This window comes from Stenotrophomonas sp. YJH_SMC_65 (assembly GCF_059369475.1).
In genome coordinates this window covers 109,976-165,898 of the sequence record NZ_JCAFSR010000005.1, presented here as the reverse complement: position 1 = coordinate 165,898, position 55,923 = coordinate 109,976, and the positions used below count along the sequence as shown (strand labels likewise).

General features: G+C 67.6%; 50 protein-coding genes and 1 riboswitch (2 of these 51 only partly in view). Of the genes, 31 read left to right on the top strand and 19 right to left on the bottom strand.

Going from position 1 to position 55,923, the window contains the following annotated elements:
• A protein-coding gene (locus AC5P7A_RS11190; protein ID WP_014645556.1) for a lysophospholipid acyltransferase family protein crosses the window boundary here: on the top strand, positions 1–426 show its 3' portion. Its footprint begins 177 nt before the window's first position; 426 of the gene's 603 nt are visible here — the last part of the coding sequence; the start codon falls outside the window, past its left edge; the stop codon is at positions 424–426.
• A 110-nt stretch (positions 427–536) separates the two neighbouring features.
• Positions 537–2,693, top strand: a complete 2,157-nt coding sequence (gene dcp / locus AC5P7A_RS11185; RefSeq protein WP_049405170.1) for a peptidyl-dipeptidase Dcp — start codon at positions 537–539, stop codon at positions 2,691–2,693.
• A 146-nt stretch (positions 2,694–2,839) separates the two neighbouring features.
• Here dcp and AC5P7A_RS11180 read toward each other — a convergent pair whose 3' ends face one another.
• Together AC5P7A_RS11180 and AC5P7A_RS11175 are read right to left on the bottom strand one after the other, a co-directional pair.
• Complete coding sequence (locus tag AC5P7A_RS11180; RefSeq protein ID WP_004153636.1) at positions 2,840–3,286, bottom strand: 3-dehydroquinate dehydratase; 447 nt, start codon at positions 3,284–3,286, stop codon at positions 2,840–2,842.
• Between the two features lie 3 nt (positions 3,287–3,289).
• Positions 3,290–3,691, bottom strand: coding sequence for a hypothetical protein (locus AC5P7A_RS11175; protein ID WP_049441787.1), 402 nt, complete (start codon positions 3,689–3,691; stop codon positions 3,290–3,292).
• A 275-nt stretch (positions 3,692–3,966) separates the two neighbouring features.
• Here AC5P7A_RS11175 and lepB point away from each other — a divergent pair, with 275 nt between their 5' ends.
• On the top strand, positions 3,967–4,593 hold the full coding sequence (gene lepB, locus AC5P7A_RS11170) for a signal peptidase I (RefSeq protein ID WP_014645559.1): 627 nt from the start codon (positions 3,967–3,969) through the stop codon (positions 4,591–4,593).
• Between the two features lie 123 nt (positions 4,594–4,716).
• A complete protein-coding gene (locus AC5P7A_RS11165) occupies positions 4,717–5,973 on the top strand; it encodes an MFS transporter (RefSeq protein WP_495220138.1) in 1,257 nt (418 codons plus the stop codon).
• Between the two features lie 118 nt (positions 5,974–6,091).
• Here AC5P7A_RS11165 and AC5P7A_RS11160 read toward each other — a convergent pair whose 3' ends face one another.
• Positions 6,092–7,000 (bottom strand): LysR family transcriptional regulator, encoded by a 909-nt coding sequence (locus AC5P7A_RS11160; protein ID WP_014645561.1) that lies wholly within the window; start codon positions 6,998–7,000, stop codon positions 6,092–6,094.
• 217 nt (positions 7,001–7,217) lie between these two features.
• The gene (locus AC5P7A_RS11155) at positions 7,218–8,186 is read right to left on the bottom strand and encodes a LysR family transcriptional regulator (RefSeq protein WP_495220137.1); all 969 of its coding nucleotides are present in this window, start codon (positions 8,184–8,186) and stop codon (positions 7,218–7,220) included.
• A 110-nt stretch (positions 8,187–8,296) separates the two neighbouring features.
• On the opposite strand from AC5P7A_RS11155, the gene aceB reads away from it, so the two are divergent.
• The 4 genes from aceB to AC5P7A_RS11135 all read left to right on the top strand — a co-directional run bounded on the left by aceB (position 8,297) and on the right by AC5P7A_RS11135 (position 15,261).
• Positions 8,297–9,919: a malate synthase A gene (aceB, locus tag AC5P7A_RS11150; RefSeq protein WP_262225355.1), complete on the top strand. Its 1,623-nt coding sequence runs from the start codon at positions 8,297–8,299 to the stop codon at positions 9,917–9,919.
• Between the two features lie 64 nt (positions 9,920–9,983).
• Entirely contained in the window at positions 9,984–11,285 is a 1,302-nt protein-coding gene (aceA, locus tag AC5P7A_RS11145) for an isocitrate lyase (protein ID WP_019337654.1), read from the top strand.
• 432 nt (positions 11,286–11,717) lie between these two features.
• Positions 11,718–12,758: a GGDEF domain-containing protein gene (locus AC5P7A_RS11140; RefSeq protein WP_046427986.1), complete on the top strand. Its 1,041-nt coding sequence runs from the start codon at positions 11,718–11,720 to the stop codon at positions 12,756–12,758.
• 13 nt (positions 12,759–12,771) lie between these two features.
• Positions 12,772–15,261, top strand: a complete 2,490-nt coding sequence (locus tag AC5P7A_RS11135) for a putative peptide modification system cyclase (protein WP_262225357.1) — start codon at positions 12,772–12,774, stop codon at positions 15,259–15,261.
• A gap of 7 nt (positions 15,262–15,268) precedes the next feature.
• On the opposite strand, the gene AC5P7A_RS11130 is transcribed toward AC5P7A_RS11135, so the two are convergent.
• Positions 15,269–15,562: an NHLP-related RiPP peptide gene (locus AC5P7A_RS11130; protein WP_014645567.1), complete on the bottom strand. Its 294-nt coding sequence runs from the start codon at positions 15,560–15,562 to the stop codon at positions 15,269–15,271.
• A gap of 138 nt (positions 15,563–15,700) precedes the next feature.
• Here AC5P7A_RS11130 and AC5P7A_RS11125 point away from each other — a divergent pair, with 138 nt between their 5' ends.
• Positions 15,701–16,867, top strand: coding sequence for a putative peptide maturation dehydrogenase (locus tag AC5P7A_RS11125; protein WP_046427993.1), 1,167 nt, complete (start codon positions 15,701–15,703; stop codon positions 16,865–16,867).
• Between the two features lie 19 nt (positions 16,868–16,886).
• Here the strand turns inward: AC5P7A_RS11125 and AC5P7A_RS11120 are convergent, their stop codons facing one another.
• Genes AC5P7A_RS11120 through AC5P7A_RS11110 form a run of 3 tightly spaced genes read right to left on the bottom strand, consistent with a single transcriptional unit; the run spans position 16,887 to position 21,695 of the window.
• Positions 16,887–18,902, bottom strand: a complete 2,016-nt coding sequence (locus AC5P7A_RS11120) for an acetyl/propionyl/methylcrotonyl-CoA carboxylase subunit alpha (RefSeq protein ID WP_425604812.1) — start codon at positions 18,900–18,902, stop codon at positions 16,887–16,889.
• A gap of 8 nt (positions 18,903–18,910) precedes the next feature.
• Positions 18,911–20,521 carry a carboxyl transferase domain-containing protein gene (locus tag AC5P7A_RS11115; RefSeq protein ID WP_014645570.1) on the bottom strand — a complete coding sequence of 537 codons (1,611 nt, stop codon included), beginning with the start codon at positions 20,519–20,521 and terminating at the stop codon, positions 18,911–18,913.
• Between the two features lie 10 nt (positions 20,522–20,531).
• On the bottom strand, positions 20,532–21,695 hold the full coding sequence (locus AC5P7A_RS11110) for an isovaleryl-CoA dehydrogenase (protein ID WP_032956208.1): 1,164 nt from the start codon (positions 21,693–21,695) through the stop codon (positions 20,532–20,534).
• A gap of 159 nt (positions 21,696–21,854) precedes the next feature.
• Between AC5P7A_RS11110 and AC5P7A_RS11105 the strand changes: the two genes are divergently transcribed.
• From AC5P7A_RS11105 to AC5P7A_RS11095, 3 genes are all read left to right on the top strand, one after another.
• Complete coding sequence (locus AC5P7A_RS11105; RefSeq protein WP_014645572.1) at positions 21,855–22,472, top strand: TetR/AcrR family transcriptional regulator; 618 nt, start codon at positions 21,855–21,857, stop codon at positions 22,470–22,472.
• A 208-nt stretch (positions 22,473–22,680) separates the two neighbouring features.
• Positions 22,681–23,199, top strand: coding sequence for a c-type cytochrome (locus tag AC5P7A_RS11100; RefSeq protein WP_014035592.1), 519 nt, complete (start codon positions 22,681–22,683; stop codon positions 23,197–23,199).
• Positions 23,200–23,407: 208 nt separating this feature from the next.
• Positions 23,408–24,853: an ExeM/NucH family extracellular endonuclease gene (locus AC5P7A_RS11095; protein WP_049441793.1), complete on the top strand. Its 1,446-nt coding sequence runs from the start codon at positions 23,408–23,410 to the stop codon at positions 24,851–24,853.
• A gap of 122 nt (positions 24,854–24,975) precedes the next feature.
• Here AC5P7A_RS11095 and AC5P7A_RS11090 read toward each other — a convergent pair whose 3' ends face one another.
• On the bottom strand, positions 24,976–25,833 hold the full coding sequence (locus AC5P7A_RS11090) for a hypothetical protein (protein ID WP_049441795.1): 858 nt from the start codon (positions 25,831–25,833) through the stop codon (positions 24,976–24,978).
• A 43-nt stretch (positions 25,834–25,876) separates the two neighbouring features.
• Here AC5P7A_RS11090 and AC5P7A_RS11085 point away from each other — a divergent pair, with 43 nt between their 5' ends.
• On the top strand, positions 25,877–26,548 hold the full coding sequence (locus tag AC5P7A_RS11085) for an alpha/beta hydrolase (protein WP_014645576.1): 672 nt from the start codon (positions 25,877–25,879) through the stop codon (positions 26,546–26,548).
• Positions 26,545–27,645 carry a cell division protein ZapE gene (zapE, locus tag AC5P7A_RS11080; RefSeq protein WP_049441797.1) on the top strand — a complete coding sequence of 367 codons (1,101 nt, stop codon included), beginning with the start codon at positions 26,545–26,547 and terminating at the stop codon, positions 27,643–27,645. The genes AC5P7A_RS11085 and zapE overlap by 4 nt, the downstream gene beginning before the upstream one ends.
• A 100-nt stretch (positions 27,646–27,745) precedes the next feature.
• Here zapE and AC5P7A_RS11075 read toward each other — a convergent pair whose 3' ends face one another.
• Entirely contained in the window at positions 27,746–28,582 is an 837-nt protein-coding gene (locus AC5P7A_RS11075) for a DUF2884 family protein (protein ID WP_032956617.1), read from the bottom strand.
• A 554-nt stretch (positions 28,583–29,136) separates the two neighbouring features.
• Here AC5P7A_RS11075 and AC5P7A_RS11070 point away from each other — a divergent pair.
• Positions 29,137–31,539: a ribonucleoside-diphosphate reductase subunit alpha gene (locus AC5P7A_RS11070; protein WP_014645579.1), complete on the top strand. Its 2,403-nt coding sequence runs from the start codon at positions 29,137–29,139 to the stop codon at positions 31,537–31,539.
• A gap of 144 nt (positions 31,540–31,683) precedes the next feature.
• Positions 31,684–32,703, top strand: a complete 1,020-nt coding sequence (locus AC5P7A_RS11065; protein ID WP_005420683.1) for a ribonucleotide-diphosphate reductase subunit beta — start codon at positions 31,684–31,686, stop codon at positions 32,701–32,703.
• 123 nt (positions 32,704–32,826) lie between these two features.
• On the opposite strand, the gene AC5P7A_RS11060 is transcribed toward AC5P7A_RS11065, so the two are convergent.
• The gene (locus AC5P7A_RS11060) at positions 32,827–33,462 is read right to left on the bottom strand and encodes a LysE family translocator (protein WP_032956621.1); all 636 of its coding nucleotides are present in this window, start codon (positions 33,460–33,462) and stop codon (positions 32,827–32,829) included.
• Positions 33,463–33,614: 152 nt separating this feature from the next.
• On the opposite strand from AC5P7A_RS11060, the gene AC5P7A_RS11055 reads away from it, so the two are divergent.
• The 3 genes from AC5P7A_RS11055 (at position 33,615) to AC5P7A_RS11045 (ending at position 36,121) form a co-directional block, all read left to right on the top strand.
• Positions 33,615–34,016 carry an acyl-CoA thioesterase gene (locus tag AC5P7A_RS11055; RefSeq protein WP_004153688.1) on the top strand — a complete coding sequence of 134 codons (402 nt, stop codon included), beginning with the start codon at positions 33,615–33,617 and terminating at the stop codon, positions 34,014–34,016.
• Between the two features lie 56 nt (positions 34,017–34,072).
• Positions 34,073–34,879 carry an NAD-dependent protein deacetylase gene (locus AC5P7A_RS11050; protein WP_014645581.1) on the top strand — a complete coding sequence of 269 codons (807 nt, stop codon included), beginning with the start codon at positions 34,073–34,075 and terminating at the stop codon, positions 34,877–34,879.
• A gap of 141 nt (positions 34,880–35,020) precedes the next feature.
• Positions 35,021–36,121, top strand: coding sequence for an NADH:flavin oxidoreductase/NADH oxidase (locus AC5P7A_RS11045; RefSeq protein ID WP_014645582.1), 1,101 nt, complete (start codon positions 35,021–35,023; stop codon positions 36,119–36,121).
• A gap of 3 nt (positions 36,122–36,124) precedes the next feature.
• On the opposite strand, the gene AC5P7A_RS11040 is transcribed toward AC5P7A_RS11045, so the two are convergent.
• A complete protein-coding gene (locus AC5P7A_RS11040) occupies positions 36,125–37,036 on the bottom strand; it encodes a LysR family transcriptional regulator (protein ID WP_049441881.1) in 912 nt (303 codons plus the stop codon).
• Between the two features lie 114 nt (positions 37,037–37,150).
• Between AC5P7A_RS11040 and purU the strand changes: the two genes are divergently transcribed.
• Positions 37,151–38,002: a formyltetrahydrofolate deformylase gene (gene purU / locus AC5P7A_RS11035; protein ID WP_142235582.1), complete on the top strand. Its 852-nt coding sequence runs from the start codon at positions 37,151–37,153 to the stop codon at positions 38,000–38,002.
• 129 nt (positions 38,003–38,131) lie between these two features.
• Here the strand turns inward: purU and pncA are convergent, their stop codons facing one another.
• The 4 genes from pncA to AC5P7A_RS11015 all read right to left on the bottom strand — a co-directional run bounded on the left by pncA (position 38,132) and on the right by AC5P7A_RS11015 (position 42,548).
• On the bottom strand, positions 38,132–38,758 hold the full coding sequence (gene pncA, locus AC5P7A_RS11030; protein ID WP_169412428.1) for a bifunctional nicotinamidase/pyrazinamidase: 627 nt from the start codon (positions 38,756–38,758) through the stop codon (positions 38,132–38,134).
• 55 nt (positions 38,759–38,813) lie between these two features.
• Complete coding sequence (locus AC5P7A_RS11025; RefSeq protein WP_080281917.1) at positions 38,814–39,500, bottom strand: epoxyqueuosine reductase QueH; 687 nt, start codon at positions 39,498–39,500, stop codon at positions 38,814–38,816.
• Between the two features lie 161 nt (positions 39,501–39,661).
• A riboswitch (cobalamin riboswitch) is annotated at positions 39,662–39,891 on the bottom strand.
• A gap of 133 nt (positions 39,892–40,024) precedes the next feature.
• The gene (locus AC5P7A_RS11020) at positions 40,025–41,434 is read right to left on the bottom strand and encodes a nicotinate phosphoribosyltransferase (protein ID WP_111206541.1); all 1,410 of its coding nucleotides are present in this window, start codon (positions 41,432–41,434) and stop codon (positions 40,025–40,027) included.
• Between the two features lie 64 nt (positions 41,435–41,498).
• Positions 41,499–42,548, bottom strand: coding sequence for a bifunctional nicotinamide-nucleotide adenylyltransferase/Nudix hydroxylase (locus tag AC5P7A_RS11015; protein ID WP_014645588.1), 1,050 nt, complete (start codon positions 42,546–42,548; stop codon positions 41,499–41,501).
• Between the two features lie 193 nt (positions 42,549–42,741).
• Between AC5P7A_RS11015 and AC5P7A_RS11010 the strand changes: the two genes are divergently transcribed.
• The gene (locus AC5P7A_RS11010; RefSeq protein WP_197556920.1) at positions 42,742–44,634 is read left to right on the top strand and encodes a patatin-like phospholipase family protein; all 1,893 of its coding nucleotides are present in this window, start codon (positions 42,742–42,744) and stop codon (positions 44,632–44,634) included.
• A gap of 134 nt (positions 44,635–44,768) precedes the next feature.
• Here the strand turns inward: AC5P7A_RS11010 and AC5P7A_RS11005 are convergent, their stop codons facing one another.
• Positions 44,769–46,163, bottom strand: a complete 1,395-nt coding sequence (locus tag AC5P7A_RS11005; RefSeq protein WP_181454198.1) for a helix-turn-helix domain-containing protein — start codon at positions 46,161–46,163, stop codon at positions 44,769–44,771.
• 88 nt (positions 46,164–46,251) lie between these two features.
• Between AC5P7A_RS11005 and AC5P7A_RS11000 the strand changes: the two genes are divergently transcribed.
• Genes AC5P7A_RS11000 through mmsB form a run of 5 tightly spaced genes read left to right on the top strand, consistent with a single transcriptional unit; the run spans position 46,252 to position 51,791 of the window.
• A complete protein-coding gene (locus AC5P7A_RS11000) occupies positions 46,252–47,757 on the top strand; it encodes a CoA-acylating methylmalonate-semialdehyde dehydrogenase (RefSeq protein ID WP_014645591.1) in 1,506 nt (501 codons plus the stop codon).
• Positions 47,758–47,771: 14 nt separating this feature from the next.
• Positions 47,772–48,938, top strand: a complete 1,167-nt coding sequence (locus AC5P7A_RS10995; RefSeq protein ID WP_014645592.1) for an acyl-CoA dehydrogenase family protein — start codon at positions 47,772–47,774, stop codon at positions 48,936–48,938.
• The gene (locus AC5P7A_RS10990; protein ID WP_005407685.1) at positions 48,935–49,732 is read left to right on the top strand and encodes an enoyl-CoA hydratase; all 798 of its coding nucleotides are present in this window, start codon (positions 48,935–48,937) and stop codon (positions 49,730–49,732) included. The genes AC5P7A_RS10995 and AC5P7A_RS10990 overlap by 4 nt, the downstream gene beginning before the upstream one ends.
• Positions 49,729–50,904 carry an enoyl-CoA hydratase/isomerase family protein gene (locus tag AC5P7A_RS10985; protein ID WP_227863844.1) on the top strand — a complete coding sequence of 392 codons (1,176 nt, stop codon included), beginning with the start codon at positions 49,729–49,731 and terminating at the stop codon, positions 50,902–50,904. The genes AC5P7A_RS10990 and AC5P7A_RS10985 overlap by 4 nt, the downstream gene beginning before the upstream one ends.
• Positions 50,901–51,791, top strand: coding sequence for a 3-hydroxyisobutyrate dehydrogenase (gene mmsB / locus AC5P7A_RS10980; RefSeq protein ID WP_005407687.1), 891 nt, complete (start codon positions 50,901–50,903; stop codon positions 51,789–51,791). The genes AC5P7A_RS10985 and mmsB overlap by 4 nt, the downstream gene beginning before the upstream one ends.
• A gap of 219 nt (positions 51,792–52,010) precedes the next feature.
• Here mmsB and AC5P7A_RS10975 read toward each other — a convergent pair whose 3' ends face one another.
• Both AC5P7A_RS10975 and AC5P7A_RS10970 read right to left on the bottom strand, forming a co-directional pair.
• A complete protein-coding gene (locus AC5P7A_RS10975; RefSeq protein ID WP_004153735.1) occupies positions 52,011–52,436 on the bottom strand; it encodes an organic hydroperoxide resistance protein in 426 nt (141 codons plus the stop codon).
• A 111-nt stretch (positions 52,437–52,547) separates the two neighbouring features.
• Positions 52,548–53,504, bottom strand: a complete 957-nt coding sequence (locus AC5P7A_RS10970; protein WP_032956286.1) for a cation diffusion facilitator family transporter — start codon at positions 53,502–53,504, stop codon at positions 52,548–52,550.
• A 378-nt stretch (positions 53,505–53,882) separates the two neighbouring features.
• Between AC5P7A_RS10970 and AC5P7A_RS10965 the strand changes: the two genes are divergently transcribed.
• The 5 genes from AC5P7A_RS10965 to AC5P7A_RS10945 all read left to right on the top strand — a co-directional run.
• Positions 53,883–54,395, top strand: a complete 513-nt coding sequence (locus AC5P7A_RS10965) for a head-tail connector protein (protein ID WP_014645595.1) — start codon at positions 53,883–53,885, stop codon at positions 54,393–54,395.
• Entirely contained in the window at positions 54,392–54,742 is a 351-nt protein-coding gene (locus tag AC5P7A_RS10960) for a head-tail adaptor protein (RefSeq protein ID WP_049441813.1), read from the top strand. The genes AC5P7A_RS10965 and AC5P7A_RS10960 overlap by 4 nt, the downstream gene beginning before the upstream one ends.
• A gap of 23 nt (positions 54,743–54,765) precedes the next feature.
• Positions 54,766–55,122: a tail completion protein gp17 gene (gp17, locus tag AC5P7A_RS10955; RefSeq protein WP_014645597.1), complete on the top strand. Its 357-nt coding sequence runs from the start codon at positions 54,766–54,768 to the stop codon at positions 55,120–55,122.
• Between the two features lie 71 nt (positions 55,123–55,193).
• Positions 55,194–55,853: a phage tail protein gene (locus AC5P7A_RS10950; protein WP_014645598.1), complete on the top strand. Its 660-nt coding sequence runs from the start codon at positions 55,194–55,196 to the stop codon at positions 55,851–55,853.
• Positions 55,853–55,923: the 5' portion of a phage tail assembly chaperone gene (locus AC5P7A_RS10945; RefSeq protein ID WP_014645599.1), read on the top strand. 238 nt of this gene lie beyond the right edge of the window; the window shows 71 of its 309 coding nt (coding positions 1–71); its start codon is at positions 55,853–55,855; its stop codon lies off the right edge, out of view. Before AC5P7A_RS10950 ends, AC5P7A_RS10945 begins: the two co-directional genes overlap by 1 nt.

The window sequence follows — 55,923 nt, the reverse complement described above, 5'->3', positions numbered from 1 at the left end:
TGGGACGGCCTGTGGGGCATGGCGGCGAAGATCGCGCTGGGCATGAAGGTGAAGGTGCTGGGCAAGGCCTCGCTGTTCTGGTGGCCGCTGGGCCCGCTGCTGCACAAGCTGGGCGTGATCCCGCTCGATCGCAGCTCGCCGCAGGGCACCGTCGGCCAGGCCGTGGACCTGCTGCGCAACAACGAGAAGATGTGGTTCGCCATCACGCCCGAGGGCACCCGCAAGGCCGTGAAGGACTGGAAGGCCGGCTTCCTGAAGATTGCCCGGATGGCTGACGTACCGATCCTGACCGCGTATTTCCACTATCCGGAAAAGACCATCGGCATCGGTCCGCTGTTCACCCCGAGCGGCGACGATGTGGCCGACATGGCTGCCATCCGCGAGTTCTACCGGCCCTGGATCGGCAAGACCCGCGGCACGGTCTGAGCCGGTTGCAGGCCGCCGCATAGACGCCACGTCCGGCACATGCCGGGCGAGCGCGACAGGAGTAGGGTGGAGGGCTGGTATCCATACCGTCTGCCCAAGGAGCGTTTTACATGTCGCGTACCGTAGTCCTGGCCGCCGCCATCAGCCTGGCGCTGGCGGCCTGTTCCGGCAAGGAGTCCACCCCCGTGTCCGATGCCCAGAAGACCCCGGCCCAGCAGCCGGCCGAAGCCTCCACCAATCCGCTGCTGAGCGCGAGCACGCTGCCGTTCCAGGCACCGCCGTTCGACAAGATCAAGGACAGCGACTACCTGCCGGCGTTCGAAGAAGGCATGCGCCAGCACCTGGCCGACGTGCGCAGGATCGCCGACAGCAGCGAGCCGGCCACCTTCGACAACACCATCGTGGCGATGGAGCGCAGCGGCGAGACCCTGACCCGCGTGTCGCGCATCTTCTTCGGCCTGGTCCAGGCCGATACCAACGACGCACGCCAGAAGATCCAGGAAGAAGTGGCGCCGAAGCTGGCCGCGCACCAGGACGAGATCAACCTCGATCCGAAGCTGTTCGCGCGCGTGAAGTCGCTGTACGACCAGCGTGACACGCTGGAGCTGGACCCGGTGCAGAAGCGCCTGGTCGAGCACTACTACGATGGCCTGGTGCGCGCCGGTGCGCAGCTGTCCGACGCCGACAAGGCGAGCCTGCGCAAGCTCAACGTGGAAGAGACCACGCTCTCCACCCAGTTCCATACCCGCCTGGTGGCCGCCACCGCCGCTGCGGCCGTCGTCGTCGACGACAAGGCCAAGCTGGCCGGCCTGGACGAGGGCGCTATCAACAACGCTGCCGCCGCCGCCAAGGACCGCAAGCTGGATGGCAAGTTCCTGCTGCCGCTGCAGAACACCACCCAGCAGCCGGTGCTCGGCTCGCTGAGCGACCGCGACCAGCGCGCCGCCGTGCTGAAGGCCTCGGAAACCCGCGCCGAGCGTGGCGATGCCAACGACACCCGGCAGACCGTGCAGCGCCTGGCCCAGCTGCGTGCGCAGAAGGCCAAGCTGCTCGGCTTCGACACCTTCGCCGACTACCAGCTGGGCGACCAGATGGCCAAGACCCCGGCCGCCGCGCTCAAGCTGCTGACCGATACCGTGCCGGCCGCCACTGCCAAGGCGCGTGCCGAAGCCGGCGAGATCCAGAAGGTCATCGACGCGCAGAAGGGCGGATTCCAGGTCGCCGCTTCGGACTGGGACTTCTACGCCGAGCAGGTGCGCAAGGCCAAGTACGATCTGGACGAGTCGCAGATCAAGCCGTACTTCGAACTGGACAACGTGCTGCAGAACGGCGTCTTCTACGCCGCCACCCAGCTGTACGGCATCACCTTCAAGCCGCGCACCGACATTCCGACCTACAACCCGGACATGAAGGTGTACGAAGTGTTCGACAAGGACGGCACCTCGCTGGCGCTGTTCTACACCGACTACTTCAAGCGTGACAGCAAGTCCGGTGGCGCCTGGATGGACGTGTTCGTCGAACAGGACGGCCTGACCGGTGCCAAGCCGGTGGTCTACAACGTCTGCAACTTCACCAAGCCGGCCGCCGGCCAGCCTGCGCTGATCAGCTTCGACGACGTCACCACCATGTTCCATGAGTTCGGCCATGCGCTGCACGGCATGTTCTCGAACGTGAAGTACCCGTCGATCGCCGGCACCGCGACCTCGCGCGACTTCGTCGAGTTCCCGTCGCAGTTCAACGAGCACTGGGCGCTGGACCCGAAGGTGTTCGCCAACTACGCCAAGCACTACAAGACCGGCGAGGCGATGCCGCAGGAGCTGGTCGACAAGATCCTCAAGGCACGCAGCTTCAACCAGGGCTACGCGACGACCGAGTACCTGTCGGCCGCGCTGCTGGACCTGGCCTGGCACACGCAGAAGGCCGACGCGCCGCTGCAGGATGTCGGCGCCTTTGAAGCCAGCGCGCTGAAGAAGTTCAAGGTCGACCTGCCGCAGGTGCCGCCGCGTTACCGCACCACCTACTTCGACCACATCTGGGGTGGTGGCTACTCGGCCGGTTACTACGCCTACTTCTGGGCCGAAGTGCTCGACCACGATGCCTACCAGTGGTTCACCGAGCACGGTGGCCTGACGGCGGCCAATGGCCAGGAGTTCCGCGACAAGATCCTCTCGCGCGGCAACAGCGTGGAGCTGTCGACCCTGTACCGCGATTTCCGCGGCAAGGACCCGTCGGTGGAACCGCTGCTGAAGTTCCGCGGGCTGAAATAAGAAAGCGAAAACGGCGGGGGCAACCCCGCCGTTTTTCTTTCTGTAGCGTCGAGCCATGCTCGACGTTCTTCTGTAGAGCCGAGCCCACGCTCGGCTGATGGTTCCTGGAAAGGCAGCCGAGCATGGGCTCGGCTCTACAAGCAGCGTTACGTTCCCACGTGCACCCGGTTGGCCTGCTCGGCCAGGCCCAGGTGATCCAGCGCGATATCCAGCGCCAGCACGTAACTCTGCGCGCCGTAGCCGGCGGCGATGCCCAGGCGCTGGCCAACACCGGCCGGCAGGCACGGTTCGGCCACTGCGCCGTCGTCATGCACTTCCACATAGGCGTTGTGCAGGTACGGCAGCAGGCGCTGCAGGCGCAGGCTGTTGGCACACGCGCCTGGGTCGAGCAGGGTCACCTCGCCGCGGCTGTGGTCGGCCACGCGCAGGGCGTCCAGCAGTTCCTGTTCCGAACCACAGGCACGGATCGCCACGCTGGTGCCGGCGTCGATCGCACGATGCACCAGTGACTTCAGGACCGGTGCCGGCAGCGGCATCGCGGTGCGGATCAGGGCGCCGGCCGCTTCCGGGCCACGGATGATGAAGATCGACATGGCTCAGCCCTCCTGTGCCAGGCGGCGGCCGACAATGGCCAGCGACAACGGGTAGCCGGCCTGCTGGCTGCGCTGGTCGACCACCACGGCGGCGGGACCGTGCTGCAGGCGCAGGCGCGCATCCAGCCCTGGCTCGCTGGGGGCCTGCAGTTCGATGTACTGCGCCGGCAGCCGTTCCAGCGCCGCCTGCAGCGCGCCACCTTCGGCCTGCCATTGCGCCTCGTCAGCGGTACCGACATCCAGCAGTACCCAGTCGGCCGAGCGCGCCTGCGGCTGGCACAGGCACTGGCGTACCTCGGACAGGCTGGCGCAGTCGCTGCACAGCACGCGATGGCCGGCCAGCTGCGTCGGCAGTTGGGGACGCGGTGCCGACGAAGAGGCGTGGCGGATCACCAGGAGGGTCATACAACACCTTGCGGAATGCGCCCTGCGGCGCGGTGGGCACACGATGCGCGTGCCGCCCGTAAAGGTGCGATGCCCGCGGCCGGTCCCGCGCGTAAAACCTGCGTAACCCTTCCTGTAGAGCCGAGCCTGCGCTCGGCCGCTCTGCGCCCCAGTCGGGCAACCTCGACGCTGCAAGGAACAAGCCGAGCGTGGGCTCGGCTCTACCGGATCGCGTCGCGGGAACCTCTCCCGCCTGGATGTGGTCTGATGCAGCTACCACCTACCCGGAGCCTGTCATGGATGCTGCTGCCCGTCCTCCCTTGTCCGAACGCGCGCTGGTCTGGCTGAAGAAGGAAGCATTGCCGCTGCTGGTGATGCTCGGCCTGCTCGCCGCCGCCCGCGATACCCTCGCCAACCACTACGTGGTGCCGAGTGGCTCGATGCAGCCGACCCTGCAGCCGGGCGACCGGGTGGTGGTGGACATGCGCGCCTACGGCCTGCGCCTGCCGTTCACCGGCAAGGAACTGATGGCCACCGGCGTCCCGCAGCGCGGTGAAGTGGCGGTGTTCGATTCACCGGCCGACGGCACCCGCCTGATCAAGCGCGTGGCGGCGGTGGCCGGTGACCACGTGCAGATGCGCGAGGGCCATCTGAGCATCAACGGCCAGCCGCTGCAGATCGCCGATCTGCAGGACGTGGAAGCCTTCGGCGAGCGCCGTGCCCGCCTCGACCTGGACATGGGCGGCGGTCCGGACATCGCCGATCTGGTGGTGCCGGCCGGCAAGGTGCTGGTGCTGGGTGACCACCGCGGCAACAGCTTCGACGGCCGCTTCTTCGGCTTCGTCGACGCCGACAAGGTCTACGGCCGTGCGGTGGCGGTGTACTACCGCCGCGGCGACGGTTTCGAGTGGCAGCGCCTGTAAGCTGAATTGATACTTCTTGGGTATCAATCCTGACTTATCAGGTTATGGATCGACTGGATCGACAGGCCTAGTCTGAGGCCCGTTCCCTCCCATGCCCGGCCGCCCCACCGGCCCTTCGATCCCATGACTGGCGAAACCGCGGCGGCCGTCGAGCGCCGCCCCCCCACTGTCGATCCCATCGCCGAGACCCGCATCCAGCAGGGCACGCCGGCCTTCCGCCGCACCGCGCTGGCACTGTTCCTGGCCGGCTTCTCCACCTTCGGCCTGCTGTACACCGTGCAGCCGCTGCTGCCCGAGTTCAGCCGCCACTTCGGCGTGTCCGCCGCAGGCAGCGCGATGTCGTTGTCGCTGACCACCGGCACGCTGGCGGTGGCGATGCTGTTGGCCGGCCTGCTGTCCGATGCGGTCGGCCGTCGCCCGTTGATGATCGTTGCGCTGTTGGCGTCGGCCATGCTGTCGCTGAGCACGGCGCTGGTGGACGACTGGACCACGCTGCTGGTGCTGCGCACCCTGCTTGGCCTGGCGCTGAGCGGCGTGCCGGCAGTGGCGATGACCTACCTGGTCGAGGAGATGGACAGCCGCGCGCTGGGCCTGGCGATGGGCCTGTACATCGGCGGCAACGCCATCGGTGGCATGAGCGGGCGCCTGCTGGCCGGCATCATCGCCGATCACTGGGGCTGGCGCTGGGGCATCGGCGTGGTCTCGATCATCGCCGTGGCCAGCACCGTGCTGCTGTGGCTGCAGCTGCCGCCGTCGCGCCATTTCAGCGCGCGACGCGATGGCCTGCGCGAGTTGCCGTCGCGCTGGCGCACGCTGTTCGCCGACCGGGGCCTGCCGTGGCTGTTCGCCACCTCGTTCGTGCTGATGGGCGTGTTCGTCACCCTCTACAACTACCTGGGCTATCACTTGCTGGCGCCGCCGTACCACCTCAGCCAGACCGTGGTCGGGCTGATCTTCAGCGCGTACCTGGTGGGCACCTTCAGTTCGGCGTGGATGGGCCAGCAGGCTACGCGGTACGGGCGCGGCCGCATCCTGTCGATCTCGTTCGCGCTGATCGGCGCCGGCATCGCGCTGCTGGCGATGCCGTGGCTGAGCACGATGGCACTGGGCATCGCGCTGGTGACCTTCGGCTTCTTCGGTGGCCACTCGGTGGCCAGCAGCTGGGTCGGCAGCCGTGCCGGTACGATGCGCGCGGAAGCGTCGGCGCTGTACCTGTTCGCCTACTACCTGGGCTCCAGCGTGCTGGGCGGGGTGGGTGGCCTGGCCTACGCGGCCTGGGACTGGCTGGGCGTGTGCGCGTTCGCTGCCGTGCTGACCCTGATCGGGGGCGGCATCGTCTGGGCGCTGCAGCAGCGCGCGCCGCAGCCGGTCACGGCCTGACGCCAGCCTCGCGTTCCGCACGGGCGCGGCGTTGCTCTGGTAGATGCCGACCTTGGTCGGCGCTCTGGCACGGCAGCCAACCAAGGTTGGCGTCTACCAAACCTAGGTGGGTGGCACTTCACCCTTCGGCGAACGCCCCGCGCAACAGCCCGGCGAAGTTGCGGATCAGCGGCGTCACCCCCTCGCGGTGCCATGCCAGCTGCACCTCCGAATGCGCACCGGCATCGGCCAGCGCCACGAAGCGCGCGCCTTCCACGCGGATGTGATCGCAGGACGAGGGCAGGATCGCCGCACCCAGGCCTGCAGCCGCAAGACTGATCAATGTCGATGCCTCACCGGCTTCCTGCACGATGCGCGGCGTGAACCCGGCGGCCGCGCACAGCGCGATCATGTGATCATGGATGCCCGCGCCCGCGCTGCGGCGAAATGCCACGAACGGCTCCTGCGCGAAGTCGCGTAGCGACAACGTGCCCTGCTTCGACAGCCTGCGCAGGGCAGGGTGGTCGGCATGCACGATCAACGCCAGTGGATCGACGAACAGGCTGTGCGCCACCAGCTCCGGCGGCAATGCGCGCTTGCGGATGATGCCCACGTCCAGTGAACCGTCGAGCAGCGCATCGATCTGCTGCAGCGTGTTCATTTCGCTCAGCTGCAGCCGCACCTGTGGGTACTGCTGGCGGTAGCGCAGGATCGAACGCGGAATCTGCGGCGACAGCGGCGTGGCCCGGGTCAGGCCGATACGCAGTTCGCCCTGCTCGCCGCGCTGCGCGCGCTGTACCTCGTCCACCGCGGTTTCCACCTGCTGCACGATGGCCCGTGCGCGCTCCTGCAGCAGCTCACCCGCGGGCGTCAGCTGCACACGACGATGGCTGCGCACGAACAGGCGCGCCCCGATCAGGTCTTCCAGCTGGCGGATCTGCTGGCTGAGCGGCGGTTGCGACATGCCCAGCCGCTCCGCCGCCTGGCCGAAGTGCAGCGTATCGGCAACGGCGAGGAAGTAACGCAGGTGGCGGAGTTCGATGGACATGCGCCCAGTCTATGCATCGCCAGCCACAAATGGGGTCAGATCCGTTTTCCTGCGGAAAACGGATCTGACCCCGGTCACCCGTCATCCACGCATGGCGTGGATCTACCGTGTCGACCAAGGTCGACACCCACCCACACCGCCCCGCCATCTACGGATAGCAGGCTTTTGCTGTTGCTTTGGCTTCAGCAGGTGCAGGGCGCAGCCCTGCCGAACACCCTCACCGCTCCGAATGCCCGCTCTGGTCGTAATCGCGCGGACTGAACAACTCCGGCTGGATCAGCTCGATGAACGCGCGCGCCTGCGCCGACAGCGCCTTGCCCCGGCGCACGATCACCCCGTAACTGCGCTCGGGGAACCAGCGCTTCATCGACCGCGCCGCCAACCGCTCGCGGTCGGCCTCGTTCAGGCACAGCGCCGGCACGATGGAAATGCCCATGCCCATCGCCACGTACTGCTTGATCACCTCCCAGCCGCCCACTTCCAGTGCCACGGTGTAGGCGATGCGGTGGCCCTGGAACACCTGGTCAACCAGCCGGTAGGTGATCTGCCGCTTCGGCGGCAGCACCAGCGGATAGCGCGCGATGTCAGCCAGCTCCAGCTCGCCGCCACTGGCCAGCGGATGGTCGTGCGGCGCGATCAGCACCTGCTCGAAGCGGTAGGCCGGGGCGTAGGTCAGGTCGGCCGGTACATCGGTCATCGAACCGATCGCCAGGTCGGCGGCGTCCTCGCGCAGCAGGTCGGTGCCATCGGCGCTGATCGCGTTGTGCAGGGTCAGGCGCACGTCCGGGTGGTGCAGGCGGAAGCGCTCGACGATCTTCGGCAGCAGGTACAGGATGGTCGAGCTGTTGGCGGCGATGTTCAGCTCGCCCGCGTCCAGGCCGCGCACCTTGTCGCGGAAGCGCGCCTCCAGCCCGTCCAGGTTCTCCACCAGCGGCTGCGCCATCTCGTACAGCAGCTGGCCCTCGCGGCTGGGTACCAGGCGGCGCCCACTGCGCTCGAACAACGGCACCCCCAGTTCCCGTTCCAGGGCCTGCAACTGCAGGCTGATGGCCGGCTGGCTGACGAAAAGTGCCTCAGCCGCCCGTGAGACCGAGCCCAGGCGCACCGTCTGGCAGAACGCACGCAATGGCTTCAGCCGGTCGGATTTGTAGGAAAAACGCGGACTTGGCGGGGTGCGTGTGCTCATCGTGTCACGAGTATTAGCACAACTTATGTAGAACATTGCAAAAACTGTTTTGCCAAATACTCCGGCCCAGCGGCACCGTGGAGACGTTCCCCCACCGCTGGAGTCGCCCCATGTCCGCCGTCGCTTCCGCTGTTCCCACCCCTGCCAGCAAGGCTACCCCCGGCATCGCCCTGGCGACCCGCGTGGCCGGCCAGGACACCGTGCTGCCGGCGCCGCTGCTGGCCCTGCTGGTGTCGCTGCACCGTGCGGTGGAACCGGGCCGGCAGGCACGGCTGCAGGCGCGCCGCGAGCGCCAGGCGTTCTTCGACCAGGGCGGCCTGCCGGACTTCCGCGAGGACACCGCTGCGATCCGTAGCGGCGACTGGCGCGTTGCGCCGCTGCCGGCCGCGCTGCAGGACCGCCGCGTCGAGATCACCGGCCCGACCGATCCGAAGATGGTCATCAACGCGCTGAACTCCGGCGCCAAGGTGTTCATGGCCGACTTCGAGGATTCGACCTCGCCGACCTGGCGCAACCTGCTGGCCGGGCAGCAGTCGCTGGCCGCCGCGGTGCGTGGCGATCTCGACTACACCGCCCCCAATGGCAAGCACTACACGCTGCGCCCGTATGACGAGCAGGCGGTGCTGATCGTGCGCCCGCGTGGCTGGCACCTGGACGAAAAGCACGTGCGCATCGATGGCCAGTTCATCGCCGGCGGCCTGTTCGACGCGGCGGTGTTCGCCTTCCACAACGCCCGCGCCCTGCAGGCGAAGGACCGCGGCCCGTACTTCTACCTGCCCAAGCTGCAGAGCATGGAAGAGGCGGCGCTGTGGGAAACCGCGCTGTCGCACATCGAAGGCATGCTCGGCCTGCCGCACGGCCAGATCAAGGTAACCGTGCTGATCGAAACGCTGCCGGCGGTGTTCGAGATGGATGAGATCCTGCACGCGCTGCGTGACCGCATCGTCGGCCTGAACTGTGGGCGCTGGGACTACATCTTCTCGTACCTGAAGACCTTCCGGCGCCACGCCGACCGCGTGCTGCCCGAGCGCGGCCAGGTGACCATGACCCAGCCGTTCCTGAAGGCCTATTCGGAACTGCTGATCCAGACCTGCCATCGCCGTGGTGCACATGCGATGGGTGGCATGGCCGCGCAGATTCCGATCAACAACGATGCCGCCGCCAACGAACAGGCGATGGCCCGCGTGCGCGCTGACAAGCTGCGCGAAGTGACCGCCGGCCACGACGGCACCTGGGTCGCGCATCCGGCGCTGATTCCGGTGGCGATGGCGATCTTCGACGAACACATGCCCGGTGCGAACCAGCACAGCGTGCTGCGCCAGGATGTGTGCGTCGGCCGCGACGAACTGATCGCACGGCCGCCCGGCACCATCACCCGCGCCGGCTTCGAAGGCAACGTGGAAGTCTGCGTGCGCTACCTGGCGGCATGGCTGGATGGCAACGGCTGCGTGCCGATCCACCACCTGATGGAGGACGCGGCCACCGCCGAGATCAGCCGCAGCCAGTTGTGGCAGTGGCTGCATACGCCGGGCCAGCAGCTGGACGATGGCACCGCCATCGACCTGGCACTGCTGGATGCCACGCTGGCACAGCTGCCGGCACGGCTGGGTGACACCGCCACGCTGCCCGGTGGCGCACGCATCGGCGAGGCCATCGCCCTGCTCGGCGAACTGAGCCGCAGCGACGAACTGACCGATTTCCTGACCCTGCCGGCCTACGCGCGCATCGACTGATCGCCGCCCGCGATTCCCGGCGTTTCCCTCCCCGCTGCACGCACGAACCGAACTGGAGAAAGACATGAGCAAGCTGCCCACTGCCGAACAGATCCAGCACGACTGGGATACCAACCCGCGCTGGGAAGGCATCCAGCGCAACTACAGTGCCGCCGACGTGGTGCGCCTGCGCGGCACCGTCCACATCGAGCATTCGCTGGCCCGCCTGGGTGCGGAGAAGCTGTGGGCATCGCTGCATGAGCGCGAGTTCGTCAACGCGCTGGGTGCATTGACCGGCAACCAGGCCATGCAGCAGGTCAAGGCGGGCCTGAAGGCGATCTACCTGTCCGGTTGGCAGGTGGCGGCCGACGCCAACCTGGCCGGGCAGATGTATCCGGACCAGTCGCTGTACCCGGCCGATTCGGTGCCGGCAGTGGTCAAGCGCATCAACAACACGCTGCTGCGCGCCGACCAGCTGCACCACGCCGAAGGCAAGGACGACATCGACTTCCTGCAGCCGATCGTCGCCGATGCGGAGGCCGGTTTCGGTGGCGTGCTCAATGCGTTCGAGCTGATGAAGGCGATGATCGAGGCCGGTGCCGCCGGCGTGCATTTCGAAGACCAGTTGGCGTCGGTGAAGAAGTGCGGGCACATGGGCGGCAAGGTGCTGGTGCCGACCCGCGAGGCGATCGAGAAGCTCAATGCCGCGCGGCTGGCCGCCGATGTGCTGGGTGTGCCGACCCTGCTGGTGGCGCGCACCGATGCCGAAGCGGCTGATCTGCTGACCAGCGACATCGACGGCAACGACAAGCCGTTCACCACCGGCGAGCGCACCGTCGAAGGCTTCTACAAGACCCGCAACGGCCTGGACCAGGCGATCAGCCGTGGCCTGGCCTACGCGCCCTACGCCGACCTGGTGTGGTGCGAGACCGGCAAGCCGGACCTGGAATTCGCACGCAGGTTCGCCGAGGCGATCCATGCGAAGTTCCCGGGCAAGCTGCTGGCCTACAACTGCTCGCCCAGCTTCAACTGGAAGAAGAACCTGGACGACGCCACCATTGCGAAGTTCCAGCGCGAACTGGGCAGCTACGGCTACAAGTTCCAGTTCATCACCCTGGCCGGGTTCCATGCGTTGAACTACGGCATGTTCAATCTGGCCCACGGCTACGCACGCCGCCAGATGAGCGCGTTCGTCGAGTTGCAGGAAGCCGAGTTCGAAGCGGCCGAGCGCGGCTTCACTGCGGTCAAGCACCAGCGCGAGGTCGGTACCGGCTACTTCGATGCGGTGACCCAGGCGATCCAGCAGGGCCAGTCGTCGACCACCGCGCTGACCGGCTCGACCGAGGAAGAACAGTTCCATGGCGGGCGCAGCGAACGCGCGGCGTGATGCGGCGCGCCGCGTGATCCGGTGGTGCCGGCCGCTGGCCGGCAACCCATCGATGTTTCCGAAGCCCATGCAGTTGCCGGCCAGCGGCCGGCACTACCGGGCTCCGGGTGATCAGGGTGGCCAGGGAAGGGCCAGACAACGCCGGCCGGTCGGGGGACCTGCCGGCGTTGTTGTATCGATGCAAGGGCGCAGCACGCGCGGAGCGTCAATCAGGCGCACCCCGGTGCCGGCAACTTGGCCGAAACCCTGTGAAACCCGGCATCGGATTGATCCAGCAGGAGTTTTGCCCGGACACCCGTGACCAGAACGGGCCATCACCGATCTTCACATCAATCAAGATCGGCAGAAGGGTCAAAATGAGATAGGGCGCACACTTTAAAGCGGTGCTATGCTCCGCGGCTCACCAGGGGACGCTGGCGGCGGGTGCAGGGAATGACCGGCAGGGGTGCGGCCGAGAACAGTGATGTGACGACAGGTATCGCCCGGGTGGCGATGGCCGAGATCGTGCACGCTCTGTTGTCCGATGCCGAGGTGGCATTGTTCGCCAGATTCGCCCGCGCATGCAAGCTCCGTGCCGGACAGTGGCTGTTCCAGCGTGGCCACCGCGGCGAGCGCATGTATGTGATCCTCGAAGGCCAGATCGAACTGGACTTCGGCGAGGACCTAGTGATCAAGACGCTCGGGCAGCACGAGTTCTTCGGAGAACTGGGCCTGTTGGTCGGCGACCACCTGCGCAGCGCCAGTGCGCGCGCGCTGGTCGACTGCGATGTGCTGGAGCTGGGCCCGGCCGATTTCCATCGGCTGGTCGAATCCGATCCCGGCCTGGTGGCCTATTTCCTGCGCCGCACGATCATGCGCGTGCTGGCCAACGAACAGGCACTGATCGCACAGCTGCGCCGGCGCAACCACGATCTGGAAACCGCGCTGGACAATCTGTACATCACTACCCATCAGTTGACCCACACCCGTGAGCTGGTGCGTACCGATGAACTGACCGGGCTGCACAACCGGCGAGGCCTCACCCTGTACCTGCAGGAGTGCCGCGAGCGGGCCGAGGGGCCGCCGCAGGCGCTGCTGCTGATCGATTGCGACCGCTTCAAGCAGATCAACGACCGCCACGGCCACCAGGCCGGCGACCGCGTGCTGCAGAGCATGGGCAACATCCTGCGCTCGATGGCCGGCGAGCAGGACCTGGCCTGCCGGCTTGGTGGCGATGAGTTCTGCCTGATCCTGCGCCGTGGCAACCGCGAGATCGTGCAGCACGCGGCCGAGTTCATCATCAGTGCGGTGCATGGTCTGCTCGAGCGCAGCCATGGCACGCCGCATGTGAGCCTGGTCAGCATCGGCGCCTGCCTGCTGGCGCCGGAGGCAGGCTGGAGCGAGTGGTATGCCTGCGCGGATCGTGCGCTGTACCAGGCCAAGCGCGATGGCGGCAACTGCCTGCGCTGGGCGGATGATCCGGACGGCCAATAGGGAGAGGCAGGCGATGAATGGCGACAACGGAACGTCAGCCCCGCATAGCCCACAGCTGCGCGCCCTGCTGTTCACCGATCTGTGTGATTCGCTGCAGCTGGTCGAGCGGATCGGCGATGTGGCGGCGGCAAGCCTGTTCCAGGAACACGATCGCCTGGTACTGGTGCTGCAGCAGCGCTGGAACGGCCAGCTGATCGATCGCTCCGATGGCTTGTTCATGCTGTTCGAGCGCGTCGTCGACGCACTGGGCTTCGCCCTGGACTACCAGCGCGAACTGCACGCGCTGGGCCAGCAGCGCGCGATTGAACTGCGCGCGCGCGCCGGCCTGCACGTGGGCGACGTGCTGACCTGGGAGAACAGTGCCGAGGCGGTCCGTGCCGGTGCCAAGTCGATGGAGGTGGAAGGCCTGGCCAAGCCGATGGCGGCGCGCCTGATGATGCTGGCCCGCCCCGGCCAGATCCTGCTGTCGGCGGTGGCCGAATCGCTGACCCGCCGTGCCACCGATGCACTGGGCGAGCGTGGCACGCGCCTGCTGTGGAAATCGCACGGGCGCTGGCGCTTCAAGGGCGTGCCGGTGGTGCAGGAAGTGATCGAAGTGGGCGAGATCGGTTCGGCGCCGCTGCGCATGCCGCGCGCCAACGCCAAGGCGCGCCGCGACCTGCCGCTGTGGCGGCAACCGCTGGTGCTGGCCGCCGAAGGCCTGATCCTTGCCGCCGCCGTGCTGGGCGGCTGGCTGCTGCTGCGGTCGGAGCCGGCCATTGCCTTCGCCGAACGTGACTGGGTGGTGCTTGGCGATGTCGACAACCTCACCGGCGATCCGATCTTCGATGACTCGATGCGGCACGCGATCCGGATCGCGCTGGAACAGTCGCGCTACGTGAACGTGCTGTCGGAAGGCAAGATCCGCGAAAGCCTGGAAATGGCGCGGCTCTCGGGCGATACCCGGCTCAACCGCGATACCGCGGTCGATGTGGCGGTGCGGGAGGGCGCGCGCGCGGTGCTGCTGCCGACCGTGCGGCAGAAGATCGGTGGCTACGAGCTGGCCATCGATGTTGCCGCACCGGGCAGTGGCCAGGTGATCCAGACCTTCACCGCCACCGCCGATCGATCCGACCAGATGGTGTTCGCCGTGGACGACGTGGTCGGTCGCCTGCGTCGCGGACTGGGCGAGTCGGTGGCCAGCCTGGAGCAATCCCTGCCGCTGCCGCGCGCCTCGACCCAGGACCTGCGCGCACTGCGCGCGTTCGCGCTGGCCGAGAGCGCACTGGGTCAGCGTCGCTTCGAAGAAGCCCGCAACCTCTACCAGGCCGCGATCGACATCGATCCCGGTTTTGCCCTGGCCTACATGGGCGTGGCCAAGCTGAATGCGCGCACCGCGCAGGTCGCGGACGCGCGTGACGCGCTGGAGCACGCGCTGGCCCAGCAGCAGCGCCTGCCCGCGCGTGAGCGCCTGTACCTGAAGGGCTGGCAGGCCGAACTGGAACCCGGTGGCTGGCCGCTGGAACAGTGGCGTGCACTGGCCAAGATCTATCCGGATTCGTTTGCTGGGCTGTCCAATACCTCCTGGGGGTTGCTGCAGGACAATCGCTTCACCGAGGCCGAGCCCTATGCGCGCGCCGCGACGGTGCCTCAGGACCCGTTGCGGCTGTATCCGACCATCCATCTGGCGCGGGCACAGCTGGGCCTCGGCCAGCCGCAGCAGGCAATGCGCACCTTGCGCCAGGCACGGATGCTGCGCGGCAATGACGAGGCCGACGACCTGGATGTGGACGTGCTGGTTGCGCAGGGCCTGGATGCACAGGCGCAGCAGCTGTTGATGCGGTTGCCGCGGGGAGACGACCTGCAACAGCGCATGCGCCTGCGGGCCCACCTGCTGGTGGCTGCGGAGCAGCGTGATTGCAGCAGTTTGCATGCCGCGATTGCTGCGGACGGTCCAGCACCGGATCTGATCGACTACCAGATCCATCAACGCCTGCAGCACGCCACCGTGACCACGCTGTGCACGGCCGGCGATGCGAAGGAGCTTGAATCCATTGCCGCCGTGCTGCGGCCGCTGCTGCGGAACAACGACGACTCCGCCGTGGGCAGCCGCAGCCTGCAGCTGCTGGCCCTGACTTATCTGGCCCAGCGCCAGGGCCAGCATGCGCTGGCCGCAGAGTGGCTGCGCGACCATGGCGAACTGCTGGAGCGGCAGCGCAGCCCTGTGGTGGGCAAGTGGCGTCGGGTTGTGTTGGCGATGGCCGAACTGGCGCAACAGCGTCCGCGGGCGGCACGCCATCTGCTCGAGCCCACCTTTGATGGCAGCGAACCTGTGCAGGCCCACGTTGTGCTGCTGCAGGCACTGCGTGCCGAGCAGGACACTGCCGGCGTGCGTCGCGAGCAGGCCTGGCTGGCCCGGCACCACGGCCAGGCCATTGCCGAGGTGGCGTCCATGCAGGTCTGGCAACCCCTGAATGTGCACGACATCGCCACCGAGGCGACGTCGGTGCGAGTGTCGCGCTGATGCGGACTCAGGCGTTGACGCGCTCGTCGATGCGGTCGGCTTCGAAGCAGAACACCACGGTCATCGAGGCGGTCGAGGTACTCAGGTACGCATGCAGCGAATCACGGGTGCGGCTCAGCTCCTCGACCGAGGCCAGGGTGCCGATCTTCATGCAGTCGTTTTCGCCAACGGCACCGTCCAGCCCGATCGAGGCCAGGGCCTTGGCCGGCGAAGCGGTGAAGTGGCTGCGGAACGCTTCGCTGCCGATCAGGTGGTCCAGCAGGGTGCTGGCGTCGGCGGCGGAAAGACGGGGATGGCTCATGGGGATTGTCCGTAGGTGGAGCTACTCGTATCGGCCGCGACAGCCCGCCATTGAGGGCCGCGCTGTGCACGTCGCTAAAGTTGGCCGCGCTGCGGTCGTTGCTGCTATGCCGGCTGTGCGGCACAAGGAAGGAAACCGATGCGCCTGCGCCGCTGCGCCAGCCTGATGTTCGAGCCTCGCGAGGCGGTCACCCTGGACCTGCGCGCGATGCTGGCCGGCCACGCCGAGATGGACAGCCAGATCAGCTGGGTGGCGCTGGCCGCCCACCTGGACCAGCCACTGCCGGTGGACGCCGAGGAGCGCCAGCTGCTGGGCGGGCTCAGCGCGCACCGCTGGAGCGAACCGCCCGCCGATGCCTGCCCGGCCATGCTGGCCCGCCTGGTCGAACAGGGCCTGCTGTTGACCGACCCACCGAGCGAGGTGGGGCACCAGATGCGCGACGAGGCGCTGCGGCGCAGCCAGTGGTGGCCATTGGCTGCGCTGGCCCATCGCCATGCGCGCTGGCAGGCCGTGGACAGCGTGGAGGACATGCGCCGGCAGGGGTTGGACACCGCGGCCGGCCTGCGCCAGCGCCTGGGGCCGCCACCGCCGGTGGTGCAGCCGATGCAGGGCGACTACCAGCCGCTGCCGCGCAGCGAAGAGGCCGCGTTCGATGCACTGCTGGCGCGTCGCACCACCTGCCGCAATTTCGACCCGCAGCGCGCGTTGCCGCTGCCGCTGCTGGCCCAGGTGCTGCAGCGTACGCTGATGGCGCACGCGGTGCAGAAGGTCGAGCGCGATACCGAGTTCCTGAAGAAGAACGTGCCTTCCGGTGGCGGCCTGCATCCCACCGAGGGCTTCCTGCTGGTGCAGAACGTGGAAGGACTGGCGCCGGGCTTGTACCACTATCATCCGGTGCAGCACGCCGTGCTGCCGCTACCCTCGCCACCGCCGCAGGCGTTGCCTGCGATGGCGAGGCGGATGCTGTCCGGGCAGGCGTGGTTCGCCGATGCGCCAGCGCTGCTGGTACTGGCACCGCGTTATGACCGCTGCTTCTGGAAGTATCGCAACCATGCCAAGGCGCACCGTGCGGTGACGCTGGACGTGGGCCACATTTCGCAGTTGCTGTACCTGTGCGCCACCGAGCGCGGGCTGGCAGCATTCGTGACAGCGGCGATCAACGATGCCGATGTCGATCGTGCTTTTGGGTTCGATGGCATCGGCCAGAGCGCGATGGCCATCTGTGGCCTGGGCTGGCGCAGTGCCACGCTGGACACGGCCGAATTCGATCCGGCCGGGCGGGTGGCGACGGGCGACGACCGCTGAGCGGCCGTCGCCCCGGCGATCAGGTCGCCTCGAAGTCCACCAGCACCGCGCCGTCGCCGACCTGGTCGCCGGCCTTGGCACGGTAACCCTTCACCGTGCCATCGGCCGGTGCCTGCAGGGTGTGCTCCATCTTCATCGCTTCCAGCACCACCAGCGGCGTGCCGCGCTTGACCTCGGTACCGGCCGCGACCAGCGTGGCCACGATCCTGCCCGGCATGGGTGCCAGCAGGCTGCCGGCGTCGGCCACGGCGTGGTCCGATTCACCCACTGGATCATGCAGGGTGAAGCGGTGCTGGCCGTCGGCGCCGAACAGGTACAGCTGGTTACCGTCGCGCAGCAGCTGCAGCGACCCGCGGCGCTCGCCCAGCTGCACCGTCAGTCCGTGCACATCGGCCGTGCCGATCACCCGCACCGGTGCAGCGTCATCGCACTGCACGCGCCAGCCATCGGCCTGCGCCCACACCTTCAGCGTGTGCTTGCGTTCGCCCTGCTGCAGCGGCACTACGCGCGGCGCGGACGCACCGAGGCGCCAGCCATCCTGTGACCGCCACGGCGAATGCGGATCGCGCACGTCGGTGCTGGCGGGCGCCGTGCTTGCCACCGCGGCCACGGCGGCCAGCAGCCACAGGTCCGCACCCGCGTCGCCCACGGCACTCAATGCCGCCTGTTCGCGTTCGATCAGCGCCGTATCCAGCCTGGCGTGCGCGAACGAATCGGTATTCACCAGGCGGCGCAGGAAGCCGGCGTTGGTGGTCACGCCCACCACCTGGCAGTCGGCCAGGGCCTGGCTCATGCGGCGCAGCGCGGCGTCGCGGTCCACGTCCCAGACGATCAGCTTGGCGATCATCGGATCGTAGTACGGGGTGATGCTGTCACCTTCCTCCACGCCGGTATCGACGCGCACGTTGGCCGACGCTGCCGGCAGGCGCAGGCGGCGCAGGGTGCCGGTGGAGGGCAGGAAGCCACGGTCGGCATCCTCGGCGTACAGCCGCGCTTCGATCGCGTGGCCATGGATGGCCAGCTGGTCCTGGCGCAGCGGCAGCGGTTGGCCCGAAGCCACGCGCAGCTGCCACTCCACCAGGTCGGTGCCGGTGATGTATTCGGTGACCGGGTGCTCGACCTGCAGGCGGGTGTTCATTTCCATGAAGTAGAAATCGCCGTCCGGGCCGGCGATGAATTCCACCGTGCCCGCACCCTCATAGCCCACTGCGCGTGCGGCATCGACCGCGGCCTTGCCCATTGCAGCACGACGTTCGGGGCTCATGCCCGGCGCGGGTGCTTCTTCCAGCACCTTCTGGTGGCGGCGCTGCACCGAGCAGTCGCGCTCGAACAGGTAGACCGCCTCACCGTGGCTGTCGCCGAACACCTGGATCTCGATATGGCGCGGGCGCTCGACGTACTTCTCGACCAGCACGTGGTCGTTGCCGAACGCCGAGGCCGCCTCGCGCTGGCAGCTGGCCAGCGCATCGACGAAGTCCTCGCTGCGTTCGACCTTGCGCATGCCCTTGCCACCGCCACCGGCGCTGGCCTTGATCAGCACCGGGTAGCCGATGCCATCGGCCTGCGCGCGCAGGAAGTCCGGCGCCTGCTGGTCACCGTGGTAACCCGGCGTCAGCGGCACACCGGCCTTGGCCATCAGCGCCTTGGCCGCGCTCTTGTCACCCATCGCGCGGATCGCGCTGGGCGGTGGCCCGATGAAGGTGATGCCGGCGGCGGCACAGGCATCGGCGAAGTCGGCATTCTCGGACAGGAAGCCGTAACCGGGGTGGATGGCCTGTGCGCCGGTAGCGCGCGCGGCGTCAAGCAGGGCATCGCCACGCAGGTAGCTCTCGCGTGCGGCGGCCGGGCCGATGTGGACGGCTTCGTCGGCCAGGCGCACGTGGCGTGCGTTGCGGTCGGCATCGGAATACACCGCCACGGTGGCGATGCCGAGGCGGCGGCAGGTGGCGATGACGCGGCAGGCGATTTCGCCGCGGTTGGCGATCAGGACTTTGCTGAACATGGCAACGTGCTTCATAGGAGCGTGCTCGGTCATGGCACGGGTCACATGCGGAACACGCCGAAGCGCGTCTGCTGCGGGGCGGCGTTGAGGCTGGCCGACAGCGCCAGCGCCAGCACCTGGCGGGTGTCGGCCGGATCGATCACGCCGTCGTCCCACAGGCGCGCGCTGGCGTAGTACGGGTGGCCCTGCTGTTCGAACTGGTCGCGGATCGGTGCCTTGAAGGCATCCTCTTCCGCCGCCGGCCACTGGCCGCCCTTGGCTTCAATGCCATCGCGCTTGACCGTGGCCAGCACACTGGCGGCCTGCTCGCCGCCCATCACGCCGATGCGCGCGTTCGGCCACATCCACAGGAAGTTCGGCGAGTACGCACGGCCACACATGCCGTAGTTGCCGGCACCGAACGAGCCGCCGATCACCACGGTGAACTTGGGCACCCTGGCACAGGCCACCGCCATCACCAGCTTGGCGCCGTCCTTGGCGATGCCGCCCTGTTCGTACTTGCGGCCGACCATGAAGCCGGTGATGTTCTGCAGGAACACCAGCGGGATGTTGCGCTGGGTGCACAGCTCGATGAAGTGCGCGCCCTTCAGGGCCGACTCGGAGAACAGGATCCCGTTGTTGGCGATGATGCCGATCGGGTAGCCGTTCAGATGGGCGAAACCGGTCACCAGCGTTGCGCCGTAGCGCGGCTTGAACTCGTCGAAGCGCGAGCCATCCACCAGCCGCGCGATCACTTCGCGAACGTCGTAGGGCTTGCGCGTATCGGCCGGGATCACGCCATACAGCTCATGGGCCGGCAGCAATGGCGCTTCAGGGGGCCGCACCGCCATCGCCGGTTCCGGCTTGCGCCAGTTGAGCTGGGCGATGATCGCGCGCACCCGTGCCAGTGCCTGCAGATCGTTGTCGGCCATGTGGTCGGCCACGCCGGAGATGCGGGTGTGCACGTCGGCGCCACCCAGTTCCTCGGCCGTGACCACTTCACCGGTGGCCGCCTTCACCAGCGGCGGGCCGCCGAGGAAGATCGTGCCCTGCTCGCGCACGATCACGGTCTCGTCGCTCATCGCCGGCACATAGGCGCCACCGGCAGTGCAGCTGCCCATCACGCAGGCGATCTGCGGAATGCCCTGCGCCGACAGGTTGGCCTGGTTGTAGAAGATGCGGCCGAAATGGTCGCGGTCGGGGAAGACTTCGTCCTGCAGTGGCAGGAACGCGCCACCGGAATCGACCAGGTAGATGCACGGCAGGTGGTTCTGCTCGGCGATCTCCTGCGCGCGCAGGTGCTTCTTCACCGTCATCGGGTAATAGGTGCCGCCCTTGACCGTGGCGTCGTTGGCCACGATCACGCATTCCACGCCGCTCACCCGGCCGATGCCGGCCACCACGCCCGCGGCGGGCACGGCGTCTTCATACATGCCGTGCGCGGCCAACGGCGCGATTTCCAGGAAGGCGCTGCCGGGGTCGAGCAGGGCGTCGATGCGGTCGCGCACCAGCAGCTTGCCGCGCGCGGTGTGCTTGGCGCGTGCCGCCTCACTGCCACCCAGCGCGGTGCGCGCGAGGGTGGCATGCAGGTCGTCGACCACGGCCTGCATGGCCGCGCGGTTGCTTTCAAACGTTTCGCTGCCCGGTTGCAGCTGGCTGTTCAGGACGGTCATCGCGGTGGCCTTACAGGGTGCGCTGGAATAGTTCGCGGCCGATCAGCATGCGGCGGATCTCCGAGGTGCCGGCGCCGATTTCATACAGCTTGGCGTCGCGCCACAAGCGGCCGGTCGGGTATTCGTTGATGTAGCCGTTGCCGCCGAGGATCTGGATCGCCTGGCCGGTCAGCCAGGTGGCCTTCTCGGCGGCGTACAGGATCGCACCGGCGGCGTCCTGGCGGGTGGTGCGGCCCTGGTCGCAGGCGCGCGCCACGGCATAGACATACGCGCGGCAGGCACCCAGGCCCACGTACATGTCGGCGATCTTGGCCTGGATCAGCTGGAAGCTGCCGATCGGTTCGCCGAACTGGTGGCGCTCGTGCACATAGGGCATGACCACGTCCATGGCCGCGGCCATCAGGCCCAGCGGGCCACCGGACAGCACCACGCGCTCGTAGTCCAGGCCGGACATCAGTACGCGCACGCCACCGCCGACCTGGCCCAGCACGTTCTCTTCGGGAATCTCGCAGTCCTGGAACACCAGCTCGCAGGTGGGCGAGGAGCGCATGCCGAGCTTGTCCAGCTTCTGCGCGGTGGAGAAGCCCTTCATGCCCTTCTCGACCAGGAACGCGGTGATGCCCTTGGCACCGGCCTCCATGTCGGTCTTGGCGTAGACCACCAGCACGTCGGCATCCGGGCCGTTGGTGATCCACATCTTGTTGCCGTTGAGCACGTAGCGGTCGCCGCGCTTGTCGGCGCGCAGCTTCATCGACACCACATCCGAACCGGCACCCGGTTCGCTCATCGCCAGCGCGCCGACCAGGCTGCCGTTGCACAGGCCGGGCAGGAAGCGCCGCTTCTGTTCTTCGTTGCCGTTCTTGCGCAGCTGGTTCACGCACAGGTTGGAGTGCGCGCCATAGGACAGGCCGATGCCGCCGGAGGCGCGCGAGATTTCTTCCATCGCCACCACGTGGGCCAGGTAGCCCATGCCGGTACCACCGTATTCTTCTTCCACGGTGAGGCCGAGCAGGCCCTGTTCGCCCAGCTTCGGCCACAGGGCCAGCGGGAACTGGTTGCTGGCATCAGCCTCGGCGGCCAGCGGTGCGACCTCGGCGGCGGCAAAATGGGCCACGCTCTGGCGCAGCAGGTCGATGTCTTCGCCAAGATCGAAGTTCAGGGATGGCACGTGCATTGTGGTGGCTCCACGGCGGGATGGCAGGGAATGGACGCACCCGGCGGGGGAGCGGGCGGCGGTCGGCAGGACCGCCACCCGCACGGGCGATGGCCCCAGCGTAGCGGGGTTCGGATAAGAAGTGAATACGAATTCAAAAATTGAAACTAGAATCAGAACATGGCCTATAAACGCTCTGCATTGATGGAAGAACGCCTGGCGGGCGCCCGTGAACGGATCCTGCTGGCCACCCGCGAGCTGGTCGCCACCGGCGGCTGGCGCAACGCCCCGGTGACCGCCGTGGCGACCCAGGCGGGGGTGTCCACCGGCCTGATCTATCGCCACTTCCCGTCCAAGGCCGAGCTGTTCGTGGAGGTGCTCAACGCCGCGGTGGCCCACGAGGTCGCGATCATGGAGCGCATCGCCAGCGGTCCGGAGGTGGCCAGCGAGCGCCTGCGGCTGGCAATCACCGCCTTCGTCCGCCGCGCCCTGGCCGGGCCGGGGCTGGCGCACGCCTTCATCGTCGAACCGGTCGATCCGGACGTGGAGGCCGAGCGCATGCGCGGACGTCGCGCGTTCGGCGACGTGTTCCTGCGGCTGGTGGAGGAAGGCGTGGCCGCCGGTGAGCTGCCGGCACAGGACGCGCATGTGGCCGCCGCGTGCCTGGTCGGCGCCTTCACCGAAGCGATGGTCGGCCCGACCGCGCCCAGCCGCGAAGCGCACCGCGACGAAGACGCGCTGGTGGATGCGATCTGCAGCTTCTGCCTGCGCGCGATCGGTGCCCCGGTAATCCGGTAGCGCCGGCCGCTGGCCGGCTTCTGTTGCTGGGGTCAGATCCCTTTTGCGGCGCAAAAGGGATCTGACCCCATCCCCGCCCCCAGCCCCCGGCATGTTGCGCCGCACCAGCAGTGACGCCTGTTGTCGCACGCAAGGCGCGTTCTATACTCGGTCCATCACGCAGTCGCTCAGCCGTGGTCCAACGACTATCAGCCAGGGGTAACGAAGAGTGCGGAATTACGATCTGGAGTTCCTGAAACGCTTCTCCATGGTGATCGCGCTGCTGGCGACCATCACCCTCGGCCTCATCCTCCTTGCCGCCTACATCCACACCCGGATTCCGCCCGAGGTGTCGCCCACTGCGGCCAAGCGCACCGAACAGCGCATTTCGCCCACCGGCGCGGTCTATGCCGGCAGCACCGGCGCCGCCGCGCAGGCCGCGGCCAAGGCCGCCGCGCTGGCCAAGGCGGCGTCGCAGGTGGCCTACGGCGGCACCAAGGATGGCAAGGTGATCTTCGACAACCTGTGCACCGCCTGCCACACCAACGGTGTGGGCATGGCACCGACGCTGGACCATTCGCATTGGGACAAGCGCATCGCGCAGGGCAAGGACACCCTCTACAAGCACGCCATCGAGGGCTATACCGGCCCCGACGGCGGGATCATGCCGCCCAAGGGCGGCAACCCGGCGCTGACCGAAGAACAGATCCACGCCACCGTGGACTGGATGCTGGGCAACCTGAAGTAACCGCCGCAACGCGCCGCTTCCTGTAGAGCCGAGCCCGCGCTCGGCTGCTCTCCGCGCGGTGTGGCCAGGTGCAGCCGAGCATGGGCTCGGCTCTACGATCCCCCGGCTTTGCCCACCGAGGCCTGATCGCTCATATGCCCCCGCTGCGCAGGCGGGGTTTCGCATTTCAGGGTTAGTCTGTGCGCCTCTTCCATGGAGTCGCCCGTTGATGCGCCGCCGTTCCCTCGCCCTTGCCCTGTCCCTGCTGCTGCCGGCCGGCGCCTTTGCCCAGGCCCAGCCGCAGGCCACGCCGGTCGCGCCGCCCTCCGTCGCGCGCGGCAGCGCCACTGTGGTGCTGACCGCTGCGCCGGCCGACTGGCGCGCGCTGGATGGGCAGCGCGTGCGCATCGCCGCGCCGCTTACCCTGGCCGGTACCGATGGCCTGCAGCACTTCGGCCAGCTCACGGTGGCGTTCGATGGCCGCCTCTGGCAGCCGACCGAAGTGGCCGCGCCGGGCACTGCCGGCTATGAGCAGGTGATGGCCGACAACCAGCGCCGCCGCCTGGTGCTGGAGGATGGCAGCGATGCCCGCGACCCCGCCAGCGTGCCCTACCTGCCGGGCAACCCGGTGCTGCGCACCGGCATGCAACTGCGCAATGTGGAGGGCATCGTGCGCGTGGACGCGCAGGGCCATCCGCGCCTGCAGGTCGAAGGCGCGCTGAAGCTGCCGGAACTGAAGCGCCCGGCAGTACCCACGGTGCCGGGAAGCCTGCACGTGGCCGCCTTCAACCTGGAGAATTTCTTCAATGGTGACGGCCAGGGCGGTGGCTTCCCGACGCTGCGCGGCGCGCGCACGCTGGACGAGCACAAGGCGCAGCTCGCCAAGCTGGTCACCACGGTCAATGCGTTGGGCGCCGATGTCGCTGCGCTGATGGAACTGGAGAACGACGGCTACGGCCCGCAGTCGGCCATCGCCGAACTGGTCGATGCGCTCAACCGCGACCGCGGCGCGCAGGGCGACTGGCGCTTCGTCGACGCCGGCAACGGCCCCGGCGACAACCCGATCCGGGTCGGGATCATCTACCGAAGCACGCGCCTGCAGCCGGTCGGCAAGCCGGCCACGCTGACCGGCGGCCCGTTCGTCGAGCACAGCCGCGTACCGTTGGCGCAGGCCTTCCAGGGCAAGCAGGGCGCGCCGTTCGTGGTGGTTGCCAACCATTTCAAATCGAAGGGTTGCCGTGACGCGGCCGGTGCCGACGCCGATCGCAACGACAATCAGGGCTGCTGGAACGCCACCCGTGTGACGTCGGCGCAGCAGCTGCACGCCTGGCTGCAGACCGATCCGACCGGTACCGGCGCCAGGGACGCGGTGCTGCTGGGTGACTTCAATGCCTACGCGATGGAAGACCCGATCCGCGCCCTGCATGATCTGGGCTGGCAGGACGCGTTCAAGGTTGCCAAGGTCGAGCATCCCTACAGCTACGTCTACAACGGCTACACCGGCCGCCTCGACCACGCGCTGCTGAACCCGGGCATGGCCAGGCGCCTGCGCGGTGCCGCCGAATGGCACAGCAACGCCGACGAGCAGGACGCCAGCGGTTACCAGGGCCGCAACGTGCAGGGCCCGTGGCGCAGCTCCGACCACGACCCGCTGCTGCTGGGCTTCGACAAGTAACGCGCCAGGCCGGGGTCGGATCCCATTCCCACGGAATGGGCTCTGACCCAAGGCATCGCGGGGTCTGAGGCGTAGGGGTCAGAGCCCATTCCGTGGGAATGGGATCCGACCCCGGGTATCGCTCACCCCCAGGCGATCATCCCGATCGCCAGCACCGCCAGTGCCAGGCCGGCGCGGTTCCACTTCGTGGTGGCCTCGCCGAAGGCGAGCACACCCACCAGCGCGCCCAAGACCACCACCCCGATGTTCATGCCGGCGAACACGGTGGCCGGGCTCTCTGGCATCGCCTGGTGCGCATGCACATAGAACAGGATGTTGCCGCCATTGAGCAGGCCCAGCAGTGCACCCGCGCCGAGGTTGCGCCAGGCCAGTCGGCTGCGGCCACTGACATGCCGCCACAGCTGCATTGCCAGCATCAGCACGAAGGCGACGCTGAAACTGGCCAGCACCGCCGCCATCGACGGCGTGCCGGACAGCGCCACCTGCTTGAGCAGCACGTCCACCACTGCGAATCCGGCCCATACGCCCAGCAGCCAGCCCCAGCCGCCGGGTGAGGACGCCACCGCCGGGCCGCGCGGGCGCAGGCTGATGGCCACCATCGCCAGCAGGCCCAGGCCCAGGCCGGCCAGTTTCCAGGGCGTTGCGGTCTGGCCGAAGCACAGGAAGGCGGCGGCCAGGGAAAGCAGCAACGACAGCCGCTGCGCCACGTCGCTGCGGACGATGCCGGCCACCGCCACCGCGCGGCCCAGTACCAGGAAGATCGAGGGCAGCACCACCGCCAGCGCCAGCAGTGACAGCCACGGCGCATGCGGCGCGCGCAGTGCATCCAGCGGTGGCTGCAGCACCACGGCGGTGAGCGTTGCCGCCACCAGATAGTTCCAGGTGACCATCTGCGCAACATCCAGCTGGCGGCGTGCGGCCACCTTCAACAACACCGAAACCAGCACACTGCAGATCACGGCCAGTGACAGATAGAGCATGGGGCGGGCACAGGGCAGGGGCGGGGGACGGTATCATGGTGCCATGCACAAGCCCTTGTTCCCCGTCGCCCCCGGCGAAACCGCCTGCCTCGAACTGGACGGCCCGGCCGGCCCGCTGGAAGTGGTCGTCGACCTGCCCAAGGCCGATGTGCCGGTGCAGCCGATCGTGGCCATCGTCTGCCATCCGCTGTCCACCGAAGGTGGCACCCTGCACAACAAGGTGGTCACCATGACCGCCTCCACCCTGCGCGAGCTGGGCATCGCCACGGTGCGCTTCAACTTCCGCAGCGTGGGTGGTTCGGCTGGCACCTTCGATGGCGGCGTGGGCGAGCAGGATGACCTGAAGGCCGTCGCGGCCTGGGTGCGCAGCCAGCGCCCGGATGACCGCCTGTGGCTGGCCGGTTTCAGCTTCGGTGCGTTCGTGTCGCTGAAGGCCGCCGCCACGCTGCAGCCGGAAGCGCTGATCTCGATCGCGCCGCCGGCCGGTCGCTGGGATTTCGACGGCATCGCGCCGCCGGCGCGCTGGCTGGTGATCCAGGGCGAGCAGGACGAGATCGTCGACCCGCAGGCCGTCTACCAGTGGCTGGACACGCTGGACGCCCCGCATGAGCTGGTACGCATGCCCGAGACCAGCCACTTCTTCCACCGCAAGCTGATCGACCTGCGCGGCGCGCTGACCCACGGCGTCAAGCACTGGCTGGGCGCGGCGGCATGAGTGCACCCGAGCTGACCCCGTCGCAGCGGTATGCGGAAGGGGTTGCCCGTGGCGACTGGCAGAACGATCCGGCCCAGCATGCGGCGCTGGCCGAGCTGGACCGCATCCACCTGGGCCTGCTGGACAGTGCCGAGGATGGCTGGCTGGACCGCCTGTCTTCGTTCTGGAAGAAGCCCGAGCCGATCAAGGGCCTGTACTTCTGGGGCGGCGTCGGCCGTGGCAAGACCTTCCTGGTCGACCTGTTCTACGACGGGCTGCCGATCAAGCAGAAGTACCGCACCCATTTCCACCGCTTCATGCGCAGCGTCCATGAGCGCCTGCGCGAGCACCAGGGCCAGAGCGACCCGCTGGCGAAGATCGCCCAGGAATGGCGCAGCAACCTGCGCGTGCTGGTGCTGGATGAGTTCTTCGTCACCGACATCGGCGATGCGATGCTGCTGGCGCGGCTGCTCGAGCGCCTGTTCGCCGAGGGCGTGACCCTGGTCACCACCTCCAACACCGCAGTGGAGAACCTGTACCTCAACGGCCTGCAGCGCGAGAGCTTCCTGCCGGCCATCGGCCTGCTGCAGCGCTTCTGCGTGGAGCTGTACGCCGAAGGTACCGAGGATTACCGGATGCGCGCGCTGACCCGCTCGCCGGTATACCGCGCACCGCTGGCGGCCGACAGCGACGACTGGCTGGCCACGCGCTGGAACGAGCTGAGCGGCGGCCAGCCGGCCAAGCCCGGCAACATCGAGATCGAGGGCCGCAAGATCCCGGTGCGTGGCCGCGGCAAGAGCATTGCCTGGTTTGACTTCGCCGCGTTGTGCGAGGGCCCGCGCGGCCCGTCGGATTACATCGAGATCGCGCACGAGTTCAACACGGTGCTGCTGGGCGGCATTCCGGCGTTCGATCGCCTGAACGAAGATGCCGCGCGCCGCTTCGTCAACCTGATCGATGAGCTGTACGACCGCCACGTCAACCTGGTCTGCACCGCCAGCACCTCGCCGATCGAGCTGTACACCGGCCAGCGCCTGCAGGGCGCGTTCGAGCGCACCGCCTCGCGCCTGATCGAGATGCAGAGCGCCGAATACCTGGGTACCCCGCACCGGGCGTGAGGGCGGTTTACTGTAGAGCCGAGCCCACGCTCGGCTGCTTCTGGATGATGTGCCGAAAGGGAGCCGAGCATGGGCTCGGCTCTACAGCAGCGCCGCGCAGCTATCGGGAAGGCGCCACCGCATTCCCACGCGGCCGCTCATCCGGCCCGGCCGACACCTGCAGGCCCGAGCCATCGCCGTGCTCCACCCGAACGCTCTCGCTGCGCTCCAGCAGCCGCAGCGGTTGGCCTTGGTAGCGCACTTCCAGCGCGTCATGGGTGTCGGCCAGCGACTGCACCAGCGGGCACAGCGACTGTGCTTGGGCCTCGATGCGTTCGGCGCGGCCTTCCAGCTGCTGTTCCATCTGCGCGTCCAGACGGTCGGCGCGTGCCTCCATCGCATCGCTGCGTCCGGTGAAGATCTGCCACAGCATGCTGCGGGCGATGGAGGCGGACAGCGACTCGGCCATGTCCTGCACCTTGGCCTCGAAGCCTGGCCCGAACACAGCCTGTTCCCAGTAGCCCTTGCCCAGCGTGCCGCCGATCCAGTCATCGGCCTGCCGGCGCAGGCGCCGGACCTTGCGGCTGTTGGCGGTACCGGTGAGGCTTTCATAGACCCCGTCGAGCACGTCGAAGCTCAGTCCGCTCACTTCATGGGCCAGCGCCGTGGCGGCCGGCATCAGCTGCCGTGCCCCGGCCTCCATCTGCCGAAGGCGGGCCGCGTCGGCCTCGCTGACCGGCACGACCGTGTCGTCCAGGCTCAGCACGCCATCGTGGAACACCACCTCATGCGGTGCCTGCGGGCCATGCCGCAGCCAGATGCCACCGCTGTCCACCAGCACGTCATAGTCGGTGTGGATACCGCACTGGTCCGCGCGCAGCTTCGGGGTGTCAGCGGCAATTGCAGGTACGGTGACCACAGCAGCCAACAGGGCCAAGGCGGGTGCTGACAGGCGCATGGTGGAATCCTTTCCGGTCATTGCAGGACCCCAGCATCCCGCGTTCGGCAGGCGCCGTCACCCGCCGAAAGTCACTGCGCGATGGCGATTCGTCCGGCCATACCGGCTTTCCCACCGGCTGCCCACCACCTATCCACAGGGTTGTCCCTAGCCAGTTTCATCACTGTCATGTGAAGCTGTCATTGTTCCGTTTTCGCGGTGCGTTGTGCCACCGCAATGACGCCTTTCGGACTTGACTGCGCAGCCCGTTCCGGCAGGTCTGAAGCGTCTGATCAGGGCGCCGATGGCACGATCCTTGCGGCGCAAGGGATTGCCGAATTTCACTACATTTGGCGTTGACGGACCCCATTACCCCCACTATCTTGTGGCCGTCGGTCGCAGCAACCCCCATTCCAGGGGTTGCCCCGGGGTACCCATCCGCGATCGTCAACGGCAGTGGCAGGCGCAGGGTCTCATCCCCTGCGACGCCGTCCTGCCATCCTGGGCTGTCATGTCCCGGGCCGCGTCACCCGATGCATCGAGCACCCCCAAATCACGCCAAGAGGACACACGCCGTGAGCACCGAATCCAGCGCCACCATCGAGAAGGAAAGCGAATTCCTGTTGACGTCGCCGCCGACGGCCAACGCGATGAGTGTGACCAAGCGCAATGGGACCACCGAACTGGTGGACCTGAACAAGATCGTGCGTGCGGTGCAGCGTTCCTCCGAAGGCCTGCACGCCGTCGACCCGATGCGCGTGGCCACCCGCACCATTTCCGGCCTGTACAACGGTGCCACCACCCGCGAGCTGGACGAACTGTCCATCCGCACCGCCGCCCTGCTGATCGGTGAAGAGCCCGAGTACGGCCGTCTCGCCGCGCGCCTGCTGGCCAACTACATCGCCAAGGAAGTCTCGGGCCAGGAAATCTACGCCTTCTCGCAGTCGGTCAGCCGTGGCCATGAAGTCGGCCTGATCAACGACCGCCTGCTGAACTTCGTGCAGACCAACGCACGCAAGCTCAACGATGCCATCGACATCTCGCTGGACCTGAACTTCGATTACTTCGGCCTGCGTACCCTGTACGACCGTTACCTGCTGCGCCACCCGCACACCCGCAAGGTGATCGAGACCCCGCAGCAGTTCTTCCTGCGCATCGCCAGCGCGCTGAGCGAGGACGTGTCCGAGACCCTGGCGCTGTACAAGCGCATGGGCAACCTGGACTACCTGCCGTCCAGCCCGACCCTGTTCAATTCCGGCACCACCCACGAGCAGCTGTCCTCGTGCTTCCTGCTGGACTCGCCGCAGGACTCGCTGGAATCGATCTATTCCAAGTACGGCGACATCGCCCAGCTGTCGAAGTTCTCCGGCGGCATCGGCGTCAGCTACACCCGCGTGCGTTCGCGTGGTTCGCTGATCAAGTCGACCAACGGCCATTCCAACGGCATCGTGCCGTGGCTGAAGACCATGGATTCGTCGGTGGCCGCAGTGAACCAGGGCGGCAAGCGCAAGGGCGCGGCCTGCGTGTACCTGGAAACCTGGCACGCCGACATCGAGGACTTCCTCGAGCTGCGCGACAACACCGGTGACGAAGCCCGTCGTGCGCACAACCTGAACCTGGCCAACTGGGTGCCGGACCTGTTCATGAAGCGCGTCGAAGCCGACCAGGAATGGTCGCTGTTCGATCCGCGCGTCGTGCCGGAGTTCACCGACCTGTTCGGCGAAGCCTTTGAGCAGGCCTACCTGCAGGCCGAAGCCCAGGGCAAGGCCAACCGCACCATCTCCGCGCGCAAGCTGTATGCCCGCATGATGCGTACGCTGGCCGAGACCGGCAACGGCTGGATGACCTTCAAGGACAAGTGCAACCGCGCCAGCAACCAGACCCTGCGCCCGGGCAACGTGATCCACCTGTCCAACCTGTGCACCGAAATCCTGGAAGTCACTTCCAACGATGAAACCGCCGTGTGCAACCTGGGTTCGATCAACCTGGGCAACCACTTCGACGAGCACAACGAGTTCGACTTCGAGAAGCTGGCCGAGACCGTTCGCCTGGCCGTGCGCCAGCTCGACCGCGTCATCGACCTGAACTTCTACCCGATCGAAACCGCCCGCCGCGCCAACCTGCGCTGGCGTCCGGTCGGCCTGGGCTGCATGGGCCTGCAGGACGTGTTCTTCCGCAAGCGCCTGCCGTTCGACAGCGCCGAAGCCCGCGCCCTGTCGAAGAAGATTGCCGAAGCGATCTACTTCCACGCGCTGGAAACCTCCTGCGAGCTGGCCCAGGAACGTGGCAAGCACCCGTCGTTCAACGACACCCGTGCCGCCGGTGGCGAACTGCAGTTCGACGCCTGGAACGTGGTGCCGGAAGACACCGCGCGCTGGGATGCCCTGCGCGCCCGCATCAAGGAACACGGCCTGCGCAACTCGCTGATGATCGCGATCGCCCCGACCGCGACCATCGCCTCGATCGCCGGCTGCTACGAGTGCGTCGAGCCGCAGGTGTCCAACCTGTTCAAGCGCGAGACCCTGTCCGGTGACTTCCTGCAGGTCAACCGTTACCTGGTCAACGAGCTGAAGAAGCTGGGCCTGTGGACCGCCGACATGCGCGATGCCATCAAGCTGGCCGAAGGCTCCATCGCCGGCGTTGCGCAGATTCCGGAAACGCTGCGCGAGGTCTACCGCACCGCGTGGGAACTGCCGATGCGTTCGCTGATCGACATGGCCGCCGAGCGTGGCGCCTTCATCGACCAGTCGGCCTCGCTCAACCTGTTCATGGAAAGCCCGAACATCGGCGCGATGTCCTCCATGTACATGTACGCCTGGAAGCAGGGCATCAAGACCACCTACTACCTGCGTTCGCGCCCGGCCACCAAGATCGCCAAGACCACGGTCAGCGCTGCGGCCCCGGCCAAGGTGTTCAGCCCGGACGAAGCCATCGCCTGCTCGCTGGAAAACCCGGAAGCCTGCGAGGCCTGCCAGTAAGACACCGCGCGGTGGGTGCCGACCGTTGGTCGGCACTCGAACACCTCGCACCTGTAGAGCCGAGCCATGCCCGGCTGCGGAAAAACACCCACGGTAGCGCCGGGCCACGCCCGGCGGCTCACCCAGGAATTCAAGGAAACACCCATGGCCGACAAGCCCAAGCAGATGCTGCTCGATCCCGGTTTTGAACTGACCCTGCGCCCGATGCGCTACCCGCAGTTCTATGACATGTACCGGAATGCGATCAAGAACACCTGGACGGTGGAAGAGATCAACTTCCAGATCGACATCACCGACCTGCACAGCAAGATGTCGCCGGGTGAGCGCCACCTGATCCACCGCCTGGTCGCGTTCTTCGCCACCGGCGATTCGATCGTGTCCAACAACCTGGTGCTGAACCTGTACCAGCACTTGAATGCGCCCGAAGCGCGCATGTACCTGTCGCGCCAGCTGTATGAGGAAGCACTGCACGTGCAGTTCTACCTGACCCTGCTGGACAACTACCTGCCGGATCCGGAAGAGCGCGCCAAGGCGTTCTCGGCGGTGGAGAACATCGACTCGATCAAGAAGAAGGCCGATTTCTGCTTCAAGTGGATCGACTCGATCCAAGACCTGACCCGCATCGAGACCCGCGAACAGCGCCGCCAGTTCCTGCTCAACCAGATCTGCTTTGCCGCCTGCATCGAAGGCCTGTTCTTCTTCGCTGCGTTCGCCTACGTGTACTACTTCCGTTCGCGCGGCCTGCTGCCGGGCCTGGCCTCGGGCACCAACTGGGTGTTCCGCGACGAGAGCGCGCACATGGAGTTTGCGTTCGAGTCGGTGCGCGTGGTGCGTGAGGAAGAGCCGGACCTGTTCGACGACGAGATGAAGCAGCAGGTCTACGACATGCTGGCCGAAGCCATCGAATGCGAAGTGCAGTTCGCCGAGGACGTGCTGTCCGGCGGCGTGGCCGGCATCTCGACCCGCGACATGCGCCAGTACCTGCAGCACTGCGCCGACCAGCACTTCGCCAAGCTGGGCATGGAAAAGAAGTACAACGTGCGCAACCCGCTGCCGTTCATGGAACTGCAGGACGTGCAGGAGCTGACCAACTTCTTCGAACGCCGCGTCTCGGCCTACCAGGTCGGCGTTCAGGGCGAAGTCGCCTTCGACATGAACTTCTGATCGAACCGGCCAGGCCTGCCGCAACGAAGAACCCCGGCCAATGCCGGGGTTTTTTGTTTCCGTAGCGTCGAGCCATGCTCGACTGCTGCTCGCAAGAAAGTCGAGCATGGCTCGACTCTACAATCAGCGCCGCCCTTCCACCGCCATGCGCACCGCCAGCCCGGCCAGCACCGTGCCCATCAGCCAGCGCTGCACCATCTGCCAGGTGGGGCGCGCGGCCAGGAAGCCGGCGATGCTGCCGGCGGTCAGCGCGATCATGCCGTTCACGCTGACGCTGACCAGGATCTGGGTGGAGCCCAGCACGATCGACTGCATCAGCACGCTGCCTTCGCCGTCCGGGTGCAGGAACTGCGGCAGCAGCGACAGGTACATCACCGCCACCTTCGGGTTCAGCAGATTGGTCAGGAAGCCCATCGTGAACAGCTTGCGCGGGCTGTCCTGCGGCAGGTCGCGCACCGCGAACGGCGAACGGCCGCCGGGCCTGAGCGCCTGCCAGGCCAGGTACAGCAGGTACAGCGCGCCGCCGATGCGCAGCGCGTCGTAGGCGAACGGCACGGTCATCAGCAGGGCGGTGATGCCCAGTGCCGCACACAGCATGTAGAACACAAAGCCCAGCGCCACCCCGCCCAGCGAGATCAGGCCAGCCATCGGCCCCTGGCAGATCGAGCGCGAGATGACGTAGATCATGTTCGGCCCGGGCGTGAGCACCATGGCCAGCGAAACCAGCGCAAAGGCCAGCAGGTCGGAAGTGGCGGGCATGGGCAGTCCTGGCAGTGGGCGTGGCGCAGTGTAACGCCTGCCGCAGGCGCGGCCTGCGCAGGCACCGCTGCCGGGTGCCTGTTGCACGTGCATGCCGATGGCCATCACGCCGGTCGCTTAGAATCCGCAGCACCCCACACCGAAGCACCCCCATGACCCCGATCCCCGAGACCGTGCCGCCCACCGAAGTGCGCATGGCTGAAATCGTCTTCCCCAACCACACCAACCACCTGGGCACCCTGTTCGGTGGCCAGGCATTGGCATGGATGGACAAGGCCGCGTTCCTGGCCGCCGCCCGCTATTCGCGCCGCACCGTGGTGACCGCGCGCAGCGACCAGGTCGACTTCAAGCTGCCGATCCGCATCGGCCAGATGGTGGAAACCATCGGCCGCATCGTCGAAGTCGGCCGCAGCTCGATGAAGGTCGAGGTGGAACTGGTCGCCGAGGACCTGCACAGCGGCGAGCGCAAGCTGTGCACCCGCGGCCACTTCGTGATGATCGCGCTGGACGAGGAAGGCCACCCGATCGCGGTGCCGCCGCTGCCGGCCGCCTGAGACCAGCGGCTGAACCGGTGCTTGCGGGGGCGCTGCGGCGCCCCCATCTGGCAGCCATGACCCCGCCACTGACCGACTTCATCGACCGCGCCGAGCGCCTGTTCGTGCTGACCGGCGCGGGTTGCAGCACCGCCTCGGGCATACCCGATTACCGGGACGCCGACGGCCAGTGGAAACGCACGCCGCCGGTGACCTACCAGGCCTTCATGGGCGAGGCGACCACCCGCCAGCGTTACTGGGCGCGCAGCCTGCTGGGCTGGCCGCGCTTCGGCCTGGCCCGGCCCAACGGCACCCACCAGGCCCTGGCCGCCCTGGAAAGCCGCGGCAAGCTGCAGGTGCTGTTGACCCAGAACGTGGACGGCCTGCACCAGCGCGCCGGCAGCCGCAACGTGATCGACCTGCATGGCCGCCTGGATCTGGTGCGCTGCATGGGCTGCGAGCGCCGCAGTGGCCGCGAGGATTTCCAGCAGCGGCTGCTGGACGCCAATCCCGGCTGGGACGCGCTGGAGGCCGGCATCGCCCCCGACGGTGATGCCGACCTGGAGACCGATTTCTCCACATTCGTGGTGCCCGATTGCCCGCACTGCGGCGGCGTGCTGAAGCCGGACGTGGTGTTCTTCGGCGAGAACGTGCCGCGCGAGCGGGTGGCGGCGGTGCACGATCATCTGCAGCAGGCCGATGCGGTGCTGGTGGTGGGCTCGTCACTGATGGTCTATTCCGGCTTCCGCTTCGTGCAGGCGGCGGCGAAGGCAGGATTGCCGGTGGCGGCGCTGAACCGCGGCCGCACCCGTGCCGACGACCTGCTGTTGTTCAAGGATGAGCGGGACTGCGCTGAAGCCTTGTCCGGTTGGGTGGCGGGCTGAGCCGAGCGTGGGCTCGGCTCTACAAGGGGCTGTTCGGCGCTCGGCGGCATGATCGGCTGCGAAACAGCGATCCATCCAGACGGTTGATCCAGAAGCCGCGCAGCGGTGCAATACACACCCCCTACGTCGTTCATCACCCCCTTGAGCCAGCTGTTTTCGCCGATCTCGTTCGGCCCCCTGACCCTGTCCAACCGCATCGTCATCGCGCCGATGTGCCAGTACTCCGCCGAAGACGGCCGCGCCAGCGACTGGCACGCCATGCACCTGGGCAACCTGGCGCAGTCCGGCGCCGGCCTGTTGATCCTGGAAGCCACCGCGGTCGAGCCGCGCGGCCGCATCAGCTGGGCCGACCTGGGCCTGTGGGATGACGGCACCGAGGCCGCGCTGGCACAGGTGCTGGCCAGCGTCCGCCGCTGGTCGCCGATGCCGCTGGGCATCCAGCTGGGCCATGCCGGCCGCAAGGCATCCACCGCCCGCCCGTGGGACGGGGGTGGCCAGTTGCCGGCCGGCGATGCGCGTGGCTGGGCCACCGTGGCGCCGTCGCCGCTGCCGTTCCATGCCGCCGATCCGGCACCGCAGGAACTGGACGAAGCCGGCATCGCCGAGGTCATCGCCGCCTTCGCTGCCAGTGCGGTGCGCGCCGAGCGCCTGGGCTTCGAGCTGATCGAGCTGCATGCCGCGCACGGTTACCTGCTGCACCAGTTCCTGTCGCCGCTGAGCAACCGCCGCACCGATGGTTACGGTGGGTCGCTGCCGAACCGCCTGCGCCTGCTGGTGGAAGTGTTCGACGCGGTACGCGCGGCGGTGTCCGACAAGGTCGCCGTGGGCGTGCGCATTTCCGCCAGCGACTGGGTCGAGGGTGGCTGGGACCTGGTGCAGAGCGAAGCACTGGCCCAGGTGCTGGACGCGCGCGGCTGCAATTTCCTGCATGTCTCCAGTGGCGGCCTGGACGAGCGCCAGAAGATCACCGTCGGCCCCGGTTACCAGGTGCCGTTCGCGGCGGCGATCAAGGCCAAGGTGCGCATGCCGGTGATCGCCGTGGGCATGATCACCGAACCGGAGCAGGCCGAATCGATCCTGCGCCATCGCCACGCCGATGCCGTGGCCCTGGCGCGCGGCATCCTCTACGACCCGCGCTGGCCGTGGCATGCCGCCGCCGCATTGCGCGACAGCGTGGAACCGGCGCCGCAGTACCTGCGCTGCGAGCCGCGCGATGCGCGCGGCGTGTTCAAGGCGCGCTGAGGCTCACACCCGCCAGGCCGGCGCCATGCCGGCCCGCAGGTGCTCGAACAGCGCGCGGATCTTGGCGGTGAAGTCGCGGCGATCGCTGACGCAGAAATAGACCTCCATCGGCTCCGGACGCCACGTGCTGTCGGCGCCGAACACGGCCTGCAGGCGTCCATCGCGCAGGTAGGGCTCGGCCACGAACGCAGCCAATCGCGTGATGCCGGCACCGGCCGCCGCCAGCGACGCCAGCGCATCGATGTCATCGCAGACCATGCTCGGCGGTAGCACGGCGTCCACACGCTGGCCGTCCTTCAGCAGGCCCCAGCGCAACGGCCGGCCATCGGTGGGGAAGCGATGCAGCAGCCCGCGATGGCTGCCCAGATCCGACGGTTCCTGCGGGGTGCCATGGGCCTTCAGGTAGGCCGGCGAGGCGCAGAACACGAACGGCACGCGTGCCAGCTGCCGTGCGACCACGCCGTCTTCCAGCTGCGCGCCGATGCGGATGCTGGCATCCACCGCCTCTGGACCATGCTGCACGGCGCGGTCGGTCAGCCGCAGTTCCAGCTGCAGCTGCGGGTAGCGTTGCTGCAGTGACGGCAGCAACGGGGCCAGCACGTGGCGGCCGAACGCGCTGCTGCTGGCGATGCGCAGCGGCCCGGCCGGTTCGATATCACCGGAGGTGACCATCGCCTGCGCGCGCGCCAGGTCGGCCTCGATGTGGCGCACCTGCGCCAGGTACAGCGCGCCGGCCTCGCTGAGCGCCAGCTGGCGCGTACTCCGGTTCAGCAGCCGTACGCCCAGATGCGCTTCCAGCCGGTTGATGTTCTGGCCGACTGCGGTGGCGCTGATGCCAAGGATGCGGGCCGCGGCGGCAATGCTGCCGGTCTCTGCGGTGCGGGTGAAGCTGCGGATCAGTTGCAACAGGTTCATGACCGACCAGCTTGCCACGGTGATGGCCAAGTATCGCTTGGGACTGAACCAAGCGGTTCGGTTGCATCGGTGATCATCCGGCTGCTGGGCAGGAAGCTGCCCTACACTGTGGCGATGCGCCCCGATTCCATCCTCACCCTGTCCTGCCCCGACCGTACCGGCATCGTCTACCGCGTGTCCGGCCTGCTGTTCGACCACGGCTGCAACATCCTCGACGCCCAGCAGTTCGGCGATGAGGAAAGCGGCCGCTTCTTCCTGCGCGTGCATTTCGACCGTGACGCCGGCCTGCCGCTGGAGACCGTGCACGCCGCGATGGCCACGCTTGCCGAAGGCTTCGGCATGGACTGGCAGCTGCATGATGGCCGCCGCCGGGCACGCCTGCTGGTGCTGGTCAGCAAGCAGGGGCACTGCCTCAACGACCTGCTGTTCCGCGCCCACAGCGGCCAGCTGAAGGTCGACATTGCCGCGGTGGCCTCCAACCACGCCGACTTCGCGCCATTGGCCGCGTCCTACCAGGTACCGTTCCACCACCTGCCGGTAACCGCCGATACGCGTGCGGTGCAGGAGCAGCAGATCATCGACCTGGTCGAGCGCGAGCGCATCGACCTGGTGGTGCTGGCACGCTACATGCAGATCCTGTCACCCAGGCTGTGCCGCGCGCTGGCCGGGCGTGCGATCAACATCCACCACAGCTTCCTGCCCAGCTTCAAGGGCGCGCAGCCGTACCACCAGGCGCATGCGCGCGGGGTCAAGATCATCGGCGCCACCGCGCACTACGTCACCGAGGATCTGGACGAAGGACCGATCATCGAACAGGACGTGGCCCGCGTTGACCATGCGATGGCACCGCGCGAACTGGTGCGGCTGGGCAGCGATACCGAATCGCTGGTGCTGGCACGCGCCGTACGCCGCCATGTGGAGCACCGCATCCTGCTCAACGGGCATCGCACGGTGGTGTTCCGGTAATCGCCCATCCCGCGTCCGCCGGGCATGGCCCGGCGCTACCCACGGGTGTGATCCGGTAGTGCCGGCCGCTGGCCGGCAACTGCAGGGATCCAGGCGTTGCCGGCCAGCGCCCGGCACTACCGTTGTGGGTCAGGCGGTCGCGATCCCCGCCTTGCCCAGCGCATCGCGCACCATCGCGTCGTTGGCTTCGGTCACCGGCCGGGTCAGCTCCCACAGGAACTTCACCCGGAAGCCGGACTTCACCGCATCCTGCGCGCTCCACAGCACGCAGTAGTCGCGGGCCAGGCCGCATACGTGCACTTCGCGGATGCGGCGCTCGTGCAGCCAGCCGGCCAGGCCGGTGGCCGGGCGCTCGCCATCGGGGCCGTGGTTCTCGCGGAAGGCGCTGTACGAATCCACCTGTTGGCGTGTGCCCTTGCGCAGGATCAGGTCGGCCACGGTCCAGTCCACGCCCGGGTGCAGCGCGGCACCGGCGCTGCCCTGCACGCAGTGGTCCGGCCACAGCGTCTGCGGCTGCGCGTGCAGCAGGATGGTCTCGAAGGGGCGTTGGCCGGGGTGCTGGCTGGCGAACGAGGCGTGGTCGGCCGGGTGCCAGTCCTGGGTCGCCACCACGGTGCGGTAGCGGCGCTGCGCCAGCAGATCGGCGATCGGTGCCACCAGCGCATCGCCCTGGTCGCAGGCCAAGGCGCCACCGGGCATGAAGTCCGGCTGCAGGTCGATCACCAGCAGGGCGACATCGGCGGGCAGGGCGGTCATGGCAGTTCCGCTACAACAGAAGGGGCGACCAGCGTGGCCGCCCCATGCCTGCACGTCAATCGCCCTGTGGCGTCCCAGCGTCCTGCCCGTAGTACAGCAGGCCGATCCTGATCCGCTCGCGGCCATTCTCGCGGCGATGGCGGTTGGCATCGCGAAGCGAGTACACGCAGCCGCAGTATTCCTGCTGGTAGAACTGCTCGCGCTTGCTGATCTCGATCATGCGGCTGGCGCCTCCGCCCTTGCGCCAGTTGTAGTCCCAGTACTGTAGGCCTTCATAGCGCGAGGCGGCGCGGATGCCGCAGTCGTTGATCTGCGCCATGTTCTTCCAGCGCGAGATGCCCAGCGACGAACTGATGGTGTCGTAGCCGTGCTCGTGCGCATACAGCGCGGTGCGCTCGAAACGCATGTCGAAGCACATCGTGCAGCGGATACCGCGTTCGGGTTCGTTTTCCATGCCCCGCGCACGGCTGAACCAGTTGTCGGTGTCGTAGTCGCAGTCGATGAAAGGAATGCCGTGCTGCTCGGCGAAGCGGATGTTCTCCTGCTTGCGCAGCTCGTATTCCTTCACCGGGTGGATGTTGGGGTTGTAGAAGAAGATCGCGTAGTCGATCCCGGAGGCGGTGATCGCCTCCATCACTTCGCCGGAACAGGGCGCGCAGCACGAATGCAGCAGCAGGCGCTTGCCGTCGGCGGGCAGGGTCAGGGTGGGGCGTTGGAGCTCGGTCATCGTCAGGTACCGCATGGACCGCCGGCAACGGCGGTGGCCCATGCATCAGTGCGTGGGTGAACGGGTCTGGCCGGATACCGTGAACAGGACGCGCGCGGCCACACCGCCTGCACGCGCAGGACGACGACGGCCCCGGCAACCTCCCCGCGGAGATTCCAGGTCGAGTCAGGGGACGGTCGTGTCCCCCGGCCGGGGCCGGTATTCGGGCTGATGGACACGGGCCGCAGCCCACCTACTACCCGCCGCTTCCCAGGCGCGAGCCCAGTGCTGTTGGCAGGATTCGTTTCCATTCACCGCTGCGGGGCAGCTCCGGAATGGACGCGCGAGGCGCCTTCACCGGATTCCCGTTTAAATCCCTCCCCGCGCCGCAGCGATGGGAGGGATACCTTCGGCGTGTGCAAGGTGGACCTGTTGGTGGCGCCGGTCAAGAGCGCAGGGGTCAGAACCCGCTACGCTGCAACGGGATCCGACCCCAGCGGAAGGAAGGGGTCGGATCCCGCTGCCACGCAGCGGGCTCTGACCCCGGTCGGGATGCACCTTCAATGCCCCGCGGCCGCCCGCGTGCGGATGTCGTCCAGCCGCTGGTCGTGCAGCAGGCGGCCGTTCTCCCACACGGTCACCATTGCGTCCTCGAAGCCGTCCGGCAGGGTGTCGTCGCCGTTGGCCGGCAGCGGCACCGTGTGCAGGCTGCCATCGTCCAGGCGGCGCAGCAGGCGCATGCGGCCACGCTTGCTGGCCTTGCCGGCGTCGGTGACCGGATCCTTGTAGACGTCGATCCACTCACCCTCGACCCGCGCCGCCGAGCACTTCAGCGCGAACTTCTGCGTATCGCGGTCCAGCCGCTGCAGCAGCGCACCGCCCATGCCGAAGGCCACGTTGTCGGCGGCGTAGCCGTCGTCGGTGATGCGCTGCAGGATCGCGCGGATGGTGTCCGGATTGATGCCATCGCCCTGGATCACCCGCACGTGGTTGAGCACGCGGTAGCCCTTGCTGTTGAGGCTATGGCCGAACGCTTCATCCAGCCGGTGCAGGCTTTCGGCCACCACCTCCACCGGGTCCCCCGAGTCCGGGCGGATGACCAGGGTGGCGCCCGAGGCGATCACTTCATCGCGCAGGGTGGTACCCCAGTGCTCGCTGATGGCGCGGTAGATGTCATAGCTGTCCGATACCACCGCCACGATCGCACCGGGCGTGCCGAACTGGCGCAGCATGTTGCGGTAGGCGTCCACCTCGCGCTCGCGGCCCCAGCTGGTGATGGTGCTGTGCTCGGCGGCGGGAATCGAATAGCCGGCCATCGGCGCGTGGTAGTGCGCGCGCGCCAGGCACAGGGCCGAGACCGTATCGGTGCCGAGGAAGTTGACCAGGTGCGCGGCACCGCCCAGCGCGGCCGATTCCAGGCTCGAGACACCGCGCGCGCCGAAGTCATGCAGCTTGAACGGCAGCTGCCCCTGCGGGTCGTCGCTGGTCTGCTGCAGGAACGCGGCAATGGTCTGCCGTGCGTGCCAGCTGATGGTGGCCACGGTGACCGGGTACCACACGCGCAGCAGCAGCGTTTCCAGGTACGACGGCACCCAGAACGCGGCCGGATCGGTCGATTCGATGGTCATCAGCGCCTGGTGGGTGGGCACCACGCTGCCCTCGGGCACGGCGCGGATGCGCACCGGCAGGTGGCCGCCAAGCCGGTCGACGATATCGCGCCAGCCGGCCTCGTTGAACGGTTCGCCATGCGCGGCGAACACCGCAGCAGCGTCGTCGATGTCGGCGTGGGTGACCGGCCGTGCCAGCGCGTCCTTGAGGATCGCCTGCAGGCCGAAGAACACCGTGCGATCGTGCAGGCCGCCACGTGATTCGACGTAGAAGAACGTGGCATCGGTACCCGGCGGGTACTGCAGCCAATGGCTGGCCTTGTAGCTGTCGGTGTTGAGGAGAAGATTATCGAGGTAGTGCATGACGGAAGCTCCTTCGCGTCGGGTGGCACCGGCGGTCTATCCGCCAGTGGGAAAGCCGGGCCGGTCAGCCGCGGCCGAGGAAGTACTCCAGGATGTGCAGGTGGTCTTCGAACAGCTGCGGGCCCATGTCCAGTGCTTCACTCACCGGTATCCAGCGTGCCTTGTCGGCATCGTCGCCACCGCGCACCGGCGGCAGCTCGCCGGCCGGAAACTCGAAGTGGAAACCGTGGGTGATGGTGCGGCCACGCTGGCTGCGGTCCGGGTGGTCGAACACCTGCTGGCCCTTCAGCGACCCCTTCAACACCGGCAACGGAATCTTCAGCCGGGTTTCCTCGCGCAGTTCGCGCAGGCAGCTGTCGAGCAGGCTCTGTTCCTGGCCGACGAAGCCGCCGGGCAATGCCCACAGCCCCTTGCCGGGTTCCGAGCGGCGACGCACCAACAGCACGTGGCCCGAATGCACCACCACCGCATCGGTGGTGACGAAGGTGGGCGCGTAGGGCGCATCCTTCCAGGCGGCCTTGTACTGTTCGATGAAGCGGTACTCGGCCACCAGCTGGCCATACGCAGGCGCACTCTTGCGGAACGCTTCGAGCATGTCGTACACCGGCGCCGGCACATTGCCACGCAGCATCAGCAGCGCGCCGTGGAAGTCGACGTCGCCCGCTTCGAACAGGTAGCGCCGCAGCTCGGTGGCCGACAGGGTGGCGGTGTGCTGCACGTCCACCAGCGGCCACTGCGGGAACTCGCGCAGGTAGTAGCTGGACGCATCCTTGTCCATGCCGATCAGGCCCACCCTGGCATCGGCGGCGGCACCGTCGTTGCGCAGGGCGTCAGCCACCTGGCGCTGCACGTTGGCGATCCACTGTGCTTCGTTGTACAGGTGGTCACGCAGCGGGCGGATCAGCAGACGGTCGGTGTGGCCGTCGAGGGCCGCCTGGATCATCACGGCGCGTTCGGCCACGGTCCAGGGATTGCGCAGGCTGCGGGGGGTATCGGCAGAGCCGACCAGGAAGATCAGCTTGCGGGCCCGGCTCAGGGCCAGGCGGGCAACGGCGGCGTGGCCGTTGTGGAAGGGCTCGAATCGCCCGATGAAGACGAGATAGTCGAATTCCATGAGAATCCCTCATGTCGTTGTGGCAGCCGCGGGTCTGTCCCTTGGCTTGCTGCAGATGCTACGCCGATGGCGGGGCGGGTCAAGCCTGCAGCCGTGCTTTCTGCTGAACGGCGCATTGCGTGCGCGGACTGCGCCGTTGTTCTCAGGCCCTGAGAAGCCCCTGCGCCATACTGCAACCCACGCGGCGGACGGCATGCTCGGGGGCAAGACAGTGGCGGACAAGTACTGCGATCTGGTCATGAAAGGCGGCATCACCAGCGGCATCGTGTACCCCAATGCGGTACTGGCGCTGGCCCGCGAGTATCGCTTCAAGAGCATCGGCGGCACTTCAGCCGGCGCCATTGCGGCAGCGGTGGCGGCTGCAGCGGCCTGCGGCGATCGCCGCCAGCAGGCCGGCGAGCAACTGGCTGGCGACGCCGGCTATGGCGGGCTGTCGGCGGTGTCGGCACAGCTGTCCCGGCGCGGCTTCATCTACAGCCTGTTCCAGCCGGCGCGCGGCGCGCGCGCGGCCTATCGGCTGCTGGTGGTGCTGACCGGCAATGCCCGCCTGCCGCACAAACTGCTGTGCCTGGCCGTTGCGGTATTCGAGATCGCGCCGCTGGAAGTGCTGGTGTCGCTGGCGCTGCTGCTCGGCCTGGGCTGGTGGGGCGGTGGCTGGAGCGGCGTGGCCGCCACGCTGCTGCCATCACTGCTGTGCGCCTACGGTGCGGGTGTGGCCGGTGCCGCGCTGCGGGTCGCGCGGGTGGCGCGTCGCAACCTGCTGGGCCTGTGCAGCGGCCTCAGCCGCGATCCACGCAGGCCGGCGCTGACCGAGTGGTTGCATGAATGCCTGCAGCAGCTGTCCGGCAAGCCGCTGGATGCACCGTTGACCTTCGCCGACCTGCACGATGCGCCGCGCTACGCCGGTGAGCCTGACAGCCCGCATGCGATCAGCCTGCAGATGATCACCACCTGCATCTCACACAATGAGCCGCGCACGCTGCCGCTGGGCGGTGCGCAGTTCTGGTTCCTGCGCGAGGAGTTCGAGCAGCTGTTCCCCGCCAGCGTGGTGCAGTGGCTGGTGAGCCAGGCCGGCCCGCCGCTGGAGGTGGAAGGGCGGCAGTACTACCACCTGCCACAGGGCCCGAAGCTGCCGGTGCTGGTGGCCACGCGCATGAGCCTGAGCTTCCCGCTGCTGATCAGCGCGGTGCCGCTGCATGAACCCTCACGCCGCGAACGACGCTGCGAACCGACCGCCCCTGCGGCCGACCAGGAGCACAACGTTGCCGACAGCATGGAAGGGCTGACCAGTGCCGGGCAGACCTGCGGCCCGGTGATCACCGCCTTCCGCATCTGCTGGTTCTCCGATGGCGGCATCAGCAGCAACTTCCCGATCCATCTGTTCGATGCCGCCCTGCCGCGCTGGCCGACCTTCGCCATCAACCTGGTCTATCCACAGCACGCCGAAGCGGTGAGCCAGGGCAGCGGCGGCCGCCAGGCGCTGGAACATGCGGTGTTCCTGCCCACCGAAAACCGCCACGGCTGGCAACGGCATTACCAGTCCATCGCCACGCCACTGGCCGCAGCCGAACTGGGGCGCTTCCTCTTCGCCGTCGTGGCGACCATGCAGAACTGGCGCGACCTGCTGCAGGCGCGCGCACCGGGTTATCGCGACCGCATCGTGCACGTCAGCCTGCAGGGCGACGAAGGCGGCATGAACCTGGACATGCCGCAGGAGGTACTCTCCCGCATCGCCGACAAGGGCAGCCTGGCCGGTGCGCGCTTCTGTTCGTTCTCGTTCGAGAACCACTACTGGATCCGCTGGCGCAACCTGGCCTCGGCCTACCAGCGCTACACGCTGGAAGTGGCGCGCACCGATGATCCGGCGCAGCAGGTGCTGGCCTACCGCGCGGCGTACGCGATGGTCGCCAGCGGTCAGCCGACGCCACCGTCGTACAAGCTGGGCTCGGAAGACAAACGGCTGGCCTCGCAGCAGTTGTGGGGCTTGATGGTCGAGCAGGGCCGCACCTGGGAGGACCTCGGCCCGGACCTTACCGACGGCGCACCGCGTCCGCTGCCACAGATGAAGGTGACCCCGATCTACTGAGCCGGTCCTGCGGTCGAATCGGGGTCAGATCCGTTTCCGCAGGAAAACGGATCTGACCCCGCAGTGGTTGCTGCTCTTGCCGGCCAGCGGCCGGCGCTACCACGGGTGCAGGGCGCGGCCCTGCCAAACCCGCCCTATCGCCCCGGCAACTGCGCGAACGCGCGCTGCATGCAGTCCTCGCGCGGGCACACCCGGCACCCCGGGCCGATCGATACCGAATTGCCCGGGCTCTGCACATCCAGCCCCAGTGAATACACCAGGCGTTCGGCATGCTGCAGGTCGCAGCCCAGCGCCACCGCGAAGGTCTTGCGCGGTTGGCCATGGCCGACCGGGCCACTGCTGACCTGCCGCGCCAGCCAGAAATGACGGCGGCCATCGGGCATGCGCGCGGTCTGGGTGAGGATGCGCCCGGGTTGGTTGAACGCCTCGTAGACGATCCACAGCGGGCACGATCCACCCACCTGCGAGAAGTGGAAATCGGTGGCCGAATGGCGCTTTGAGACGTTGCCGGCGCGGTCCACGCGGATGAAGAAGAACGGCAGGCCGGGCGCGCTGCGCCGTGCCAGCGTGCTCAGCCGGTGGCAGACCGCTTCGAAGCCGACGCCGAACTGGTGCGCCAGCAGTTCGATGTCGTAGCTGCTGGTTTCGGCTGCACGCAGGAAGCGCATGTACGGCATCACCAGCGCACCGGCGAAATAGTTGGAGAGACCGATCCGCGCCTGCGCGATGCGTGCCTCATCGGTGAACCCGGCGCGCGCCACCACCGCATCGATCTGCGGCAGGTAGCCGTGCAGGGCCAGCTCGGCCGCCATCTGGAACGCCTGCTGTCCGGGCTCCAGGTAATCGGGCAGCCACAGCCGCCGCGCACCGGCATCGTAGTGCCGCTTTTCGCGCCCGGCCTGCAGTGCGGCCACTTCCACCAGCACGCCATGGCGGTCGGCCAGCAGCTGGCGCAGCCGCGGTGCCACATGCCCGGGCGACAGCCCCCATTCGGCGAACAGCTGCTCGGCCAGCTCGTCCAGCTCGGGAATGTGGTTGTGCATGCGGTTGAAGAACTCGCGCACCTGGTCACCGGCGGGCAGGGTGCTGCCGGCGCCGGGCTCGCCCAGCTGGAACTCCAGTGCGGCCGCGTGCTCGCGCAGCGCCAGGTGACGACGGTGCAGGTCCAACAGCGCGCGGCTGACCTGCGGCAGGTTGCCGGCCAGGGCGCGCAGTTCGGTCGCGCTGACCTCGGCCAGGCCCAGGTCGCGCAGGGTTTCGCCCAGCGCCTCCTGCAGGGCGGCGGGCTCATCGTCATCGAACAGCGAGGAAACGTCGCCCAGCACCTCTCCCAGCTTCTTCTGCACCGCCGGTGTCAGTGGGCGCTTGTTGCGCTCGATCTGGTTCAGGTAGCTGGCCGACAGCCCCAGCGCACGCGCCAGATCGGCCTGGCTGTAGCCGCGCTGCTCGCGCAGCCGCAGCAGGCGCAGGCCGAGTTGCCGCTGGGGAGCTGAATAATTCACAGAATTAACAGGAATCGTGGGGCGCATTGGCCAGATTAAGCGGATTCAGCCCGGAAATCGAGCCGGGTGCTGTGAATAATGCCAAGCATCTTTCGCACCCTGTGGGATTGTCGTCATGACTGTTGCAGCGCCCCGTATCCGCATGCTGATCGATGGCCAGTTCGTTGAATCGGCCACTTCCCACTGGCAGGACGTGATCAATCCGGCCACCCAGGACGTGCTGGCCCAGGTGCCGTTCGCCACCACCGGCGAAGTGGACGCCGCCGTCGCCGCCGCCAAGGAAGCCTTCAAGACCTGGCGCAAGACCCCGATCGGCACCCGCGCGCGCATCTTCCTGAAGTACCAGCAGCTGATCCGCGAAAACATGAGTGAGCTGGCCCACATCCTCACCGCCGAACAGGGCAAGACCCTGCCGGACGCCGAAGGTGATGTGTTCCGCGGCCTGGAAGTGGTCGAGCACGCCGCCGCCATCGGCAACCTGCAGCTGGGCGAGCTGGCCAACAACGTGGCCAATGGCGTGGACACCTACACGATCATGCAGCCGCTGGGCGTGTGCGCTGGCATCACCCCGTTCAATTTCCCGGCGATGATCCCGCTGTGGATGTTCCCGATGGCGATTGCAACGGGCAACACCTTCATCCTCAAGCCGTCCGAGCAGGACCCGATGGTCACCATGCGCCTGGTCGAGCTTGCCCTGGAAGCCGGCATTCCGAAGGGCGTGCTGAACGTCGTCCACGGCGGCGAGGAAGTGGTCAACGCGATCTGCGACCACCCGGACATCAAGGCCGTGTCGTTCGTCGGGTCCACCCGCGTCGGCACCCACGTCTACAACCGCGCCTCGCTGGCCGGCAAGCGCGTGCAGTGCATGATGGGCGCCAAGAACCACGCCGTGGTGCTGCCGGACGCCAACAAGGAACAGACCCTCAACGCAATGGTCGGTGCCGCCTTCGGTGCCGCTGGCCAGCGCTGCATGGCGGCTTCCACGCTGGTGCTGGTCGGTGAAGCGCGCAACTGGGTGCAGGACCTGGTGGCCAAGGCCCAGACCCTGAAGGTCAGCGCCGGCACCGTGTCCGGTACCGACGTCGGCCCGGTCATCTCCTGCAGCGCCCGCGAGCGCGTGGAAGGCCTGATCGCCTCGGGCGTGGAGCAGGGCGCCAAGCTGGTGCTCGATGGCCGCAAGCCGCAGGTCGATGGCTTCGAGAAGGGCAACTTCGTTGGCCCGACCATCTTTGCCGGTGTCACCACCGACATGCGCATCTACCAGGAAGAAATCTTCGGGCCGGTGCTGGTCATCCTCGAAGCGGAAACGCTGGAAGAGGCCATCGCGATGGTCAACAGCAACCCGAACGGCAACGGCACCGCACTGTTCACCCAGTCCGGCGCTGCCGCGCGCAAGTTCCAGGAAGACATCGACGTCGGCCAGGTCGGCATCAACGTGCCGATCCCGGTGCCGGTGCCGCTGTTCTCGTTCACCGGTTCGCGCGCCTCCAAGCTGGGTGACCTGGGCCCGTATGGCAAGCAGGTGGTGCTGTTCTACACCCAGACCAAGACGGTCACCGCGCGCTGGTTCGATGACGAGACGCTGAGCCACGGCGTCAACACCACGATCAGCCTGAAGTAACGGCAGGAGCAGCCATGAGCCACTCGATGACGACGGAACTGGAAGAAGCGCAGCAGGCGTACCGCGAGGCGGCGCGCGACTTCGCACAGGCCGAACTGGCGCCGCACGCCGCGCGATGGGATGCGGAGGGCATCTTTCCGCGCGAGGCGATCGCCAAGGCCGGTGAACTGGGCTTCTGCGGTCTGTACATGGACCCGGAAGTGGGCGGCAGCGGCCTGAGCCGACTGGACGCCGCCGTCGTCATCGAGGAGCTCGCCAACGTCGATCCGTCGACCGCTGCGTACATCAGCATCCACAACATGGCCTCGTGGATGGTGTCCAGGTGGGGCCAGCCGGCCCTGCGCGATGCGTGGGGCACCGACCTGTCCTCGGGCAGCAAGCTGGCCTCGTACTGCCTGACCGAACCGGGTGCGGGTTCCGATGCGGCGTCGCTGAAGACCACCGCCGTGCGCGATGGCGACTTCTACGTGCTGAACGGCTCCAAGGCCTTCATTTCCGGCGCCGGTGCCACCGAGCTGCTGGTGGTGATGGCGCGTACCGGCGGTGCCGGTGCCGGCGGTGTCAGCGCCATTGCGGTGCCGGCGGACCTGCCGGGCATCAGCTTCGGCCGCAAGGAAGAGAAGATGGGCTGGAACAGCCAGCCCACCCGTGGCATCACCTTCGAGAACGTCCGCGTGCCGGTCAGCCACCTTCTGGGAGAGGAAGGCGGCGGCTTCAAGCTGGCGATGAAGGGGCTGGACGGCGGCCGCATCAACATCGCCGCCTGCTCGCTGGGTGCCGCACAGGGTGCACTGGATGCTGCGCGCCGCTACATGGGCGAGCGCCGCCAGTTCGGCAAGGCGCTGGCCGAGTTCCAGGCGCTGCAGTTCAAGCTGGCCGACATGGTCACCCAGCTGGTGGCTGCACGGCAGATGGTGCACACCGCGGCACGCAAGCTCGATGCCGGTGCCAGCGATGCCAACGTGTGGTGCGCGATGGCCAAGCGCTTCGCCACCGATGCCGGTTTCAACGTCTGCAATGAAGCGCTGCAGATCCACGGGGGCTACGGCTACATCCGCGAATACCCGATCGAGCGCCTGCTGCGTGACTGCCGCGTGCACCAGATCCTGGAAGGCACCAACGAGATCATGCGGGTGATCGTTGCCCGTCACCTGCTCAACACCGAAGAGGAACTGCGATGAAGGATTGGCGTACCCAGGAGCACGTGGGCCTGAAGGTGGAGGTGGATGGCCACACCGCCGTGGTCACCCTGAACAACCCGCCGGCGCATACCTGGACCGTGCACAGCCTGTCGGCGCTGCGCGACCTGGTCGGCGCGCTCAACGCAGACCGCGACATCTACGCGCTGGTGATCACCGGTGACGGCGAGAAATTCTTCTCCGCCGGTGCCGACCTCAACCAGTTCGCCTCCGGCGACAAGGCCGCTGCACGTGAGGCCGCGCGCCGCTTCGGTGAAGCCTTCGAAGCGCTGTCCGGTTTCCGTGGCGTGTCGATCGCCGCGATCAACGGCTACGCCATGGGCGGTGGCCTGGAGTGCGCGCTGGCCTGCGACCTGCGCATCATTGAAGACCATGCCCAGGTCGCGCTGCCGGAGGCCACCGTCGGCCTGCTGCCGTGTGCCGGCGGTACCCAGAACCTGCCGCGCCTGGTCGGCGAGGGCTGGGCCAAGCGCATGATCCTGCTGGGTGAGCGCATCAATGCCGAGACCGCGCTGCGCATTGGCCTGGCCGAAGAAAAGGTCGGCAAGGGCGAAGCCAAGGCGCTGGCGCTGGAATGGGCGAAGAAGGCCGGCAAGCAGAGCCCGACCAGCATCGCCGCCTGCAAGACCCTGGTGCAGTCCACCCGCACCGGCACCCACGCCTCGGCGCTGGTGGCCGAGCGCGAAGCCTTCGTCGACCTGTTCGACACCGCCGACCAGGTCGAGGGCGTGACTGCCTTCCTGGAAAAGCGCGCCGCGCAGTGGAAGAACGCATGAGCACGGATACCGCTGCCGACGACGCACCGGTGCTGTTCGAAGAGCGCGTGGCTGGCAACGGCACGCGCATCGGCATCGCCACGCTCAATGCGCCGCGTACGCTCAACGGTTTCTCGCTGCCGATGGCGCACCTGCTGCTGAAGCAGCTCGACGCCTGGGCCGACGACGATGGCATCGCCATGGTGGTGCTGCAGGGCGCCGGCGAAAAGGCGTTCTGTGCTGGTGGCGACCTGCACAGCCTGTACAAGGCCATGGTCGCCTTCCGTGAGGCCGGCCACAGCGACATCCGCCAGAACGCCTATGCCGCCGAGTTCTTCGACGTCGAATACCGCGTCGATTACCTCATCCACACCTACACCAAGCCGATCCTGTGCTGGGGCCACGGCATCGTGATGGGCGGCGGCATCGGCCTGATGTCCGGCGCCAGCCACCGTGTGGTCAGCGAACGCTCCAAGCTGGCCTTCCCGGAAATCACCGTCGGCCTGTTCCCTGATGTCGGTGGCAGTTGGCTGCTGCCGCGCGTGCCGGGCAAGGGTGGCCTGTTCCTGGCCCTGACCGGCGCACTGCTCAACCCGGGCGATGCCATCTACGCCGGCCTGGCCGACGTGCACGTGGCCGAAGAACGCCGCAGCGCGGTGTTCGATGCGCTGCTGCAGGTGGCCTGGTCCAATGACACCGCACACAACCACGAACGCCTGACCCATCTGCTGCAGTCGCATGCCAGCGATGCCGCCACCGGTCCACTGCTGGCCCACGCGGCGCAGGTCGATGCGTTGTGCGAAGGCGATGACCTTGAAGCCATCGTGGCGCGCATTGCCGGCCTGCAGACCGACGACGCCTGGTTGCAGGCGGCTCAGAAGACCCTTGCTGCCGGTGCACCGGGTTCGGCACGGTTGGCGTACGAACTGCAGCGCCGCAGTGCCGGCCAGGACCTGGCCGCGATCTACCGCCTGGAGTACATCGTCGCCCTGCATTGCGCCGCCCATGGTGATTTCGCCGAAGGCATCCGCGCGCTGCTGGTCGACAAGGACCGCAATCCGCAGTGGAACCCGGCCACCCTGGCCGAGGCCACTGGCGCGTGGGCAGACACCTTCTTCGCTTCCCCCTGGGCCGACGCCGCGCATCCGCTGGCCGACCTGGGCACTCCCCTTGTTGAAAGGAGCCTTGCATGAGCCGCATTGCATTCATCGGGTTGGGCAACATGGGTGGCCCGATGGCCGCCAATCTGGTCAAGAACGGCCACAGCGTGCGCGTGTTCGATCTGGTTCCGGCCGCGGTGCAGGCCGCTGTCGACGCCGGCGCCAGCGCTGCATCGTCGGCGCGCGACACCCTGGCCGATGCCGAGGTGGTGATCTCGATGCTGCCGGCCAGCCGTCATGTCGAAGGCGTGTACCTGGGCGACGACGGCATTCTTGCCGCGATCCCGGCCGGTGCACTGGTCATCGACTGCAGCACGATCGCCCCGGCCAGTGCCCGCAAGGTCTCGGAAGCGGCCGCCGCGCGTGGCCTGCAGATGATCGACGCGCCGGTGTCCGGCGGTACCGCCGGCGCCCAGGCCGGCACCCTGACCTTCATCGTCGGCGGCGAGGAAGACGCGCTGGAACGCGCACGCCCGGTGCTGCAGGCGATGGGCAAGAACATCTTCCACGTCGGCGCCAGCGGCGCTGGCCAAGTCGCCAAGCTGTGCAACAACATGGCGCTGGGCGTGATCATGGCGGTGACCGGTGAAGCCATCGCACTGGGCGTGGCGCACGGGCTGGACCCCAAGGTGCTGTCGCAGATGATGGCGGTCAGCACCGGCCGCAGCTGGGCCACCGAAGTGTGCAACCCGTGGCCGGGCGTGCTGGAGAATGCGCCGGCCTCGCGTGGCTACAGCGGCGGTTTCGGCAGTGATCTGATGCTGAAGGACATGGGCCTGGCGGTGGAAGCGGCGATGAGTGTCGGCGCTTCGATTCCGCTGGGCGAAGTGGCCCGCAATCTCTACTCGATGAACCACCAGGCCGGCCGCGGCAAGCTGGATTTCTCCAGCGTCGTGCAGCTCATCACGAGCGAGAAGTGACCTGGTAGTGCCGGCCGCTGGCCGGCAACCTCATGCCCCCGTGCGGGACAACGGAGGTGGGATGGGCGGATGTTCGGTTTCGACCGGCATCCGCCCATTTTTTTGGGGGTCGGATCCCTTTCGCAACGCGAAAGGGCTCTGACCCCATATAGCCGTGCGGGCCTGGGATGGGGTCAGAGCCCTTTGCCGGTGGCAAAGGGATCCGACCCCGGCACCGCATCAGGCAACGATCAGCGTTACATCAATGTTGCCGCGGGTGGCGTTGGAGTACGGGCACACGATGTGCGCCTTCTGCACCAGTTCTTCCACCTGCTCGCGCGGCACGCCCGGCACGTTGATGGTCAGCTCGGCCTCGATGCCGAAGCCGGTCGGGATCTGGCCGATGCCGACCTTGCCGGTGACGGTGGTGTCGGCCGGCAGCGCGACCTTGGCCTGGCCGGCCACGAACTTCAGCGCGCCCAGGAAGCAGGCCGAGTAGCCAGCGGCGAACAGCTGTTCCGGGTTGGTGCCCGGGCCGCCGGCACCACCCAGCTCGCGCGGGGTCGACAGCTGGATGTCCAGCACGTTGTCGGACGAGACGGAACGGCCTTCACGGCCGCCGGTGGAGGTGGCCTGGGCGGTATACAGAACCTTTTCGATGGACATCGGGATGCTCCTGGTCAGTGGGTGGGTACTGCTATGGAGCCTACTTTGCCCGGTTTCTGCGTACGTTGGGTTGCAGTCCGTACGAAAAACTTGATTGATCGTCCTGTTGGCCTAGATCGTCCACTCGCGGTCGGTGGTGAACATGATGGTCAGCCAGCGGTCCGGCGAGGCCTCGCCCAGCGCATCGCCGATCTCGTCGCGCAGCTGGTCCCATTCCAGCAGGGGCCGCGGCGGGTCGTCCTCGCGTACCACGAAGAACAACTCGATCTGCTCGCCACGCCCCACCTGGGCGACGTAGCTGCGATGCTCGACGAAGCCATGCTTGGCCACGATCGCGCGTGCCACCGCGTCCACGTGCGCCTGCAGTTCCGGCGGGGTGACCAGCAGGATGCCGGCCAGCGCCCGGCGCACCGTCCCGAGCGGGGCGATCATCACCAGCACGCAGACGAAGGCAAGGATGGCCGGGTCGATGTACGGCCCGACCCAGGCCAGCGAGGTGCCGCGCACCAGTACGCCGCCAAGGAAGGCCAGCAGGTAGCAGGCCGACATGCTGGCGGCGATCACCCAGTTCTTCGCGTCCAGCGCGATGAACTCCGAACCGATGCGGCGGTTGGCGCGCAGCACGAACCAGGCCAGCGCACCTTCGCCGATGATCGACAACCCGGCGAAGGCGATGGCTGGGCCGAGTGCGATGTGGCGGCCGCCGGACATCAGCGCATCCACCGCATTGACCAGCGCATACAGTGCCGCGCCGATCATCAGCGTGCCGCTCACCCCCAGCACGATGGGCTCCAGGTGCCAGAAGCCCATGGTGAAGCGCTGGTTGAGCCGCGACTGCAGCGCGTCGGTGCTGGTGGACAGTGCGATCAGACGCGCGACCAGCAGTGACAGCCACGTCATCACCACATCGATCAGGCCGTAGATGCCATCGAAGATGATCAGCGAGGAATTGGCCAGAAGACCAAATACCACCGCAGCGGCAGCCAGCAGCAATGAGCCTGCGATGGACAGGCGCAGCACGCCTTGTTCGGTACGCGCATCGAAGAAGCGTTCGGGGGTGGCAGGCATGCGGGAATCCAGCGGGAAATGGGCTGCGGAAGCAGCGCGTTGCCATTCTATCCAGCCTGCGGCACGTCGCCATGACCACGCCCGCACAGCGCCAGGAAAAGTCACCAGACTGGTAACCGTTTGCGGATTGACGGGTGCACACCCGAAGCGTATCGTTTGTACCACGATGACATAGAAGCCTCCGGTGACCCCGGGGGCTTCTTTCGTTTGCGCCGTCGCGCGCTGCGAGGTCACCGCCACCGGCCCTGACGTCCCCGTCGCAGCCGTTCTGTTTTCCGCCCCGATCCTGCCTTTCCCGCGCCGTCCTGGTGATCGTGTGGGGCGCCGCCGTGCGCGCAGGATCGGGGCACTCCACATCCATCAACGAAGGAGGATTCGATGCCCCTGCTGACCCTTGAGCAGTGCCGCGCGCACTGCCGTATCGACGGCGATTTTGACGACGCCATCCTGGGTGACCTGCTGGCCGCAGCCAGCGACGCAGCCGCGGCCTACCTGGGCCGCGAGCTGTACGCCGACCAGGCCGCGCTGGACCAGGCGCTGGACCAGCTGCCGCAGGACATGGCGGCGGCGGTGACCGGGCATGAAGCCGCGGTTGCCGCCGCCAATGCCGAGACCAACGCGGCCAAGGCCAAGGCCATGCGTGATGTGGCCGATCGCCGCCTGGCCGTGGCGACCGCGCGCAGTGCGCGCCTGCTGCAGGGTATGCCGGTCAACGACAGCATCCGTGCAGCGGTGCGCCTGTTGCTGGGCCACCTGTACGCCCATCGCGAAGCCGTGGTCGTCTCTGCGCAGACGTTCGATGCACCGGCAGGCGCCGCTGCCATCGCAATGGAGCTGCCGTTCGGCGTGGCCGCGCTGCTTGATCCGTACCGATCGGCAGCAACGCCATGAACGCCGGCCACTTCAATCGCCGCATCCGCATCGAGCGCCAGGACGGCCAGCTCGATGCGTGGGGGCAGCCGCTGGACGCCTGGCAGCCGGTGGCAGAACTGTGGGCCGCCATCATCGCCGACCGCGCAGACAGCGTGCAGCGGCTGACGCTGGAAAGCCGCCTGCCGGCAACGATCCGGCGCCAGCGCTTCCATGTCCGCTTGGCAGCCGCACGACAGGCAGGCATCCAGGCCGGCATGCGCATCGTGCATGACGGTCGTGTTTTCAACATCACCGGCGTTGCGCCCGACTTCAGCCGGCGCCAGACCACGGTGCTGCTCACCGAACAGTCTTCAGGCATCGCCTGAGCGACGCCAACCAGGACACCGCGATGAGTTACGAAGCACAGCTGCACGCGCTGCTGGCCCCGCTGCTGCAGGGCCGGCTGTATCCCGACCTTCCGCCGGAACCGGTCATCTATCCGTGTGCCGTCTACCAGCAGATGGGTGGACAGTCCGTGTGGTTCAACGAAGGTTCCATTCCCGAACAGAAGCACGCTCGCGTGCAGCTGACCGTCTGGGCAGACAGCCGCGCCCAGGCCAACACCCTGATCCGCAACATCGAGGATCAGGTATGCGCAGGATTGCCGACCGCCGAATCGTTCGGCGCTGCAATTGCCGTGCATGAGCCGATGCTGCACAAGTACGGCGCGCGGCTCGATTTCGGCCTGTGGTACGTCGACCCGTAAACCGCATCACCCGTGCAACACCCCAGCCCGGCATTCGCCGGGCTTTTTTTTATCCAACGAGGAAATACACCATGGCACTCAAGCTTCCCAAGGGCACCCAGTTCGGCTTCGCACCGGTCGTCTCCACCGCGATCGCTACCAGCGCGATCTCCAAGGCTGCGCCGGCGCTGGCCAGCGTTGCCGCCAACAGCGTCGACACCGGCGATGTGGTGGTCATTGAACTGCCGGGCTGGCCGGCCCTGAACAACCGCGCCACCCGCGCCGGTGCTGAAGCCACCGGCAGCGTTGAACTGCTGGGCATCGACACCACCGATACCGTGCTGTTCCCCGGTACCAGCGGTGCCGGTGTACTGCGCAAGGCGGGCGCCTTCGTCGACCTGGACCAGCAGGGCGACCCGACCACCGCCGGTGGCGAGCAGCAGTACTGGAGCGGCACGCTGCTCGAAGACCCGACCGGTCGCCAGGTGCAGATGCCGACCTTCAAGAACGCCAAGACCATCACCCTGCCGCTGTTCTACGATCCGAAGAAGCCGTGGTATTCGGCACTGAAGAACGCTGACGCCAAGGGCGAGCCGGTGATCCTGCGGGCCAAGCTGGTCGGCGGCGACGTGCTGTACTGGTACGGCTACCTGAGCTACAACGGCGACCCGACCATGGCCGCCAACACCCCGATGGGCACCACCGCGACCTTCACCGCGCTGGCAGACTCCATCCTGGTCGAGGGCGCCTGATGTTCCAGGTCAAGGCGCCGGAGAGCTTCAAGAGCACCCTGACCATCGTCGGTCACGGCCGCGAGCAGAA

Excerpts from the sequence above, each read along its gene's own strand:
- dcp (WP_049405170.1), top strand. The coding sequence starts at position 537 with ATGTCGCGTACCGTAGTCCTGGCCGCCGCCATCAGCCTGGCGCTGGCG.
- AC5P7A_RS11180 (WP_004153636.1), bottom strand. The coding sequence starts at position 3,286 with ATGTCGATCTTCATCATCCGTGGCCCGGAAGCGGCCGGCGCCCTGATC.
- AC5P7A_RS11175 (WP_049441787.1), bottom strand. The coding sequence starts at position 3,691 with ATGACCCTCCTGGTGATCCGCCACGCCTCTTCGTCGGCACCGCGTCCC.
- lepB (WP_014645559.1), top strand. The coding sequence starts at position 3,967 with ATGGATGCTGCTGCCCGTCCTCCCTTGTCCGAACGCGCGCTGGTCTGG.
- AC5P7A_RS11165 (WP_495220138.1), top strand. The coding sequence starts at position 4,717 with ATGACTGGCGAAACCGCGGCGGCCGTCGAGCGCCGCCCCCCCACTGTC.
- AC5P7A_RS11160 (WP_014645561.1), bottom strand. The coding sequence starts at position 7,000 with ATGTCCATCGAACTCCGCCACCTGCGTTACTTCCTCGCCGTTGCCGAT.
- AC5P7A_RS11155 (WP_495220137.1), bottom strand. The coding sequence starts at position 8,186 with ATGAGCACACGCACCCCGCCAAGTCCGCGTTTTTCCTACAAATCCGAC.
- aceB (WP_262225355.1), top strand. The coding sequence starts at position 8,297 with ATGTCCGCCGTCGCTTCCGCTGTTCCCACCCCTGCCAGCAAGGCTACC.
- aceA (WP_019337654.1), top strand. The coding sequence starts at position 9,984 with ATGAGCAAGCTGCCCACTGCCGAACAGATCCAGCACGACTGGGATACC.
- AC5P7A_RS11140 (WP_046427986.1), top strand. The coding sequence starts at position 11,718 with ATGACCGGCAGGGGTGCGGCCGAGAACAGTGATGTGACGACAGGTATC.
- AC5P7A_RS11135 (WP_262225357.1), top strand. The coding sequence starts at position 12,772 with ATGAATGGCGACAACGGAACGTCAGCCCCGCATAGCCCACAGCTGCGC.
- AC5P7A_RS11130 (WP_014645567.1), bottom strand. The coding sequence starts at position 15,562 with ATGAGCCATCCCCGTCTTTCCGCCGCCGACGCCAGCACCCTGCTGGAC.
- AC5P7A_RS11125 (WP_046427993.1), top strand. The coding sequence starts at position 15,701 with ATGCGCCTGCGCCGCTGCGCCAGCCTGATGTTCGAGCCTCGCGAGGCG.
- AC5P7A_RS11120 (WP_425604812.1), bottom strand. The coding sequence starts at position 18,902 with ATGACCGAGCACGCTCCTATGAAGCACGTTGCCATGTTCAGCAAAGTC.
- AC5P7A_RS11115 (WP_014645570.1), bottom strand. The coding sequence starts at position 20,521 with ATGACCGTCCTGAACAGCCAGCTGCAACCGGGCAGCGAAACGTTTGAA.
- AC5P7A_RS11110 (WP_032956208.1), bottom strand. The coding sequence starts at position 21,695 with ATGCACGTGCCATCCCTGAACTTCGATCTTGGCGAAGACATCGACCTG.
- AC5P7A_RS11105 (WP_014645572.1), top strand. The coding sequence starts at position 21,855 with ATGGCCTATAAACGCTCTGCATTGATGGAAGAACGCCTGGCGGGCGCC.
- AC5P7A_RS11095 (WP_049441793.1), top strand. The coding sequence starts at position 23,408 with ATGCGCCGCCGTTCCCTCGCCCTTGCCCTGTCCCTGCTGCTGCCGGCC.
- AC5P7A_RS11090 (WP_049441795.1), bottom strand. The coding sequence starts at position 25,833 with ATGCTCTATCTGTCACTGGCCGTGATCTGCAGTGTGCTGGTTTCGGTG.
- AC5P7A_RS11085 (WP_014645576.1), top strand. The coding sequence starts at position 25,877 with ATGCACAAGCCCTTGTTCCCCGTCGCCCCCGGCGAAACCGCCTGCCTC.
- zapE (WP_049441797.1), top strand. The coding sequence starts at position 26,545 with ATGAGTGCACCCGAGCTGACCCCGTCGCAGCGGTATGCGGAAGGGGTT.
- AC5P7A_RS11075 (WP_032956617.1), bottom strand. The coding sequence starts at position 28,582 with ATGCGCCTGTCAGCACCCGCCTTGGCCCTGTTGGCTGCTGTGGTCACC.
- AC5P7A_RS11065 (WP_005420683.1), top strand. The coding sequence starts at position 31,684 with ATGGCCGACAAGCCCAAGCAGATGCTGCTCGATCCCGGTTTTGAACTG.
- AC5P7A_RS11060 (WP_032956621.1), bottom strand. The coding sequence starts at position 33,462 with ATGCCCGCCACTTCCGACCTGCTGGCCTTTGCGCTGGTTTCGCTGGCC.
- AC5P7A_RS11055 (WP_004153688.1), top strand. The coding sequence starts at position 33,615 with ATGACCCCGATCCCCGAGACCGTGCCGCCCACCGAAGTGCGCATGGCT.
- AC5P7A_RS11050 (WP_014645581.1), top strand. The coding sequence starts at position 34,073 with ATGACCCCGCCACTGACCGACTTCATCGACCGCGCCGAGCGCCTGTTC.
- AC5P7A_RS11040 (WP_049441881.1), bottom strand. The coding sequence starts at position 37,036 with ATGAACCTGTTGCAACTGATCCGCAGCTTCACCCGCACCGCAGAGACC.
- purU (WP_142235582.1), top strand. The coding sequence starts at position 37,151 with ATGCGCCCCGATTCCATCCTCACCCTGTCCTGCCCCGACCGTACCGGC.
- pncA (WP_169412428.1), bottom strand. The coding sequence starts at position 38,758 with ATGACCGCCCTGCCCGCCGATGTCGCCCTGCTGGTGATCGACCTGCAG.
- AC5P7A_RS11025 (WP_080281917.1), bottom strand. The coding sequence starts at position 39,500 with ATGCGGTACCTGACGATGACCGAGCTCCAACGCCCCACCCTGACCCTG.
- AC5P7A_RS11020 (WP_111206541.1), bottom strand. The coding sequence starts at position 41,434 with ATGCACTACCTCGATAATCTTCTCCTCAACACCGACAGCTACAAGGCC.
- AC5P7A_RS11015 (WP_014645588.1), bottom strand. The coding sequence starts at position 42,548 with ATGGAATTCGACTATCTCGTCTTCATCGGGCGATTCGAGCCCTTCCAC.
- AC5P7A_RS11010 (WP_197556920.1), top strand. The coding sequence starts at position 42,742 with ATGCTCGGGGGCAAGACAGTGGCGGACAAGTACTGCGATCTGGTCATG.
- AC5P7A_RS11005 (WP_181454198.1), bottom strand. The coding sequence starts at position 46,163 with ATGCGCCCCACGATTCCTGTTAATTCTGTGAATTATTCAGCTCCCCAG.
- AC5P7A_RS11000 (WP_014645591.1), top strand. The coding sequence starts at position 46,252 with ATGACTGTTGCAGCGCCCCGTATCCGCATGCTGATCGATGGCCAGTTC.
- AC5P7A_RS10995 (WP_014645592.1), top strand. The coding sequence starts at position 47,772 with ATGAGCCACTCGATGACGACGGAACTGGAAGAAGCGCAGCAGGCGTAC.
- AC5P7A_RS10990 (WP_005407685.1), top strand. The coding sequence starts at position 48,935 with ATGAAGGATTGGCGTACCCAGGAGCACGTGGGCCTGAAGGTGGAGGTG.
- AC5P7A_RS10985 (WP_227863844.1), top strand. The coding sequence starts at position 49,729 with ATGAGCACGGATACCGCTGCCGACGACGCACCGGTGCTGTTCGAAGAG.
- mmsB (WP_005407687.1), top strand. The coding sequence starts at position 50,901 with ATGAGCCGCATTGCATTCATCGGGTTGGGCAACATGGGTGGCCCGATG.
- AC5P7A_RS10975 (WP_004153735.1), bottom strand. The coding sequence starts at position 52,436 with ATGTCCATCGAAAAGGTTCTGTATACCGCCCAGGCCACCTCCACCGGC.
- AC5P7A_RS10970 (WP_032956286.1), bottom strand. The coding sequence starts at position 53,504 with ATGCCTGCCACCCCCGAACGCTTCTTCGATGCGCGTACCGAACAAGGC.
- AC5P7A_RS10965 (WP_014645595.1), top strand. The coding sequence starts at position 53,883 with ATGCCCCTGCTGACCCTTGAGCAGTGCCGCGCGCACTGCCGTATCGAC.
- AC5P7A_RS10960 (WP_049441813.1), top strand. The coding sequence starts at position 54,392 with ATGAACGCCGGCCACTTCAATCGCCGCATCCGCATCGAGCGCCAGGAC.
- gp17 (WP_014645597.1), top strand. The coding sequence starts at position 54,766 with ATGAGTTACGAAGCACAGCTGCACGCGCTGCTGGCCCCGCTGCTGCAG.
- AC5P7A_RS10950 (WP_014645598.1), top strand. The coding sequence starts at position 55,194 with ATGGCACTCAAGCTTCCCAAGGGCACCCAGTTCGGCTTCGCACCGGTC.